Below are 57,671 nucleotides of genomic sequence, written 5' to 3' on the forward strand. Positions count from 1 at the left end.
TAAAAACCAAAACAGAAATACAATTAATTGGAAATCAAATAGTTAAATTAAAAAAAACATTATTCAAAATAATAAAAAAAATCTTCCGACCATGACTAACGAATATCCTGCGTGAATAAACAGTCGGTTTTTATCGTCGACATAATAGTTTTTCATCCGCTGGAAAAATTCAAGATGAACTTCAAGTTCTTCCAAAGAGAAATCTGAATAGCTTTCTACTGTGCTTTTTCCACCATTGAAAAGCCATACATCTTCACTTTTGCCGAAAGCAAGCCAGTCTTCCGTCCATGCATCATGATTTCCTTTAATAAAAATACATTCCTGCTTTTCGGCAAGGTCAATTAAAAAGCGGATTACCTCAGAAGATTCGCTCCAGCCATCAACATAATCTCCAAGAAAAATCAGGGTGTCATTTTCTGTAACAGCGGCTCTTTCCAAAACCTGCTTCAATGCTTTGAATCCTCCGTGAATGTCGCCTATTGCTAATGTTCTTTTCATATTTTATCTCCAAACACTAAATTCATATCTTATAAAATTTCGAAAGCAAAATTTTTTAACTTCTTCAATACAGTTTTCCCCAGAAAAATTTTTAATGAAGAATTCTTTCAATTCCTCAAAAGATTTTAAGCCTTTCATTAATTTCAACTGAATCAGATTTAATCTATTTATTGTTAAATAATACTCATAATCAAAATTGCCCGTAATTTTCCTTACCACATCTCCACTTTCACATCCATAAATTACAATTTTATCTTCTATTGAAAAGGTAATTGTAATATTAAAATGTTCTGTTTTTAAGCTGTATAATTCAAATTGGCAATCTTTCATTTATTTAAATCTGTTGTGATAATTCGGGCAGGATTCCACAATTTCCATTGCTTCAACTAATCTGCAATTCTTATGTTCAACAATAAAGTATAAAATACGTACGGTTCCCGCTCCTTTTCCAAATAATTCATTAACTTTTTCTTTTAAATCCTCTTTCTCAGGAGAAAAGCCTTTTACGGCTTCATCAAATTCCTGTGTTGTCATTTCGAAATATATTCTGCATCCACAAAATCTGTCAGCCAGACTTTGTTTTCGGAAAGGTAGAATAAGATTCCGTCTTCGTGCATTTTTCCTGTTTCTATGGTTAAAATGACAGGTTTTCCGTGACGCATTCCGACTTTGGTTGCGGTTTCTTTATCCTGACTTAGATGAACGTGCTGTCTGTTTCTCTTTTCAATTCCTTTTTCAAAGATGGATGCAAGATTGGTTTCTGCGGTTCCGTGGTAAAGAAATTCCGGTGGCTGTTGTGGTTTCAGCGCCAGATCAATATCAATCGAATGTCCCTGATTTGCACGGATTCTGGTTTTATCCTCGTTTAAAATAAAGCGTTTTTTATCGTTGGTTTCTACGACCTCATCCAATTCTTCCAGTATGAAAGCACGATTTTGTTTTGCGCATTTTTCCTGTAGTTCTTCCACATCTGCCCATCCATTTTCGTCTAAATTCAGCCCGATAACTTCGGGTTTGTGTCTAAGCACCAAGCTTAGGTATTTGCTTATTCTTTTTTTATGTTGTTCGTTCATTTTGTTTGTTTTGCTTATAATGGTTAATAAGATTAGTGAAATCTTCATCATTTCTTAAAGTCTCCCAATCATCATCAGTCTTAACATAATCAATAGTTACAAAGTTGTTGTCTAAAGATTCCTTTAGATATTTTAACGCGTTTTCTTTATCAGATAAAAGAGCATAAGCACAAGACATATTATACGAGTCTCCTTCCAATTCATATTGTCTTTCTGAAATTTTTAATGCATCTTCAAAATACTTACTATCTTTTAATAATTTTCCCAATTGAAGTAAGGCTGTTCCTAAATTAGTGAAGGCATCTGTATATTTTGGATCTAATTCTAATACGATTTTATATTTTTCAATACTATTTTTTAATAAATTCTCATCATTTTTATAATTTGCTAATTCTGATAATGCAATGCCCCAATTATAAAAATTACTAGCATCTTCAGGATCTAACTCTGATGCTTTCTTAAATTTATCACTACTTTCTTTATATAAGTCTTCATTAGAGCGGTATTTTGCTAGCTTTGATAGAGCTACTCCCCAATTATTAAAAATCTTTGCTTGCTTGGGATCTAGTTCAGATGCTTTTTTAAAAATGTCCAAACTTTCTACGAATAAATTTTCGTTTTCCGTTTCTGAAGCTAAGTCAGAAATAGCAATTCCCAAATTATATAAAAAACTAACGTTTTTAGGATCTAATTCTAATGCTAGTTTATATTTTTCAATGCATTCCCTATATAAATTTTCATTACTTCTAAGTCTTGCTAAATCTAGTAAAGAATTTCCCCAATTATAAAAAACATTAGCATTTTTAGAATTTAATTCCGATGCTTGCTTATACTTATCAAAACTTTCCTTAAATAAACTTTCATTTTTTTGCTTTCTAGCTAATCCTAATAAAGAATTTCCCCAATTATTAAAAATTTTGGGATTTTTAGGGTCAATATTTAATGCTTTTTTAAACTTATCAATGCTTTCTTTAAATAAAGCTTCATCATTTTTATATCTAGCCAATTCTAATAATAAATTTCCCCATTCATTGTAATACCAAGATAATTCTGACATATCTACGTAGTTTTTTTGTGCAACTTCATGTTCAAAAGACAATGCTAGTTCTTCGTTAAAATTTCCTTTTAGAATTGCATCAACAATTCTCTGTTTTAGATTTTCTTGTGTTCCTTCGGCCTCATATTCTGATATAGCTTTATCAATTCTATCATTACAACTAATAATCATTTTTTTAACATTATCATTAAGTTCATCATCATCATTAATTTCATTAATACTTTGCAGAACTGATTTAACAAATGTAAATGGTTTGCTAATAATTTCAGGAACTTCTAAATTTTTATCTAACTTAGAAAGTTCAGAGTGTAATTTTAAAAAAAATGAATCAGCATAATATCCTTCTATTCTATGAGCGTTTATATTCGGTGTTTCAATAAACTCTGTAACATCTTTATCTTTTTCAGTAAATTTATTTTTTACCCAAAATAAATCATTTGAAAAGCTGCCTAAAGACTTTATTTTTTCAAAAATCCCATCATTACCACTATATCCAACAACAATCCAAGTCCTTCTCGTTTTTATTGCATTAAATAATCTTAAAACCTCGTCTTCAACTTTTCCTAACTCATCTGGATTATTTAACAACCATTGTCCAAAATATTGTCCATGCAAATAAATAACAGAGTTTTTCCTAATATCTGTAGTTGTAATAGTTTTTATATTAGAAATATCGTAAACCGGAGGTAAAAAATTATATAACGTACATGCTTTTAAAATTAAATCATCAAAGTTTACCGTTACAATGTAGTCTACATATCCTAATTTTAAAAGTTGAGCTAAATATATATTAGTTATGTTTAGCTTAACTCTTTTTCTAGTTACATAAAAATGAAATAAATCACGTCTTTCATCTGCAGTTAAAGCTCCCATTAATTTATAATAATCAGCTTCACCTTTATGTGTAAATTCTTTTATTATTGGATTATCTCGAAACTTTTTTTTAATATGCCTTACAATAACATTTGTCAAGGGAATTCCTGCCGATACAGAAGTTCCGGCTCCCAAGAAAACAATTGCTTTTTCTCTTCCTTCTTCTTTATGAGCTTTATTCAATAAATAAGCAAGATATTCTATTGTATTTTTATTCATTACTATTAAGTTTTATTACAACAATTTTCTAATTTAATACACAATTTCTCAATATCCTCTTTCCTCGCCAAAACATCAACCCACTCTTTCGGAATACTTTCAAAATCGTAATATATTCCGGCAATTCCGCCTGTGATGGCTCCGGTTGTGTCGGTGTCTTCTCCCAGATTGACGGCTTTTAAAACGGCTTCAGTATAATTTTCAGACTTCAGAAAGCACCATAATGAAGCTTCGAGACTGTGAAGAACGTAACCTCCTGAACTGATGGAATCTTCATGATATTCTGAAATGTCATTCTTTAAAACCCTTCCAAAAAGCTGTATCTCTTTCGGGTTAAAGCCCTGAATTTCTGCAAATTGCAACACCGTTTTCTGAGTATACTGATACGCTTCTTTTTTATCTTTACCTTTGATTAATTCAATTGCAAAAATTACATAAATAAAGCAGGCAAACACCGAGCGAAAATGTCCGTGTGTGATTGCAGAGACTTCTTTTACCGTCTGATAGAGCTTTTCAATATTTTCTTCGTCTTTAAGGTAGAAAGCCAACGGAAGTGTTCTCATTAAAGAACCGTTTCCGTTATCTTCTTCAAAAATATTTCCCGAAAATTTTGCGCTTTCTCCTTTTATTAATCTTGCGATAGAATGCCTTGTTGTTCCGCCAATATCGAACAATCTTCCGTGAGCCGTCCAATGTCCGTATTTTACCCACTTCACAAAGCTTTGTCCGATTTTTTCCAGATCATAGCCTTTTGTTAGGTTTTCGGCAATACAAAGCGTTAACGAACTGTCGTCGCTCCACGTTCCTTTCGGCTGGTTCCACGATCCGAATTCCCGCATATTTTCAACAGGAAACGCTTTTAAAGTTTCTCTGGTTTTAAATTCCACCGGAACGCCTAAAGCATCACCCACACAAACTCCGAAAATTCCGGCTTTTATTGTGTTTTCCATTATGCAAGATTTACCAGTTTGTCAAAAAGCAGTTTCATTCCCTGCGTTGCAGTTTCTTTCATCACAACGGCTCTCTGTCCGTACCCGAAACCCGTTTCGTTGGGGTTGATCACGATTAAAAGACAGTCATCCTTGATATCATGAATTAATCCCGCTGCAGGATACACCTGTAAAGACGTTCCGATTACCAAAAATATATCGGCTTCTTTTGCCATTTTCGTAGCTTCTCTCATCAATGGAACGTCTTCTCCGAACCAGACAATAAATGGTCTTAACTGCGCTCCGTCTTCTGCTTTATCGCCGATGTTGATGTCATCTTTCTGCTCATAAATCAGGTTTTTATCGCTGCATGAACAGGATTTGAATAACTCGCCATGTAAATGTAAAATATTCGTAGATCCTGCTCTTTCATGCAGATCATCGATATTCTGGGTAATGATCTGAACTTCAAAATGTTTTTCCAGTTCTGCCAATAATCGATGTGCATCATTCGGCTCTACTTCGTGAAGCTGTCTTCGTCTCTGGTTATAAAATTCAAGAACCAAAGCTCTGTCTTTTCGCCATCCTTCCGGACTTGCCACATCTGTGATGCTATGATTTTCCCAAAGACCGTCTCCGTCTCTGAAGGTTTTTATTCCGCTTTCGGCACTGATTCCGGCGCCGGTTAATATGGTTAGTTTTTTCATTTGTTTGTTATTTTAGTTTTTTAAGCGCGAAGATTTTTTTACTACTATCTGTTTTTAAGTTCGCAAAGGTACTTCGACAAGTTCAGTATAAACTATTCACTCAGCGAAGATCTCAAAAAGTATTTATTCTAAAGTTTTTTCTTTTCTGCAATAAGTTTTTCAATATTTTCAATTGCTTTTTGTTCTCGTTCTTCCCAGCTTCCGGAAATTTCCAGAAAATTTATGTTGTTTTGTTTTAATAGGTTTCTGTGGCTTTCATCCAGTTTATTTCTTTCATCAATTTCAAGCCTTGTTCCGTCCTGAATGTATTCTGCATCTTTGGTGGAATAAAGATAGAGATCAGCTTTATTTTTCTCAATAATTTCTTCCGGAACGGATAATTTTTTTCCAAAAATAAACTCAGCATAGGATTGAGTTATGTGAATATCCGTATCAATCAGCGTTAAAAAGCTTTTGCTGTGATCCGTATTTTCAATTCTTTGGGCGTGTTCTGTGGATACTTTTTCCAAATCCTCAAAATCAAATTCTTTTGAATCTGAAATAAGATCTCTTCCTGCTTCTGAGGCTTTATTGGCTTTAAAATATTCTGCTACATTATTCGTCATTGTTGTTTTCCCGGTAGATTCCGTTCCGAGAAAAACCACTTTTAAAGCAAAATATTCCTGAACAGAGCGCGGAAGGAAATTCCAGTTTTCAAATAGGTTTCCGCGAATTTCTGAAGCCGAAATCTGAATATTTTCCCTGTCTTCATCAAACATAAAATGATCAATATCCATGATTACGGAAAGCATTTCTCCATATTCTTCGGAAGTTACCAGAAAGTCTTCATCTTTGAAATATTCTTTTAAAACCTCACTCCATTTCTTAGAAACGTCCCAATCTGAAACCGAAGTGTTTGGAAAATCATTCTCTTTATATTTAAAAACTTTCACTTTCAGGTCTTTGTTATCCGGAAAAATGTCTTTTATCCATTGTTTTCTGATATTTCCGTCTATTTTTTCTTTTTCTTCCGCACATATCAAAACAGTTATGCTTCCTTTTTCCAAAGCAAATTCAATCATTTTCTGATGACCGATGTGGAATGGATAAAATTTCCCGAATACAAAGCCTTTCATCTTATTTCTTTTAAAAATTCCATATAAATTATTTCATTTTCATCATCAAAACAGACGAAAACGACTTTTTCTATGATCTCCGATTTAAAGTTTTTCACTTCATCTATGGCAATTTTTGCCGCCAATTCTTTTGGGAACCGATAAATTCCTGTGCTGATGTTGGGAAAAGCGATGGTTTTCACATCCAGACTTTCTGCCAATTTCAATGAATTTATATAGCAATTTGCCAATAATTTCGACTCTTTTTCTTCATTTCCATTCCAGACCGGACCAACCGTATGAATGACGTATTTCGCAGGGAGATTTCCGCCGGTTGTAACGACTGCTTCTCCTGTTTTGCATTTGCCCTGTCGGTTTCGGATTTCTATACATTCATCAAGAATCTTTTTTCCTCCTGCTCGATGAATGGCTCCGTCTACTCCGCCACCGCCCAATAAGGAAGAGTTGGCTGCGTTAACGATAGCGTCTGCTTCTATTTTGGTGATGTCTCCTTTTATTAATTCAATGTTCATAAAATCTGCTTTTTTTCCAATCCTCAACATTCTTTGTCCAATCCGGAATTGACTCTTCATTGCAGCTTAAAATACTTATTCCTCCTGCCATTGCGCAGGTTGTATCTCTGTCGCCTAACGCAGAAACGGTATTCCAAAGACATTCTTCAATATTGTTCCGGTATCTCGAAAGCATCCAGAGTACAATCGGAACGGTGTCCTGAGCGGTCATTTTTATTCCATTTCCCAATGTTTTGACCAATAACTTAATGCTTGGATTTCCGTCTAAATATAAGACTTTGTTCAGTTTACTTTTCATATCAGAATCCTTCAATTCAGACTGAATTTTTTGAATAAATTCCTGCTGATTCAACTGTATCAATCCTAATTTTTCCTGAATGACAAAAGCTGCGGCTAATGCAATGGCTTTTGTGCCTTCTATTGCTTCTTTGTTGGCGTGGGTAACTTCACAGGACAGTTCTGCATTTGTTTTAATCTGATCCAGATCATCATGAAAATAAGCTCCGATTACAGAAGCTCTCATCGCTCCTCCGTTTCCCATAGAACCTTGTCCTCCAAATTTTGAATAGGAAACTTCTTTCCAGTTTTCACCATCCTTTACTGCTCTGAAATATTGATGCATTGAAGGTCCGTAACCTCGATTAATATCAAGATAATAATTTTGGGTAAACTCTTCCGCCAGAAAATCCTGATTGATTTGTCCGAATTTTTCCAATGATTTGAAAACAGCAATTGCCATAATGGTATCATCCGTAAAATCCAGAGTGCTTTCAGGAATGATTCTTTGATGGATGTGCATTCTGATCATACTTTCTTCACCAAAGAAACTTTCCCCAAAAGCATCACCAATGGAAATCCCCGTAAGTGATTTTGAAGCGAGTAAGAGTTTATCTTTCATTATTTTAACCTTAATTTATCTCTTTTCAATTTATAAGATTTGTTCTTTATAAAACTTGAACTCATCTTTTTTTCTCATCATCTGATAAAACCTAATTTCTTTGTCACATAATTTATTAATAATATATTCTTTTTCTTCATGTTTCATGTTTAATCCAAATATTATTGATTTTAAACAGTTTTCGTTGTATGTAAATTTTCCATTAAGATATGTGACAATCCTGTATTCATCTTCATATGACCATACCTTTGATTTATTGAATAAAAATTTGATCAGATCATCATTCTTAGGATTTATATTCGAAAGACTAAATATTTTATCTGAATAATTTACCTTGTCAAATTTATATAAATGCGATAAAGAACTATTTTCTTCAATATATTTCAAATCCAATTCTTTTAAGTCATTAAAACTATATTCTATGCAAAATCCTCTATGTGAATTACCATAATGTGCCCACATTAACGCGTTATCATAAACTTTAGAAAGAGAATAAATTCCACTATGTTCATAGTGTACTTTCATTAAGTTTTCTAAAGCATTTTTGTACGCATCAACATTTTCTTGTTCATCCTTTTTTATTTTCAGAAATGAAACAGCTTTCAATCCTAAAGTTAAATTTTTCTCAAACTCTTTCAACGAAAACGAAGCTTCTGTCGGATCATTTAAACTCAGAATTTTTGAACACCAAATTTCATTATTGGAAATCATATCAATGTCTCTAATGAAGTCATTATTATCCAAACCTACATTTCCTCTATACTTATATAATAACATAATTAAATTTTTTTGCTTTTACTGATTAATTTCTTCAAACGGCTTTATCATTTCCTCCTTTTTCGAGAGAATGGCAAAGACCACCCTTTTAAATTTATTTTTATACTTCCCAAGAAGATGCTTTTTGAATAATTCGGCAATTTCTTTCGGATCATTTTTAAAAACTCCGCATCCCCAAGCTCCTAAAATTAAAGTTTCATTTCCTTTGTTTAAAGCTAAAGCGAGCATTTTATCGGTTCTTACATCCATCGCTCCGAAGATTTCGTGGGCTCTTTCTGGTTCCTGACGTTTTACAACACCTGCGTTTACTGCGGGAGAGGTGATGAAATTACACAAAACAGGCTGATCCAGCAATTCTCCTTTATCTTTCCTGAAAACGGGAACTTTCGGGCTGTAAATCATCATATCCGTATAAAAACAGGATTCCATAGCACGGTGGGTTTCGTAATATTCCCAACCCTGAAGCAGACTGTCGTGAAGTCCGGAAGTTCTTGCCAAACTTTCTTCCTGAGCTTCGGCTCCGCTGATGAAACCGCCACCGGGATTTTTTGCTGATGCAAAATTCAGGCACATTAGTTTCTCGTGATCTTCTTCTGCGGCTAACTGTAAAATGGCTTTCAGGGAACTGCATCTCCAGACTTCAAACTTAGTGTCGAAGTGGGTTTCCGGAAGTTCGTTTTTTGTCATTTCCGACAGTTCTTCCGAGGAATACAAAACGGTTTCTTTAATACAAGTTTCCATTTCGTTTTCGATGTTTATTTTTTCGTTGTTTTCGTTGATATAATATTTTTTAGCTAAGATCTCCAATGTATCTTTCGCCATTCCTTTATTTGTCATGGTTAGTTTTTTAATGTTTATCAATAGATTTTCCAGTTGTTCATTTGCTGCTTTTTTGAAGTCTTTTCCCATGAAAACTTTTGTCACTTCAATATTGCCGACAATTGCCTGATTAAATTCTTCGAGTTCTTCGGAAGGAATCCAGAGTTCATTGTGATTTCTGGCTCCTACGTTTTGTGAGGGATATTTGCTGACTACTTCCTCAGAAACTTCAAACTTTGTAACAAAACCGAGATAATTTCCGGCTTCGTCTCGTGTGTTCCATTTTTCTGCGATTTCGGAAGCGTATTCTTCATTCAGAACGGGGTAGAAAATGGTTTGCCAGTTTAATCTTGGAGGGAATTTTTTATAATTGCTTTCGATGATTAAGAGCATTTCTTTTTCTCCGACGGGTCTGTATAAAGTTGTTGTTTTCATCTTGTGCTTTTTTATATTCTTAACTTATTCTTTTTTTAACGCAAAGCCCGCTAAGATTTTTGTTACTACTAAACGTTTTTAAGTTCGCAAAGGCTTTCTACTCAGCTAAGATCAGAGAGTTCTATTAAATTTATAATTTTTGATAATGATCTGTTTCCTTCTGACTGTGGGTTTGCTTCGTCGCCTTTTAAATATTTTATTGTTTTCATGGTTTGTTTTTATTTTTTTAACACAAAGCCCGCTAAGTTTTTTTTACTACTAAATGTTTTTAAGTTCGCAAAGTTACTTCGACAAGCTCAGCATAAACTATTCACTTAGCTAAGATCACAAAGAGTTTTTCAAGGTGAAGTTTTAAATTTCTGAGGGTTTTTTTTGTTTCGCTTTTAAATATATTATTGTTTTCATGGTTGTTTTTAATTTAAAACTAAAACTGCTTCATCGTCAGAAAGCCTGATTTCTGCTGTTGCTCCGCTGTTGAACTGTAGAAAATCCTGCTCAATTCCGTCGCTAAATATAAAACCATTATTCGGCATTAGTGATTCGATGATTAATTTGCTTCCTTTTCTTAATTTTCCGCTGCAGATATCGGTTTGCGTTCGGATGCTTTTGAAAGGTTCTCTTACTGCAAAATACAAATCTTCTTCATTCAGCTGCGGATATTTTAAAGCTGTTTCGCCTAAAATTCCGAACGCCATATTGAAAATGGAACTCAGCCAGCCTGTACTTCCTGTTTTTGTGGAAACTATGATTCCGCTGGAAGAATGGGTTTCTTCTTTTCCGTTCAGCATAATTTTGTATCTCGCGGAAGAATGTGAAGAAATTCCTACAAATAAATCATTCACTGCCCGTAATTTTTGTCCGTCATTCAGTACAGCTTCGGCAAACTTCATTTTTTTTGAACTAAAATTTCCATTCATCACAGCTTGTACGCCTTTTAAAAAGTTTTTTGCTGTGAAGGGAAGCAAAACGCCGTCATATCTTTTGGGATCGGGATTCACCGCAATGATTGGAATGTGTTTGGAATATTTGGCAACATTGGCTACCAAACCGTCCTGTCCTACCACTACAATCAGGTTGTTTTCGGAGAAAATATAGGAGGGAACAAACTCTCTTTCAATCACTTTATTTTTAATGATTTTGGAAAGCTGGGTCTGAACTTCCAGAAATGACTGACCGAATTTTTCGTGTTCATCCACATATTCCTGAAAATTTCCTCCGGAACTTTCAATATAAAACTTCGCCTGAGCCTGCGTGTTGAATCTTTCGACCAGAGATTCAAGACGGGTTTTATTTTTGATGATGATGGCGTATTCTAGTTTCATTTTTTTAATTATTCAGAAGTTTTTATTTTAACACAAAGTCTGCAAAGTTTTTATTTTACTACTAACTGTTTTTAAGGTTCGCAAAGGCGCTCTGCTCAGCAAAGACGATAACCTATTTTATCCTTTTTTTGAGACTGTTAACTGCTTCCAACTTTGCTCTTCCCTCTTCCAGCCTCTTACTTTTTCAAAATACTATCCAACAAATCGGGACTGATATTCAGGTTTCCGATTTTTCCGGCGTTTTCTGCCAATTCCCTGAATGCTAAAGCGATGTTATTTCTCGCATCCTGTCTTCCGCTCAAAGCAGTGAGGACTTTCCAGTCGATTTCTTTGTATGGTTTTAAGGAAGTTTCCAGAATATAACCTTGTGTTTCTGCTTCTTTTCTGTCGTTTTCCGTTTTTTGCTCGATCAGTTTTTTTCTCTGGTTTTCTACAGAAATATCGGCGGCAATTTTCATTTCACGAAGGATTCTGTTGTTTTCTTCCTGCTGAACTTCGGTTTCCATCCTTTTTTCTTCAATCTGCTTTTGTTTTTCTTCAACCGCAATTTCCGTATTCAGCTCAGATTCTTTGATTTTTCTTTCCTGTTCCACTGCAAAATTTCTCCTTTCATAAATCGCTTCATCGGCTTGCTGCTGAAGTTTTTCCCTTGTTTCCGTTTCCAAAGCTCTTGCCATTTCCGGAGTGGTCTGAACGGCTAAAATATTGGCTCCCAGAATTTCAATTCCCATGCTTTTAATGGATTCGGAATCTATTAATCCTTTCAGAATATGATCTTCAATCTGTTTGGCAGAACGGATAGCATCTTTTAAATTGAGCTGATGAATGAATGATGAAGTCGCTGTCTGTGCGAGATTGATGATTCTCTGGTTCAGCTTTTCAATGTCATTCTTTTTGTAAACTCCTTCTCCGTCCACGGTAAAATCCAGCGTGTTGGAAAGAGCTTTCGGATCGGTCACTTTATAGCTGATCTGTCCCTGAATTTTCACAGTCTGATAATCGTTCGTGTTCTCATTAAAGATAAACGGCAGATCGTTGCTTCCCAAAGGAATCGCCACAATAGACGAATTGGGAGCGAAATAAAAGAACGATAAACCTCTTCCTTCTCTGGCGATCTTTCCATTTTTAAAATGAAGAACGTACGTCATAGAATCAAATTTGATGTGTGTAAATCCAAACATAGCTTTATGATTTTTAGTGAAACAATTTGTTAATTTTCGTGTATTTTTTACGCAAATTATGGGTAAAATTTTTTACACTTTTATTTTATTCAGAGCAAAACACTTTTCGATATTTTTTAATGTTCCGCTTTTTCTTTTTTCATCGGTATTGAAATCAACCGCCAGAAAATGAGTGCATAGATCAATTCCAAACGTATCTCTTTCATAATTTGAAGTAAATCCTCCGATAACTTTCCATTTTTCCGCTTTTGTTTTAAAAGAATTGGCAAAATATCTGGGTCTTTTTCCGACATGAAGAATGGTTACCTTCTCTGTTTTATCTTTTAAAAATTCCATCATTAATGTATCGGCTCCCGAAAAATCTCCGATGATAAACTCACACTCATCAAGGTTGAATTTCTTTAACGGTTCAATATAAAACTGCTGAAACTTTTCCCAGGATACATTTCCGTTTCCTGAAACATATATCTTTTTCATTTTTAAGTCTTTAAATACATTACATCTGTTCTTAAAACATATTTCTGTCCGCTGATCAGTGTTTTCCCTTCGTGTCTCAAAGGATGATAGAAAACCAACGCAGAGCCTTTCTTCGGAGCTACAGTGAACAAGTGTTCAAATTCTGTTTCTCCGCCTTCGAAATCGTCATTCAGGTAGATTAAAAAAGTATAAAAGCTTTTTTCATTCTCATTTCTGATGTAGCTCCCATCATGATGCATTTTGAACTGCTGTCCCGGAGAATATTTATAAATTCTGAACATTTCATTAAAGCCCGAAACTTCATCATTTTCATGAATCTGAGGAAGAAATTCAACTGCTCTTTGAAAAAGATTTTCGGCTAAATTATTATCAAAAATCATCAATCTATCGTTGTTTCGGATTCCTTTGCTCATAACCTGTCGACCTCTCATATTAATTTTCGCTTCCTCAAAGACTTTATCCTTCGTCATTTCAATATAATGATCGCATTTTTGATCCGAAAGGAAATTTTCTATTAAAAATATCTGAGGATGGAGTTCTGTTTTTTTCATGATTTCTAATTGGTTTACGGTTATTGTGTTTTTACCCTCTTAATTCGTCTCTTACTTCCATTAAAGCAAATCCTAATAAATTTTCACCATTCCATTTTGAAGGATCTTTGGCTTTTGCATTGGTTTCCAGCATTCCGATTCCCCAGATTTTATCGTACGGACTTGCCTCTACTAAAATTGTATCGTCTGTTGAAAGCAGAAATTCTTTAAATTTTTCATTTTGTGAAAATTTCAGAAAATTTCCCTGTTTCACGATTTCATATTTATGTTCGTTCCAGATTTCCGGATCAAAGTTTCTGACTTTTCTGCCTAAACTTTTTGCCTGATTCGGAGTTTCTGCTTTTAAAATCTGCTCTAAAATTTCATGATCATTAAATAATCTCGCTTTTCCTGCCATCATATAATGTTCTGCTGTTCTGTAAATGTTTCCGTTTTCTTGAAACTCAAAAGGAAACCACTGACTGAAGCAGGCTTTTGTAACTTCATCTTTCACGGTATGTCCCCAAAAGAAAAGAAATTCCGGGTTTTCTTTTTGATGAAATTTTTCGATGGTATTATTTAATGTATATTTCATGATTGCGTTATTTTTACACAAATTTAAAGGAATATGATTTTATCTTCCAAATTTATTTGTGTTATTTTTACGCTAAATATTTTAATTGATTGATTTTCAGTGTTAAAAATTTATTTTATTGAAACACGAATGGCGCAAATTTTATTTATGCTTTAGATTTTGGCTAAAGCTGGTTTGAAATTATTTTATTTAAACACGAATGGCACAAATGTTTTCACAAATGGCTCAAATTTTATTTATGCTTTAGATTTTGGCTAAAGTCGGTTTGAAATTATTTTATTCAAACACAAGGGGCACAAATGTTTTTCACAAAGGACACAAGTATTTATTGGTTTTATGTTTAGGCTAAAGCCAATTGAAATCTTTTAATTGAAAGAACGGACTAAAGTCCGTTTCAAATGATATTGAAATCGTGATCGTAATTGACTTGATAAGCTGATTTTATTTAAACACGAATGGCGCAAATGTTTTTCACAAAGGACACAAATTTTTAATCAATTAATATAGAGGGTAAAATTTACACACAATGTGTCATTCTGAAACAGCCTGAAGGGATGAGAACGAAGTTCAAAGAATCTATTATTATGTTTAAGTTTAAAGATTCTTCATTCCGCTTCGCTTCATTCCGAATGACAGCGAACGCAACAGAATCATTCGTGAAAATTCGTGTAAATATTTGTGCTATTTGTATTTAAAAAAACTATTTGATTTCGAAATAAAATCCCTGCTCTTCCAGTTCCTTGTATTTTTCCTGATTAAAAGTGAAGAGTTTTCCGGGTCTTCCGCTGCCTTCTTTTTTAAGATTATTGGTTTCATTAAGCAATCCGTAGCTCATGATCTTTTTGCGGAAATTACGGCGGTCTATTTCTTTTCCGATGATGGTTTTGTATAGGTTTTCAAGATCTGAAAAGGCGAATTCATCGTTTAAAAGATTAAAACCGATCGGCTGATACTGGATTTTCGTGCGAAGCCTTTTTAAGGCAATATCAATAATGGATTGATGATCAAAAGCCAGTTTCGGAAGCTGATTGACGCTGAACCATTGTGCATCTTCGGCATCAGAATCGGCGAACAATTCATGATAGGATGGATTGACAAGTCCTAAATAAGCGATGGAAACTACGCGGTTTCGGGGATCTCGACCAACGTTTCCAAAAGTGTACAGCTGCTCCAAAAAATCGGGCTTTATTCCTGCTTCTTCGTGGAGTTCGCGTTTTACGGCATCATCAAGGTTTTCATCATCCAAAACCAGACCTCCGGGAAGCGCCCAACCTCCTTTGAAAGGCTCGATATTTCTTTTAATGAGAAGGATCTGCAGATCTTTTTTATCAAAATATCCGAAAATTACTGCATCTACAGCCACTTTTATATCCTGTAATTTTTTTGGAGACTCCATTGTTTTAATTTGCGTTACGAATACACAAAGTTACGAATTCATATCTTAAAAACAAAAATCCACAGAAATAATCTGCGGATTTACTTTTATCTTTTTTCCTGGTTCTTTTAACTTCCTAGTCATTCAGCTTCAAAACAGCCATAAACGCCGATTGCGGTACTTCTACCCTACCAATCTGCTTCATTTTTTTCTTACCTTCTTTCTGCTTTTCCAAAAGTTTACGCTTTCTGGAAATATCACCTCCGTAACATTTTGCGGTAACGTCTTTTCTTAACGCTTTAATGGTTTCCCTTGCAATAACTTTCGTTCCTAAAGCCGCCTGAACGGCAATATCAAACTGCTGTCTTGGGATCAGTTCACGAAGCTTTTCACACATTTTCTTACCAATGTAATAAGCATTTGAATCGTGAATCAATGAAGATAAAGCATCCACCATATCTCCGTTGATCAGGATATCCATTTTTACAAGCTTGGAAGCTCTGAATCCGATCGGATGATAATCGAATGAAGCATACCCTTTAGAAATGGATTTCAGCCTGTCGTAGAAGTCGAAAACTACCTCAGCCAAAGGCATATTGAAGATTAATTCTACTCTGTCCGAAGTCAGGTAACTCTGGTTAACGATTTCTCCTCTTTTTTCGATACAAAGCGTCATTACCGAACCCACAAAATCAGATTTTGTAATGATAGAAGCCTTAATATAAGGTTCTTCTACTCTGTCCATCGTGGTAGGATCCATCATTTCCGATGGGTTATTAATCATAATCGGAACTTCAGGTTCTTTTTTAGTATACCCGAAGTAAGATACGTTGGGAACCGTAGTGATAACGTTCATGTTGAACTCTCTGTCCAGTCTTTCCTGAACGATTTCCATGTGAAGCATTCCTAAGAATCCGCAACGGAAACCGAAACCAAGCGCCGCAGAACTTTCAGGTTCGAAAACCAGAGAAGCATCATTCAGTCTTAATTTTTCAAGAGAGAATCTTAATTCTTCAAAATCCTCAGAATCAATCGGATAAATTCCGGCAAAAACCATTGGTTTCACTTCCTCAAAACCTTCAATCGGTCCTGCTGCAGGTTTTTCAAAAGAAGTGATTGTATCTCCTACTTTTACTTCTCTAGCATCTTTAATTCCGGAAACCAGATATCCTACATCTCCACATTCTACCGATTTCTTCGGAACCTGCTTCAATTTCAGTGTTCCCACCTCATCAGCTCCGTATTCTTTCCCGGTTGCGAAGAATTTAATTTTTTCGTTTTTAGAAATACTTCCGTTTACCACTTTAAAGTAAGCCTCAATTCCTCTGAACGGATTATAAACCGAATCAAAGATCAAAGCCTGCAGCGGCGCATCCGGATCTCCTACCGGAGCCGGAATTCTTTCTACAATCTGCTCAAGCAAATGGTGAACTCCTTCTCCTGTTTTTCCGGAAACCCTTAAAACATCTTCATAGTCGCAACCGATCAGGTTCATAATTTCGTCGGTTACTTCTTCAGGATTTGCGGAAGGAAGGTCGATTTTATTCAGAATAGGAATGATCGTTAAATCATTTTCCAATGCTAAATATAAATTACTGATTGTCTGTGCCTGAATACTCTGTGCCGCATCTACAATAAGAAGCGCTCCTTCGCAGGCAGCAATGGAACGGGAAACTTCGTAAGAAAAATCTACGTGTCCCGGTGTATCAATAAGGTTTAAAATATATTTTTCTCCTTTGTATTCATAATCCATCTGGATGGCGTGGGATTTTATGGTAATTCCACGTTCTTTCTCCAAATCCATATCATCCAGTGTCTGAGACTGCAATTCTCTCTGAGTCACCGTATTGGTATATTCCAAAAGACGATCCGCCAAAGTACTTTTACCGTGGTCGATGTGGGCGATTATGCAAAAATTTCGTATGTTTTTCATTTAAGAATCTTGTAATTTGCAAAGATAACAAAATGCAGGATAATTCCTTAGTGTAAATTTTGAAGAACAAAAATTTAATTTTAAGCCTTTTTAATTTCCAAAATTCACGAAATGCGGAATGTCTGTGGTAAAGCCGTTCATGGGCAAAAGGTTGTTCCGGTTGCTGTTGAAATCGAACAATGAATTATTGTCAAAAGGAACTTTTGGATAATAGGTGAAGGAAATCTGGATGCGGTTGAAGACCAGAAAAGGATTATTAATAAGAACACCAATTCCTATTTTTGTATTGACGTTTGTTTTTAACAATTTTTCATCAGGCATTGCCAACCAGCCTGCTGCTGCTGTTAAGTAAGGACTGAAATGAAAGTTTTTCCAGGTCTTATTAACGAAAAGCTGAAGCTGATAGCGCAGAACGAGTTTTTTTGTCCCGATATAATCTGCGCTGTACACCGGAAACTCATCGCCTGCGGAGAGATTGATGCGGTCTCTGTAAGAATAGTTCTGCTGCGGATTTCCCAAGGCTAAAGTGGGAGAAAAAAAGTGTCTTGCACTGGCAAACTTCCAATCCATAAGATTCGTGAAATACGTCCCATCTAACCGGAAAGACTCCCTGTTTTGCCTGTCTTCGTTGAAGAATCTTCCGAATTGCGCTTTCACACTAAAATATCCGATGTTGGTAAAATCTCCGTATGCCGCGGAAATTCCTGCATACGGAATGATTCTGTTGCTTCTTGATAAACCTCCCGCCGTAAGGCTCGCCGAAGTTCCGTACGCAATATCCTCCGGAAGATCGTACTGAAAGATATTTTTCTGAACAGAAAATTTTCGCTGTATAAATCCTACAGACGCCAGAAAACTGCTGTAAGAGGTAAAGTAATCGTACTTGTCTATTGCAGGATTGTCTTTGTACTGATAATTCTGAAATCTTCCGATTAAAGCAATATTGCTGGAAACTTTTTCTGAAGTTTTTGAGGCAATGGGAATCTGGTAACCTCCCCATAAATCCTGACTGTACACTTTAATCTGAGCTTCAGGAAAAACGGTTTCGGATTCGATCGGCAGCAAAACCCGGCGCATAAAATATTCAAAATTAAATCCTCCTGCCCATTTCGTTAAAGGAGAGAAAAAATCGCGCGTTGCACTGAGGCTGATTCTTTCATTTCTGGCAAAATCTCTTTCTCCCAAAATCTGTGCATTGATGTAGGAACCCCATAAATTGTATGCGGTGTAACTTCCGAGTAAATAATTCTGTTTTTCTTTGGAATCGTTCCGGTACAGAAAACTTAAATCATGCCCCATACCGAGAAAATTTTCTTCGGTAACGCCTAACCCGATTTTACTGCCGGAATAGCTTGCTCTGGGTTTAAGACTCCACGAATCCAGCACTTTTACGATTACATCGATAGAATCTTTGGTGGAAGTACTGTCGGAAATACTGATGTTTACCCTGTTGATAAAAGGCATGGTTCTCAGCAGACGTTCAGATTCGTAGATTTTCTGGGCATTGTATTCCTCTCCTTTTTGGAAAAGTAAATAATTGTTAACCGTGGAAATTCTTGTATTGGAGTGAAGATGATTGGTAAACCAGTCGTACCATCTGGATTTTTCTTTTTTGTCCTGAGAACCATAGCCAAAAGGATCTATGGTTTCTATTTTAATATTTCTGATGTATTTTCCGTCGTGCGTTTCCTGCACCACTCTTTCGGTGGTTGTTTTTACAGAAACGGAATCTGCTTCTCTACGAAATATAAAACGGTGAAGGAATTTGGTAAATTTTCTCTTATCTGAAAATTTTTCAATTTTATAATAGATCGAATCTTTTTTTTCCTGTGCGTGAAAAAAGAAGAAACAATTAAAAATAAGAGCTAAAATTACGATCGACTTGTTCATTTACCATCTGAAATTCGGTAAATTTTGTAGTATCAATTTACAAGCCATTAAAGTGCTGAATATTTTTTTTGCTGAGTAAAGAATCTTTTTAATTGGCAGAAAGTTTAAAAGAGAGACGAGCTGTCTCTCTTTTTTATGGTAATTCATCAAAAATATCATTAAAATCGTACTCGCCTGTCATCGGATCGATGTAAATTATGACTCAGCTTATTCGGATTAAAAAGTAGTGCATCTGCAATTCCGCCGACTAATCCAAACATGATTCCTAATTTAATATCATATTGAGGCGGAAATAAACTTGAAGGTTTTGCGACGATGTAAAATCCTTTTTCATTTTTTAACAGCTCCTGAAATCCTGAATAGGTATTTTTAAACGCTTTTCCGTTTTCTACATAGATAAACATTTTACGGGAAGGAATTTTCATTTTCTTTCTGTTTTCGGTTTTTACAGCCCTGTCTAATGTTCCATTTTCCCATCGCTCCAAAGTGTAGCCTTCTTCTGGAGTCTGCCTGAAAAACGAATTGTAATCCAGATAGATTCCTTCTTTCAGGGCTTCATTTTTAAAGGCAGGATAATTATTTACATAGTTTTGATAATTGGAAATATCATCCAAGGTAAGATCATATTTTGAAGGTTTGGATTTATATGTTTTTTCAAGATACAAAGAAAAAAGATGATGCATATTTCTCACCATCGCATCGGCAACATCTCTGTGACTGAACATAAATGTGGTGTCTTTTTTATACAGAAAATGATACTTCCCCTCTTCTTTCACAAAGCTTTGCAGGGAAAATTTCATGGTTCCGATGTTTTTCCTTTCGTACGTTTCTTTTACAGATAATTTAAGATCATTGAGAACCACCACAAGATCCTGCTTCCCTCCTTTCAGATTGCTTTTACGATACCATTCGGAAAGATCGTCTTCCGGACTGTTCTGAAACGAAACTTCTCTCATTTCTTTACCATCTCCAAATGGCAGAACCCCGATTGTTCTATCTTTTCTGTTATCAATAACAATTAATGAGCTGTAATCTCCTTCACCATTATTGGGAATACTGCCTTTTAGTTTTATGATTTCTTTATTCTGTCCAAAAGAAACAATCACCAGACAAGTCATGATAACCTGCAAAAACTTCTTCATCATTAAATTTTTTAAATTAAAATTACTCGGTAAAAACATATTCTCCGGTAAGCGGATCAATATAAATAGCAGACAAATTTTCAGGTTTATCTCTTGCGACTTTTCCGGAATCGAGTGCTGCACCGATCATTCCGCCGACAATTCCGCCCATCATCACACCAATCATGGCGCCGTTATTAACATTCTGAGGCGGAAACAGCTCAAGTCTTGAAGAAACTACATAATATCCTTTATCATCTTTCTGCATTTCTAAGAAGCCAACAGGCGTAAGTCGGTATGCTTTTCCGTCTTCCACACATCCAAAAACATACTCGGCGGATAAAAGAAGATCTTCCCTGTTTTTAATCCCGATAACTTTTCCTTTTTTATTTTTATCTACATAATATCCTTCTTCCGGCTTTTGAAGAGAAAAAGATCTGAAATCTTTATACACTCCGTTTGTAAGTTCAGGAACTATAAGATATTTGATATTTTTGCCTACGATTTCCTCATAATTATGAAGATCAGACTCAGCAATTGGAGTACTCAAAGCGATGTGCGAGTAAGAATCTTTAATTAAAGTGGAAAAAATAGTTTCTATGGCTACAGATATTACTCTTGGGATGTTGGGCGTTAATTTTGAATTGAAATCTACCGTACTGTTGTACCGGTTAATGAAATAATATTTGCCGTTCCTGTTGATAAAACTGCTGATTTTAACCTTTGCATTTGCCAAGCCTGTGTTTTTAAAATCATCAATCCTGATTTCTTCCAACAACAAAACAATATCGTTATTATTTCCTTTGGTCTTATTATCGTTTGCAAACCAGTCTTCTACATATTTTTTGAGATTCTCATTTTCAAACTTCAACTGAACATTTTCTTTTTTGTACGTAACAGTTCCTAAATCTTTTTCAGTTCTGTTATCAATCAGGGTTAAAGACTTTACCCGTGAGAATTTATCTTTAATACTTTGGTTGAGCTTTATATATTCAGTTTTCTGCGCTGTTAAAAAACATGAAAACATCAAAAACAAAATTATCTTCATCGTTAAAAATTTTCGCAAAAATATAGTTTTAATTTAAAATTAAACGACCCTCACAAATAAATTGCAAGGGTCGTCCAACATTAAAAAAATAAACTATTATGGGTTTTGTCTTGAAGCGTTATTACTGCCATTATTTCCGTGAGGTTTTCTTTCGTTCATTTTATCTCTCATCATTCCCTCAGACTGGAAAAGCTTCAAAACTTTTTGGCATGGTATTACTTTCTGCATTTTGTCTGCATATTTCTTCCTGTTATCGAGCAGCTTCTGCCCTACTTCAAAACTCTGCTGAAGCTTGGCTTTTGCCTCTTCATCCGATAAGTTTTCAGGGTTAAAATCAGAATTAAACTGGCTTTTTATCTGCTTCTGGCTTTCCAGATATTCATTATAAATATCGGTAAACTCTTCCTTATCACTGGGATCAATATCCAGATTATCCATCACCATATTATTCCTGAACTTCATCAGAAGATTCTTTCTTTCCTCAGGAGAAAGATTATTGATGATCTCCTTTCTCTGTTTAGGATCCATCTTCTTCCAGTCATAATCTGTCCTTTGGGCATTCAGACCAAAACTATAGATAATAAAAAGCGTAAATAATATCTTTTTCATTTTCTTTTAATTATATAAGTCCAAATAAACGTCCTGTGTAGAATTGCTTGCCAGTTCCGAAATTTCGGAATTTGAGAAGGAATCCAGGTACTCGTTCATCTGAGCCTCATTTTGTTTCGAAACAGATGGTGAAGATTTTGGTCTTGCTTCATCTGTCGTCTTAGCCGGTTTTTCTTCTTTCGCTAAAGACTTATTGTTGTCCTGACTGCTAACTGTTTGATTGTTATTCTCAACAGAAGTTAAATCAGATTTTAAGGTTTCATAAGCAATCTGGCTTTCAGTTTTAGGCTCCTGATTGTTTGCTGTAACCTGTTGCTGTACCTGATCTGCAGAATCTCCGTTGTTGAAAACAAAAGTCGCTCCAAAAATCAAGGCAAGCGATGCCGCAGCTGCATAAGCCCAGTTAAGTTTGAAAATCGGTGCTTTTTTTACAGGCAGAACACGCTTTACAACATTATCCTGAACGGTTTCAAATAATTTTTCAGGAACGGTGTAAATATTCTTACGTTCTAATTGCTCCAGATCAAAATCATTCATTCCGCTCAATACCTTTCCCTGAATATTTTCAAACAAATTTTCGGGGACTTTGTATATATTTTTGCGTTCCAATTTTTCCAGATCAAAATCTTTCATGCTGTTTTTTCTCAAAAATTATCTTTCGTAATTCTCTTTGATGTATTCTTCTATCTTTTGTTTGGCATAATGATAATTTGTTTTTAATGTTCCTACGGACATATCTACAATTTTAGATATCTCTTCGTAAGGCAAATCATCATAATACCGCATCATAAATACCAGTTTCTGCTTTTCCGGCAGACTTTGTATGGCGTTCTGCAGCAAAATCTGTATCTCTTCTGCATCTCCGTCTGTATTGTCTGCAATAAGATTCTGCATATGATATTCGGGATCTTCATCGGTTTTCTGCATTTTCTTCAGTTTGTTGATCTGCTGCAGCGCCTCATTGGTGGCGATTCTGTACAGCCATGTGTACAACTGGCTGTCATTTTTAAACTGATGAAAATTCTGATAAGCTTTAATAAAAGTCTCCTGCAAAGTGTCCTGCGCAAGATCTCCGTCCACAATAATTCTTCTTATGTGCCAATACAATCTACTCTGATAAGCATCCATCAGTGCACGAACTCCTTTTTCCTGAGTTCGCGGATCTTGCATCAACGAAATAATTTCCGTGTCTTTAATCTTCATAGGATGCTTTCATTGTTTTGGATTACAAAAATAACTGAAAGTTAAATTACTCCTTCAATTTTTAGTCCAAATATCAAAACTAAAAATAAGAATTATTTTAAACCTGTCGATCATCTTCTTTTTAAAGGATAACCTTATATTCTTCGAATTGCATTATCACAGGACATTTATTATTGAAATATTGATCCGTATATTAAAAAGCAACTGTAAAATATTTATTTTTAAATCCTGTTTTAGAAAATTTAAAATGAATTAATTCTGATCATAAGAACTAAGTTTCCTCTTCCAAATCATTGCAAAAACTTATATTTGTTTTATGCAAATTGTAATTATCGGTTCAGGAAATGTAGCCTATCATCTGGCAAAAGCATTCGTTCAGAATAAGATTCCTTTGGCTCAGATTTTTGGAAGGAATGAGGAGAAATTAAAAAAAATCTCCGAAGAATTAGAAATCACTTATTCAACTAAAAATTTAGTCGATTCAGATTTATACATCATTGCCGTAAGTGATAACTCCGTTGAAGAGGTTTCAGAAATGATTCCCATAAAAGACTGTCTTGTTGTTCATACTTCCGGATCGTTACCCAAAGAAAGCTTAAAAGGAGATTATCGGAAGGCAAGTTTTTATCCTTTGCAGACCTTTTCAAAATCGAAGGAGCTTGATTATTCTAAAATTCCCTTTTTTATCGAAACAGAAAACGAGCAGGATAAAAAAACACTTTTTGAAATTGCTTCGAATATTTCAGAAAACGTGATGGAAAGTACCCATGAAAAAAGAAAATACATCCATCTTACCGCAGTTTTTGCCTGCAATTTTGTAAATCATCTTTTTACAAGGGCTAAAGAAATTTCAGATTCGCAGGAAATTCCTTTTGGTTATTTTCTACCATTGATTGATGAAACTGTACAAAAAATTTACGAAATTGAGCCCCGATCTGCCCAGACCGGTCCCGCAGTAAGGAACGACAAAAGAATACTGGAGTTGCACGAACAATTACTGCTTGGAGAAAGTCTGGAAATTTATAAGACAATGAATCACTCAATTCAGAAAATGTATGAGTTATAAAGAGAAATTAAAAAATATTAAAGCGTTTGTATTCGACGTAGATGGCGTTTTTACAGACGGAAGCGTGTATCTGATGCCCGGAGGAAATATGTGCAGGGTAATGAATGTTCTGGACGGATACGCCGTAGTTAAAGCATTAAAAAACAATTATTTAATCGGAGTTATCACCGGAGGAAATGATGAAATGGTAAAACACAGAATCAATTACCTGGGTATTGAAGATTATTATGCAAAATCCCACAATAAGATGGCAGATTTTGAGGATTTCAGAAGAAAAAATCATTTGAAGTACGATGAAATTTTAACAATGGGGGATGACCTTCCGGATCTTCAGATCATGAAAAGTTCTGCCATTTCTGCGTGTCCGGAAAATGCAGTTCCCGAAATAAAAGCCATTTCCGATTATATTTCGCCCATCAAAGGGGGAAGCGGAGCTGTAAGAGACGTCATCGAGCAGGTGATGAAAGTTCAGGGAAACTGGTTCGACGACGATGATACACAATCTACTTAATTTACTGTAAATGAAATTATTACTAGCATCACAATCTCCGAGAAGAAAAGAACTTTTAACCAGTTTAGGGTTTGAATTTGAAGTCGTAAAGATTGATTGTGAAGAAATTGTTCCCGAACACATCAAAGTAGGGGAGTCTGCCGCTTATTTATCTGAATTAAAAGCAGATGCATTCCGAAGTCTTGAAAAAGATGAAGTATTGTTAACCGCAGATACCGTTGTAGCCATTGATGATCAGTTTCTGGGAAAACCATCAGATGAAAAGGAAGCTAAACAGATGCTTCAGCTTCTTTCCGGAAAGACTCATCAGGTGTACACCGGAATTACCATAAAAACCTCAGATAAAACCATCACACAGACCGATGTTGCTGATGTGGAATTGGATGAAATCACAGATGATGAAACAGAATATTATATTAAAAATTACAGACCTTTCGACAAAGCCGGAAGCTACGGTATTCAGGAATGGCTCGGAATGGCAAAAATCAAAAAAATAACAGGAAGCTATTATACGATCATGGGACTTCCTACTCATTTGGTTTACAAAATTTTGAAAGAAATATAACGAGTTTCCCCATAAAATTTTATTATTTTTACAAAATCATCAATCCTACTGATAATAAAAAGTAGATTAGCGAGTTATATTTAATAATGAAAAAGAATATTTTATTCCTTCTGATACTCTGTATCGTTGCTTCATGCGCCACAAAGGTAAAAAAGCCTGAACAGCGGTCTAAGTTTATGAAAGGATTTACCACATATTACAACACGTTATTTAATGCAAAAGATGCTTTAAATAATGAGTTTGAGACCCGCGACAAGGGGCATAAAGACAATTTTTATGCGCCTTATATCCCGATTCTTACGTATGAAGATCAGCCTTTGGGAAGTGATCTGGGACAGTCTGCTGCATTTGCAGAAAACTCCATGAAAATGGGAGAGATCAACCGTCCTCAGCAAAATACCGATTCTCGTGGCGGCCGTCCTCCCGGAATGCCTTCAGGAATGCCCGGAAATCCGATGTCGGGTGCAACAGGAATGGCTACAGGAGACTCCGGTCAGCCGGAGCAGAAAGGGGCTACAACATTGGAAATCGCAGAAGCAAAGGCTTTAAAAGCGATCAACAAATATTCTGTGATCCGACATGGTGAAGAGCAGAACAAACAGATTTTCGATGCGTACATGATTCTTGCACAGGCGAGAATTTACAGGGGAAAATCTTTGGAAGCACTTGATGCACTGAATTATGTTTTTACGCACATGAAGGATGATAAAAGACTTCCTCTGGCAAGAATTTATCAGGGTTTAGCGTATGATCAGATCAAAAATTATCATAAAGCCCATGAAACTTTTGCCAAACTGAAAGGTGACAAAATTTCCAAGCAATATGAGAAATTACTAAGTATTTACTATGCAGAATCTCTTTTGGATGCAGGAAAAAAAGAAGAAGCCATAAAAGAATTGGATAATGCTTTTGAACTGAACAGCAACAGAAAGCTGAAAAGCCGAATCGCTTATCTGAGAGGGCAGGTTCTGGAAGGTCTTAACCAGAATGAAAAAGCCCGCGAAAGCTTTATGGCTGCTTACAAATACGCCAATGATTTTGAATTTGAGGTAAAATCCCAGATCGAAATTGCCAAAACATTCAACGGAAACGGAGATTACAGCGGAGCAAGAAAATACCTTGAAGACATCAGTAAAAAAGGAACTTACGGCTCCCGAAAGAACGAATTTTATTATGCTTTGGGACTCATGGCGAACAAAGCCGGAAAGAAGGAGGAAGCTCAGGAATTTTTCAGAAAATCTCTGAAGGAAAAAGTGTCTGACGGGCAAATTCGGGGTCTTGCGTACTATGAAATCGGAAAAGGATATCTGGATAAAAATGATTACATCGGAGCCGGAGCTTATTATGATTCTGCTTTGGCGGTAATGACTTACGAACCTTCTAAAGTCCTTTTGGCAGATCAGTCTACGTACATCAAAAAGATTTCAAGAAACTATTATCTGATCAAAAAGAACGACAGTATTCTGAATCTGGCAAAAATGGCTCCGGATCAGAAAACAGATTTCTTCAATAAATATATTGCTAAAATTAAAGCCAAAGAGGAAAGAGAAGAACTGGAAAGAAAACGGGCAGAAAGATCCAAAGGTTTTGATACGGGAGATTACAGTTCAACATCCATATTTGCCAACAGCTCAAATTCTTTCGAAGATTTCGGGGTGGCAACCAAAGGTTTCTATTTCAGCAATACAGGGACGGTTTCCAAAGGAACCCAAACCTTTAAGCAAACCTGGGGAGACAGAGCTTTGGTAGACAACTGGCGTTTTTCCAAGAAAATGGCAACAATCGAAGATCTTAAAAATGATGCTTTAGGAACCACTGCCGCGCCAAATCCGAGACGTTTTGAACCGGCTTTCTACATAGAGCAGATTCCGACGGATGTTGCAAAACTGGATCAGCTTAAAAAAGACAGAGATACCGCTTCTTTAGGTTTGGGAGTTATGTATCAGAACTATTTTACCAATACGCCTTTAGCTACAAAAACTCTGTATGATCTGGTGGATGTAAAACCTGAAGAAAAAGTAATGTTGCAGGCTTTGTATGAGATTTTCGCAATGAATTATGAAAAAAATCCACAGGCTGCCGAAAGAGCAAAACAAATCCTTTTAAAAGATTATCCGTACACATCGTATGCAGAATTTGCAAGAAATCCTAAAAGCAGTTCTTTCGTAAAATCTTCCGCAGATGTGGAAAACCAGTACAAACAGGCATTTGCCCTCTATGAATCTGAGAAGTTCGGGGAAAGTAAAGATCTCATTGAAAAAGCGATCCAGCAAAATCCGAAGGATGCCCTGGTTCCGAAATTATATTTGCTGAATGCATTTAACTCAGGAAAAGCAAGTGGGAAAGAGGTGATGATTCTTCAACTGGAACAGATTGCCCTGAATTACGGTAAAACACCTGAAGGCGAAAAAGCCAAGGAAATGCTTAATTATCTGAAAAGTGACCTGAGCTTTCAGGCTACCGATAATAAAGGAAATGCGGTGCCTCAAAATCCGGGAGATATGGTAAACAATGTTCCGCAACAGCCGGTGCAGCAGCAGAGTAACGGAATCGGCACTTCGCCGCAAATGCAGGGAAATAATATGATGAATAATCCTCAGCAGAGTCAGCCGATGAACAACAGCGGAAACAAGCCGCCCAAAAAACAAAATAACAATCAGCAGCCTCCTGTGAATACAGTTCCTGCAAAACCACAATAAAAATAAAAGCGAAGAACTACTCTTCGCTTTTATTTTTTTTCTTTACTCCATGAAAATCTTTGAGATAGAAAGGCTCAAAATAAGCAATGTCCTCAAATTCTTTCCGCTCTATTTTTGCAAGTGCTTTTTTTACTAAATATTTTGCAGAAGGATAGATATTTTCATCAAATATGGCATTCGGAAGCTGTAAAATCTCTTTTGCTTTCTTGGCTCCGTCTCCTGCAAAAAGGATTTTTTTATCTTTAAATTCTTCAAAAGAAGTTTCGTCTAGAATTTTAGCCTCGGTTGCAGAAATTTCTCTGCCTGTTTTTCCGTCATAAACCGCTGTATAAACCTCCATTCGTCTCGCATCGATCATTGGTATTATCAAATCGTAGTTTTGGTCTAAAAAGGGCTCTATGATACTTTCCATAGAATTTACCGCAATCAGAGGAATTTTCAGTCCGTAGCAGAAACCTTTTGCAGAAGCTGCCCCAATTCTCAATCCGGTATACGAACCGGGACCTTTCCCCAGACAAACGGCTTCAATTTCCTTCATGGAAATTCCGGCTCCTTCCAAAGCCCATTCTACAAAAGTATGCAGACTTTCAGACTGTTTGTAGTTTTCAGAAACTTCTTCCGTTACACACAATAACTTTTCGTTATCGGAGATGGCAACAGAACAGTTTTTTGACGAGGTTTCGAGATATAGAATTTTCATTTTATAAAAGTTTTATTAGATTTAATCTTTTTAAAGTTAAATCTGTGTAATCAAAAAATAAATGAAAAAGTTGTTTTTCATTGTGTATAGAAATATATTCTTCATTTAACATTTCTTTTTCTCTCTTATCTTTTTTCAACAATTTATTAATTCCTTCAATACATTGATTTATTGTGCCTTCAAGAACATAACCAACAAGAAATCCGTCACAATTTTGATATTTTCCACCTTGAAGGAAATTATTAATTCCTGTTGAAATATATCTTCTTTTTAAGTTAGAATTATTTGCTTTAAGATTCTTAGCTTCTATATAATATCTGTATTCTTTTGCCTGCCAAAATTGAGTAAACCTCATATCAATACGAGATAGTTTTGCTGAGAATCCTTTTTTAAAAGGTACGGATTTATCAAATAAATGATTTTCTACATTTGTTGAAATTTCCCATTTTTCTCTTTTAGGATTTTTATCAATGTAACTGTGAAGAATAGCCGTAATATCATTCTCATCAAAATCTAAAGAAATTGATTCATCTGAAATAGAATTATCATATGCTTCAATAAATAAAGTTATACATCTTTTTTTGAAAATGTCTTGAATATCTAAAAATATTGAAGGATTTAAATTTCCTGCCATTACTTTTTCATATTAAGAATTTCAATCAACAAAGTTTTGCTGTCTTCCATTGCAGCAGTTTGACTCCAAAATCTTCTCTGATTTGGTTTTATAATGTACACATCATCTCCGTCATAGTAATTTAATTTTTTTCTGAAATAAAGATTTTTCGATTCTTCATTCCACAGTTTTTGATCCAAAATTTTAAGTTCTTTTTTAACATTTTCTTTTGATTCAAATGTTTCTTTCTGCACATCTCCAAAAGATAGTTTCAACATATATAACGGACAGTTCTTATCTTTTAAATATTTTGTTGCCGAAACTTTTAAATCTACATCATCCAACCAATCATTAAGTTCTTTGGTAATTCTGTTGATGTAATGATCAATATCAAAAACAGGCTTTACAGCATTTGATTCTTCCTTTTTTTCAAATAAATCTAAACTGTAATCCAAAGTATCTTGGATGATAATTTGTTCATCATCTGTAAGTTTTAAAATATCATTATATATAATTTGATCAATTTCTTTTTCTAAATGGGAAATATCCTGAATTAAATCATCCGATTTTTTAATCTTAACTATCTTATCATAAATATTCGAAAAAAAATCAATTTGAGATTCCTCTAATCTATCAATAACTGCCGGTAAAGTAACTAATTCATTAAGGTTTATTCTTTCTCTTTCAATTCCCCAAGTAGAAGTGGAAATAGATAAAAAATAGTCCGAAAAGTTAGAATTCATAAAAAGACATAGTACTTTAGAGTTTCTAAAATCACCATTATTATAAAACCCATAAAGTGAATTTGTAAAATATTCTTCATTCTCAATAATTGAAGCACAATACTTTTTGTTTGATTGACCTTCTTTAAAAACTAAAAAAGGTGGTTTTATAAATTTTTTATCAATCTTTCTATAATACTTACTATTTGGGACCAATAAATTATTTACAGATAAATATCTTTCTACCAATTTTGGAGAAATTATATGGCTCGGAATAAATTCAGGTTTTAAGCTATCTGCCATTATTCCTTTTGTAAAATCCCAGTTTTCTTTATTCGCTTTTACATAATTATGTAGGCTTACAAAGTTTTTATCTAATTTCTCAATCAATTCAAAATCAAAATAACTTCCCCACATTGCAATCTTCCAGATTTTAGTGTCTGGTTTTTCACACTCCATTCGTGGTAAGTGTTTTTCATCAGAAGAATCAATAATAATTCCTTCTAAAATATCATTTTTGATATAGGTTTTAGGAGCATAATAAGTTATTGTATCTTTTGGATTTTCAGGTTCCTCTTTTTGATAAAAAACAATACTTATCGGACCAACCGCTGAACCAAAAAGTTGACCCCCAGAAAATTTTGGGGCTTTTCGTAAAATTGAAAAGTTATATAGTTTCTCAACATAATTGTTATTAAACAACCATTCTCTAAATTTCTGATAAGTTCCACTTGTATTGGTTAAAATCTTGGTGTTGAAAATCAAAGCAATTCTACCTTTTGGTGCTAAAAATGTTGATTTATGTAAGAATGGTAAAACCATTTCTTGCGCAAATTTCTCCTTGTTACAATAGGCTTTTATTGTAGGCAATAAATTTTTTGTTCCAAAAGGAGGATTTCCAACCACCAAATCAAAGTTTTGTAACTCTGTAATATCTGATAAATCTGAAATTGTATCTCTCTTGAAAAGATTATTTCCTTGTTCCTTTAGACTTTTATCGTCAGGATCATTTATTAAATAAGGAAACTGAATGGTTTTGTTCCACCATCCTGTTTTGGGATCGAGATTATCCAACAAAGCTAAGTACAAACTAAAAGCAGCAACTTTTATAGACTTGGAGTCCAGTTCAATTCCGAAAATATTGGTTTTAAGTATTTCTACTAAAGTAGTAAAATCAGTGAGTTTTTCGTTATGTTTATTTTCATAACGCTTAACCAATCTTTTGAAAGTTTGAACCAAGAAAATTCCAGAACCACAACTTGGATCTAAAGTTTTTACCTGATAATTTGTTTTATCTTTATCTGTTGGAAGTCTTTCATTTAAAATCAACTCAACCAACGAAGGTGGCGTGTAAAATGTTCCAGAATCCTTTTTCTTTTTATTATCTAACTTTGATAAGAAGTTTTCATAAATTTCACTTAATAATTCGATTCTAATAATGCTAAAATCGAATAACTTTTTATCAGGAAATAAAACTGGATTAGCTTCATCTTGATAACCATCAAAAAAGCAGTTTTTAATCAATCCTAAATGTTCTTTTGTAACCAAATCTTTCTCTTTTTCTTCAAAATTGAAAAGACTTCCGTTGAAATCATCGGCTAATTTCTCAAAAAGATTGTATGTAGCTTCAACATCATCTAAAATATCAAAAAATGAAGTTGCTTTCGGTGAAAATTGTTGATAAAGCTCAATTGGCGTTGCTTTTCTGTCTTCCAAATAAAACAAAAACAGAGAACGCATTATCAATTTATGAATGATAAACTTATTCTTTAATCCTTTTTTTTCTAAAGCATTTGCCGTTTTTATAAGGCTATCAATAAGATATTTGTCAACTCTTTTTTCAAGATTTAGTTTTTTTCTGATTTCAATAGCTTCATCGGAAGACCAAATAAAACCAGTATCAATCGCAATTCTCGAAAAAATGATATTGAGTAAATTGAGTTTTTGTTTATCCGTTTGTTTACAAGAATAAAATTCAAGATTTACTAACTTGTCTTTAAACTGTTTTTCTTCAATGTTTTTTTCGTTATATACAAACGGTTTTTCAGAACAATTGTAAATTCGGATTTCCGTTTTGGAATAAACATATAAAAAAAGAACTTTTTGAAAATTCCAGCAAATTTTATGGATTTCAGCAATTTGTTTTAACGTTTCAAAATCAAAAGACTCAACTTCTTTTAAAAATAATACGGGCTGATTTTCATTCTCATAAACCTGAATAACCCCATATTTCTCTTTATCAAATAATTTAACATCAAAACCATCACAATTTTTTGCAAAGTCTAAAATATCGAGATCATTTATTAATTCGCTTTTCATATAATCAACTGAAAATCATATAATTAATAATATTTCAATTATTTTTAAAGTTACAAAAATATAACAAAATTTTTTACTATTTCAAAATTTTTTTACTGTTTCACTTCCACACTTTGCCTGCTCCAGAGTTTCCAGACCGATTTCTCCTTTTTCCAGATTTCCAGCAATGCAAGAATCATTTCGAATTTCTGGCTTTTGTAGGTTCCTGAAACTTTTATTTTTCTTCTCAGTGAGCAGATATTTCTATCTTTTTTAAGCTCAGAAATTTCAATCTGTTCAATCTTATCATAAATGACTTTTTTCGAGCTGAAATCTCTCTTAAAATCCGAATAGTTCTGAATCCATCCATTGGAGTGTCCGAAAGAGACATCATCTTTGAACAAATCTAAAACTTTGGAATCGTTATTCTGTATAAGAGAATCCAGTTTTACCGTCTGAGAAAGGAGTTGTTTTTCCTCTTTAGAATATTTCTGTGAGTAACCGAAAATACAAGAAAAGCACAGTAATAAAGGTAAAAGTTTCATTTTGAAAAAAATCAGATTAAGGCTTTCTGTGAATGGTTCTCGGTTCCGCCTGAGCAGAAGGGTAGATCGTCATATCCGAAATACAGACGTGTTTCGGAGCATTGACGCAGTAAGCGATGGAATCTGCAATATCTTCCGCTTTCAGAGGTTCATAACCGGCGTAAACCGTTGCAGCTCTTTCGCTGTCTCCTTTAAATCTTACCATCGAAAAATCTGTTTCTACAGCTCCCGGCTGAATATTCGTTACTTTAATTCCGAATTCCGTAAGTTCAATACGCATTCCTTCGGAAATAACATCTACTGCTTTTTTTGTGGCACAATAGACCACACCGTTTGCGTATGTCTGTCTCGCTGCAACGGAACTGATGTTGATGATATGTCCTGAATTTCGTTCTTTCATTCCGGGAATAATCATTTTAGAAACATACAGAAGTCCTTTCACATTTCCGTCAATCATAGAATCCCAATCATCCGTTTTTCCGGCAGACAAAGGATCTAATCCATGAGCATTTCCGGCGTTGTTAATTAAAACATCAATATTTTTCCATTCTGAAGGTAGAGAACTGATTGCCGTTTCCACTTCTTCCAGATTTCTGACATCAAATTTTAAACTAAATATTTCGGTATATTGTGAAAGTTCATTTTTTACATTTTCCAGAACTTCAGACCTTCTTCCGCAGATAATTATTCTGTTTCCCTGTTTTGCCAGAAGTTCGGCGGTAGATTTTCCGATTCCGGATGTTGCTCCGGTGATAAATATTGTTTTCATTTTTACTTTTTATTTTTGAATTGTATTATGGTCTTTTAATCTTTTCATCAGAAGTGTATAGATCCAAAATTCAAACCACGGAATACACATTAAAAGCACCCAAATCAATAAAATTCCTTTTAAAATGGTCTTAAACTGCGATTTTAAAATCATTAAGAACAGATTCTGAATTTTCTGAACGATGGATTTTTCAATATTTTCAGGGTTAAGTACCACAAGTTTCTCTGATATCGTATTAAACTCTCCATAAGAAATCTCATTCGTAATGCCTCCATTGGGAACGGAATCCAAAATTCCGTATATAATGAATGAATAGATTTTATCTCCATAACGATTCACAAACATGGAAGCCATCCAGTTTTTTGGAAGATCTATCATATCATTTTTAATGTGGTATGCTTTCGCGATATCAATGACTTTAATCTTTGCGTTGTTATTTTTCTGACTGAGATCTTTAACAACTTTTCTGAGATCTTCAATAAAAACTTTTTTAGACCTGTTGTCTTTAAAGATATAGTATGTACTGGAATTATAGACCTGCTCGGAAATAGAATAACTGTCTTTCTTTAATGCAGAATACACTCCACAAAATAATCCAATTTTTAAAGAAAAAACGATGTTGACAATAAAAATGGCAGGAATATAAAGTTTAACAAACCAGTTGTAGTATTTCTGGCTGCGCGATAAAGCTTTGTATTTTTTTAGGATGATGACCAGAAAGGAACTTATCAGCAAACCTAAAACAAGGAAAAGGAAGCAGAAAAGAACAATTTTTAAAGGATAATTCTTTAAAACGTATCCTACAGTGCTGTATATTGTTTCCCAATGTATATTCTGCATAATCAGTTGGCGTCAAATGCTTCAAAAGCATCGATGATATGTTCGATCATCAGATTTTTATTTTCGTCAGGAAGAACGGAAATGATATCAAATCGTACTTCTTGATTTTTATTGTATTCTTCCATGAAATAATTGGCAGCCGAAACAATCAACTTAATCTTTCGTTTGTTTACGGCTTCCTGTGGAAGATTAAACACATCGGTTGAACGTGCCTTTACTTCAACGACTACAATTAAACTATCTTTTTCGGCAACCAAATCCAGTTCTGCTTTTTGGTATCGAAAGTTTCTTACCAAAATTTTGTAACCGTTTTTCTGTAAATATTCAGCGGCCAATTCTTCTGCTTTTTTACCAAAATCGTTGTGATCTGCCATTAAATCGATAGATTATTCTTTATAAAAAAAATCACTGTTGAAAAACTAACAATCAATATAATTATCCAAAAAATTATTCCATACAAAGTCAGATGATATTCCTCCTTCTTATTCCAAATCTCCTTTAAGCTTAATTTTTCCCCTTTCATTAAAGATTTAAAGAAAACAATGTACATTCCTAAAGTTCGGAGAAATAATAGATTCATCTTAAAACTCAATCTTAACCTTATTCTTAACCTCCAATCTCACATTTCCACCAATAATCAACGGTCTGTTGTCTTTGATGTGTCCATTCGGGAAACCGAAAGCTGTTGGGAAATTGTACTTTGAAATTCTGTCGGCAATTAACTTGTAGGCAAATTCATCAAAGCTTTCTTCGTATTGTTTATTTTCTTTTTCATCGCCCATATTGGTCATTCCGCCGATAATCAAACCTGAAATTTTATTAAAAACTCCGGCTAATTCAAGACTCATGATCATTCTGTCGAGAGCATAAAAATTTTCGCCGATATCTTCAATGAAAAGAATTTTATCTTTAAAATCAAAGGAATATTTCGTTCCTAAAAGCGCATAAATCAAGGCTAAATTTCCACCGACCAACTGTCCTTCAACGTTTCCTTTTTTATTGAACTGATGAGAGGAAAGGGTATATTTAAGGGGTTTTCCTTTTAAAACATTAAAAATAAGATCGTAGCTTTCTTCGGTAACGCCAAAGCTCGATGTTTTTACAGTCTGTCCGTGAATCGATGCAAACCCTTTTTTCAGCAGATAACTCTGGATTACGGTATTGTCTGAATACCCAATATACCATTTTGGATTTTTGGCAAAGTTTTTAAGATTAAGATGCTGAATGAGGTGCTGACAACCGTAACCGCCTCTTGAAGCCCAGACTGCGGAAATTTCGTTGTCGTTGAGCGCCCAGTTCATGTCTTTTAATCTTTCCTGCTCCGTTCCTGCGTAATTGTATCCGTTTGCATATTTCGTGTAAAGATGTTCTCCCAAAACGGGTTCGAAACCTTTACTTTTAATCATTTCGATTCCCTTTTCAAGCTGGGAAGATTCTACGGCTCCCGCAGGAGAAATAATGGCTATTTTATCGCCTTTTTTCAGAGATTTTGGAAAGATTGTTTTATTCATTTGTCTTTTTGTATTTTACTTCGGTTTTCTCTGCTTCTTCCAGTCTTTTATCGAACTGATTGAATTTTTTAAAGCTCTGCAAGAAAATAAAGAAACTGAATATGATGAGAATTCCGCCAACAATTCTTCTGATTCTGTTGGCTAATTTTTGGGTAAGTCTGTCGTGAAATTGCTTTGCAAGGAATATTTTTACCAGATCGATAAAGAGATACGTTCCGATTACGATTCCGATGTATAAAATGAAATTACTGGTATCCGGATACTGATTTCTTACCGAAATAACGGTGACAAGCCAAAAAAGGATGACTCCGACATTCAGAAGATTAAAGAAAAAACCGTTGACGAATGTTTTAAAATAGTTCTGATTGATGAATTTTTCTTCTCCGGGAATATGCATCTTGGTTTTGGTAACCATCATCACAATTCCATACACAAAGATCAGAATGGCGGTAATCCTGTAAAATCCGGGATGTTTATCGATGAGTGTTACAATATCTGCACTCGCATAATACGCTGCCAAAATGCACAGAAGATCTGCAGAAATAACGCCTAAATCCAGTGCTAAAGCATGTTTCGGACCTCTCGAAAAGCTGGTTTCAATTAAAAGGAAAAAAATAGGTCCTATAAAAACCAGACTCAGCATGAATCCTAAAACGATGGCAGATAATATAAGTTCAAACATTCAGTGGTGTTTTCAATGAAATAATTTCATCTATTTATACAAAGTTAGTTTTTATGTTGTAAAAAGCAAATAAGAAAAGCATCGGATCAATTAATACTTATCAAACTCATACAATTCATAATATTCTATAAGTTTATCTTTGTATTCTTGTCTCAATTTCGGGAAAACATAAAAAATCCATTGCTTAGAATAGATATAATGCGCTAAAAAATTTCTTTTAAAGGAATAATATGATTCCAGATAGTTTTTCCACCTTTCATAGTATTTTTCAAGTGAAGAAAGAGATTCAGGATCATCTTTTCTGATTTTTTCATGAAGTTTTAGATAAATATTTTCAATTTCTTCTTTCCATGAATTTTCTTCAATTCTAAAATTATTAATTACATCGACATCAGATCCTTTACCGTCATCAAAACTTTTAATTCGGGTTAAAGCTGATTTCAGAGACGGACTGTACGGTAAGCTGTCTTTTATAAAATGAGACTGATCGCTCTTTTCAGTAACTATTTTCTGTTCATTTTTTTTGCATTCAATACATAATAGCAAGCCCAGTAAAACAGCTACAGTATTCATATTTCTTATAAATCTAAAACAGTATTTTCCCATCAAATAAATTTTAAGTAAAATAAAAAAAACTGCAATTTCTTGCAGTTTCTAAATATAGTTCTTTGTTGTAAAATCTAATCCACAATCTTGAAATCCAATTGTTTTTGAATCAGGTTTGCTTTAACCACTTTGATCTGAACCTGATCTCCCAACTGATATTTTTTACCATGTCTGTTTCCGTACACGGCGTGGGTTTTTGCATCATAAGAGTAAGAATCGTCGGTTAAATCTCTTAATTTGATTAATCCTTCCGCGCCGTTTTCCGGGATTTCTACCCAGAAACCAAATTCCGCAACACCCGAAATAACCCCGTTGAAAGTTTCTCCCAAATGTTTCTCCATAAATTTCACCTGCATGAATTTTATAGAATCTCTTTCCGCATCTGCCGCCAATCTTTCCATATAACTGCAGTGTTTTGCTTTTTCTTCAAGATCTGCCTTGTTCGGAGATTTTCCGCCATCAAGATAATGCTGCAACAATCTGTGCGCAATTAAATCCGGATAACGACGGATAGGAGAGGTGAAGTGGCTGTAATAATCAAATCCCAATCCGTAGTGACCGATAGGTTCTGTAGAATAAACCGCCTTGCTCATGCTTCGCATCGCCAGAGTTTCGATCATATTTTCTTCGCCTTTACCTTTTACATCATGCAATAATTTGTTTAAAGATTCTGCTACTTTTTTGGTATTTGCTAAGTCCATTTTATATCCGAAAGTCGACACAAAATCTCTCAAAGATTCCAGTTTTGCAGGATCCGGATCGTCGTGAACCCTGTAAATAAAAGTATTTTGTGAAATTTCTCCTCTTTTGTTCAGAGAAACAAATTCCGATACTTTTTTGTTCGCCAACAGCATAAATTCTTCGATCAAATGATTGGAATCTTTGCTTATTTTAAAGTAAACTCCAACAGGCTCGTTGTTTTCATCCAGATTGAACCGTACTTCACTTCTGTCGAAAGTAATCGCTCCGTCTTTGATTCTTTTCTGACGCATGATTTTCGCCAATTGATCCAAAACAAGAATTTCTTCTTTAAAATCGCCGTCTTTTCCTTCAATTCTTTCCTGCGCTTCTTCATACGTAAATCGTCTGTCTGAATGAATGACCGTTCTTCCAAACCACTGTTTTTTGATTTCAGCTTTGTCATTCAGCTCAAAAACGGCTGAAAAAGTGAATTTATCTTCGTGCGGACGCAGCGAACAGACATCATTACTTAATACTTCCGGAAGCATCGGTACAACACGGTCTACCAAATATACAGAAGTGGCTCTCTGGTAAGCTTCATCATCCAGAATTGTTCCCGGAACCACATAATGCGAAACATCCGCAATATGAACTCCGATTTCCCAGTTTCCGTTGTCTAATTTTCTGATGGATAAAGCATCATCAAAATCTTTTGCATCTTTCGGGTCGATGGTAAAAGTTGTAATTTCACGCATATCCCATCTTTTTGCAACTTCTTCTTCATTGATGCTTCTGTCGATTTTATCCGCATCTCTTTCCACTTCTTCAGGGAATTCGTACGGCAGTCCGTATTCGGCAAGAATAGAGTGGATCTCCGTTTCATGTTCTCCAGGAGCTCCTAAAACCTGAATAATTTCTCCTTCCGGATTTTTATCTCCCGGTCTCCATTCCGTCATTTTTACGATCACTTTATTGCCGTCTTCTGCACCTCCGAATTTAGGTTTAGGAACAAAAATATCGGTATTAATGGTCTTTTTATCACAAACCACAAAACCAAAATCTTTATGAGGAACGATTTGCAAAGTTCCCACGAATTCCGTTCTCGTTCTTTCCAGAACTTCAAGAACAGAGCCTTCCAGCTTTTTACCTTTATATGTATAGGTTACAATTAATACTTTATCGCCCTGCAAAGCATCTTTTACGTTTTTGGAGTGGATAAAAATATCATCTTCAAGACCTTCTACCTTTACGTAAGCATTACCGGACTGGTTGAAATCGATAATTCCTGTTAACGTTCCTTTGATATTAAGGTTAACAATATATTTTCCTTTTTCTGTTTCTTTAATTCTTTCGGCAGCCTGCAATCTGTGCAGTGCCTGAATCACAAGTTCTCTCTGTCTCGGATTCTTATAATCTATTCCGTCTGCAATCTGCTTATAGTTGTAGACTTTCGTGGAATTTTCATTCATAAATCTAAGGATCAGTCTTCCGATTTCCTTTAGTTTATGTTCATTTTTCTGACTTATATATTTTCTTTTTTTTGCCATTTTAATTTGTAATTCGTTAAATTTTCAATTCTGATCTCCCGATCAGAGGGATTTAAATCATCCTTTAACAAGAAATTTTTTAAATCTTAAAGTTTAGTTTATTGGTAAAAACCCATCAATTTTCCTTCCATTTATTCTACAACGGAAGTTTTAGTTTTGTATAAATTTAATACAAATATGGAGAAGAGTGGAGAAAAACCTTTTAATAATGTGTTTTTAAATTTTCTACAGGCTTGTATGGAAATAATAGATGGTAATTTCTATTGGACGCTGCAAATATACAAAATAAAAAATAAATAAGGCTTGCAAATTGATTTACAAGCCTTTATACTTTTAGCAGAATGCAATTTTGTCTACTCTGTTCTGATGTCTACCTCCTTCAAAATCTGTAGAAAGGAATTTCTCAGCAATTTCGATAGCCACTTCCTTTGATATGAATCTTGCAGGGATAGAAATCATATTGGCATCATTATGCTGTCTTGCCAAGGAAGCAATCTCCGGCATCCAGCAAAGTGCGCAGCGAATCTTCTGATGTTTGTTGGCAGTGATCTGAACGCCGTTCCCGCTTCCGCACAGCAAAATTCCCAGTTCATTTTCACCGTTCTCAACAGATGTAGCAGCGGGGTGTACAAAGTCCGGATAATCCACACTGTCTGTGGAAAACGTGCCAAAATCCTGGATTTCAAAACGTTCTGAAAGATAGTTCTTAACAATCTCCTTGTATTCATAGCCTGCGTGGTCTGCAGCAATTGCTATTTTTCTTTTCATAATACTTGTATTAAGCCTTTAATAGATTTATTCCACACAAAGTTAAGTATAATGTGGATAAGTCTTAAATTTTTGCGAGTTAATTGTGAAAACGCTTGTGGGTAACTGTTGAAAAAAGTTCTAAAACTAAAGTTTCGTAACATTGAAAAATTTTGTAATGGAATTTTACTTTCATAGATCCGACATTTTTTTACACAAAGTTATTGGGGAGAATTCTCAGTCTTTTCCATAAAATATTTATTAATAATAGTAAATTCTGAAAGTTACCCACAATTGTTAATAACGATGTGAAATACTCTAATATCAATGGATTACAATGTATATAAGTTGTGAATTGGCTTAGAATTAAATGTGGTAAAGTATTTCATTAAAATTTATCCCCTAAACTAACAATACTTAACAACAGTATCATTTTTCTTTTTTTAAGAGAAAAGAAATTATGTTGATTGATGAATGATGAGTCTGCGGGAAACTTTTTGAAAACTTTTCAAAGCTTGAATCGTTCTGAAAATTTTAAAATCTTACATTTGTGAAACAAAATTTGAACGAAATGAATGAACTCGACCTGCCGGAAAAAATGAAGCCAATGGATTCTCAAAGTCGGTTCACTTTACCTGAAAAAATATAAAATGTACATATGAAAACAATCAATGATTTCAATTTCAATGAAAAGAAGGCGCTTGTAAGAGTGGATTTCAATGTTCCGCAGGACGACCAGCTTAAAGTAACAGACAATACGAGAATTGTTGCGGTAAAACCAACCGTAGATAAAATCCTTAAAGATGGCGGTTCTGTAATTCTGATGGCTCACTTGGGAAGACCAAAAGGAGAGGTTAAAGACGAGTTTTCGCTGAAACATATCGTAGACGCGGTTTCTGAGGTTTTAGGACAGGAAGTTAAGTTTGTGGACGAATGTGTTGGAGAAAAGGCTGAAAAGGCTGCTTCTGAGCTTAAGCCGGGAGAAATTCTTTTGTTGGAGAATCTGCGTTTTCATAACGAAGAGGAAAAAGGCGATGAAGCTTTTGCAGAACAGCTTTCTAAATTAGCAAATGCGTATGTAAATGATGCATTCGGGACAGCTCACAGAGCACATGCTTCAACGGCGGTTATTGCTAAATTTTTTTCATCAACTAAATTTTTCGGTTTATTGATGGCTAAAGAGCTTCAGGCGATTGATAAAGTATTAAAAAGCGGTGAAAGACCTGTTACAGCTATTCTTGGTGGTTCCAAAGTTTCAACTAAAATTACCATTATAGAAAATATTTTACCGGCAGTTGATAATTTAATCATCGGAGGCGGAATGGCGTTTACTTTCATTAAGGCTTTAGGCGGAAAGATCGGAACTTCATTAGTGGAAGAAGATAAGTTACCTTTGGCACTGGAGATTTTAGAAAAAGCGAAGGAACATAAAGTAAAAGTTTATCTTCCGTCTGATACTGTAATTGCTGAAAGTTTCAGTAATGATGCCGACAGAAAAGAAGTAGATATTTATGAAATTCCTGAAGGTTGGATGGGACTGGATGCAGGTCCGAAATCTAGAGATCAGTTCAATGATGTATTGTTAAATTCCAGAACGATTCTTTGGAACGGACCGATCGGAGTTTTCGAAATGTCGAATTTTGCGGCAGGAACTGTTGCGTTGGGAGACAGTATTGCCGAAGCTACAAAATTGGGAGCTTTCTCTTTAGTTGGAGGAGGAGACAGTGTTGCGTTTGTGAAGCAATTCGGTTACGGAGAAAAAGTAAGTTATGTTTCTACCGGAGGAGGAGCGATGTTAGAAAGTCTGGAAGGTTTGGAACTTCCGGGTGTTGCTGCCATTAACAGTTAAGAAAATTAATTTATATATTTTAAGTCCGCTGATTTTTTCGGCGGACTTTTTTATTAAACTTGTTCAAAGTCATTTTAAATTTAACAGCAAAAGATACAAAAGACTTTATTGAATTTATTTAAAGTATTACAAAATTCTGCAAAGAGAAAAATCTTTGATTTTTTTACTTATGTATTTTTTTTCAGTTTAAGTATTAAATTTAAGAAACTAAAGTGTTTAAATCTTTAGTTATATAAAAGTTTATTAGGAAGCTTTAAAATTTTTATAAATTATTTTTAAAGTTTAAATATTGTTCTTAAAAAACGATCAGTATTTTTAATTTTTAAATACGAAGAACAAATTAACAATTTTCATTTTTGATTTATTGATGAATAAATTTTCAAATCCTGAAAATTACCAGAGAATTAAAATTTCTACAATTGACCAAAATTTTTGCTGATTCATTTTTTACTTAATTGCTCATATTTGAGTTAATTTCAAAAATTGCCCAAAAATCAAAAAATATGATGATGATGTAATGATTAAAATTTTCAAAATTCTAAAAGGATGAAAATTGAAGTTTTTAAAAACTATTGTTACTTTTCTAATTTTTAAAAAATAGAGTCAAATTTTGAGTTACTAACTTTTTACTAACAAATTTTAAAATTCTGATCTGATTTTTTTCAAAATTTAATCTTGTGTAAAAAATATTCTGAAAATTTAAATCGAGTAGGGGAGTCGATAAAAATAAAATCCCGGAGAGTTTCCCGGGATTTTGATTTTCAAGGCTTAAATTCTGAAAAATTGACCTTCAGAAATGGCTTAAATTTCGATTTTCTACTTTTTTTCGATAATGTATATCAAACTTGAAAATTCGTTCGAAAAAAGGGCTTTTACGTTAGAAATCGTTCCGTAGATCGTTGCTTTTAGCCAAAGAAGGGTTGATTTTTTATATTTTTCGCTCAACATAGAGATATAATAAGAATCCAAAACTAAAGGTTTGATTTTTCTCATTTTCCAGTTGGGTTTTTTGGCAATCAGATTTTCCATACCTTTTTTTGAAAAATGATAGATGTGTCTCGGAACATCATATGCTGCCCAATATTCTTTATAATGTTTCGCATCGTAGGAAGTAGGATTGGGAACGGCAATAATCAACAGTCCTTTGTCTTTTAGTTTACGATTGAAAATTTCGAGCATCTCGTCCTGATTTTCGATATGTTCAAAAACATGCCATAAAGTAATTGCGTCCAGACTTTTATCTTCAATGGAATGAATATTATCTAAAATAGTAGCTTTTGAAATTTTATTCTGGGCTGCTTTTCTTGCATCTGCATCCGGTTCAAAACCGAAAGTTTCGAAATCATTTTCTATAAACTTTACAAATTCTCCGGCTCCGCAACCGTAATCCAATACTTTTGATCCTTTGCTGATTCGGTCTAAAAGGATATTTTTTTTGTACTGCAAATTAAAGGATTGTAAAAATTTATACAGTTTTTCTTTAAGACTTCCGGAATCCTGATGGTGGGAAATATAATCTTCACTTTCATAATATTTTGAAATATTGGATGGAATAGGGGAGGTCTTGAAAACTCCTTTGGTATCTGTTTCAATAATTTCAAAAATTTCCTGAGATAGAAAATGATCTTTTATTTTCATTTGATTTTTCTTTAAAATTAAAAATTAAGATATTCAGACCTTTGTATAAGCTCATAAATACCTTAATTTTTGATTGTATTTTTATGAATGTTTCACGTGAAACATTTTCGTTTTAGCGTCCTAAATAAACTAATAAAACGTTAATATCTGCAGGCGAAACTCCGCTGATTCTTCCAGCCTGTGCAATTGTTTTTGGTTTTACATTCGTCATCTTCTGCTTGGCTTCTGCAGAAAGACTTGAGATTTTTGTATAATCAAAATCTTCCGGAATTTTAATATTTTCCAGACGGTTCAGTTTGGCAACATTTTCTTTTTCTTTCTCAATATAGCCTCTGTATTTGATATTCACTTCTGCCTGTTCTCTTACTTCATCATCAAATTTAGAAGAAACTTCGTTGATAAAGTCGATTTGATCCAGTTTTTCCAACGTCATATTCGGTCTTGTAAGAATCTGAGCTGCTCTGTAAGCCTGATCAACAGGACTGCTTTCAATAGTTTCCAGAATAGGATTAATTACTCCCGGCTTTAAAGAGGTTTCCCGAAGAAAGCTTTCAAGTTCTTCGCTCTGAGCGACTTTCTCATTTACTCTTTTTAGTCGTTCTTCTTTGGCTAAACCTAAATCAAAAGCTTTTTGTGTTAATCTGATGTCTGCATTATCCTGTCTTAAAAGAAGTCTGTATTCTGCTCTTGAGGTAAACATTCTGTACGGTTCTTCTGTTCCTTTTGTGATAAGATCATCAATTAAAACTCCGATGTAGGCTTCGTCTCGGTTAAGGATAAATTCCTCCTGTTCTTTTACTTTGTTGTGAGCGTTGATTCCGGCAATAAGACCTTGTCCGGCTGCTTCTTCGTATCCCGTTGTCCCGTTGATCTGTCCCGCGAAGTATAAATTATCAATTAATTTTGTTTCCAAGGTATGCTTCAATTGGGTAGGAGGGAAGTAGTCATATTCAATAGCATAGCCCGGACGGAATACTTTTACGTTTTCGAATCCCGGAATATGTTTCATTGCTTTGATCTGCACATCTTCAGGAAGGGAAGAACTGAATCCGTTTACATAGATCTCTACTGTTTTCCATCCTTCAGGTTCTACAAACAACTGGTGTCTGTTTCTCTCTGCAAAACGGTTGATCTTATCCTCAATACTCGGACAGTATCTCGGCCCTAAACTTTGAATTGTACCATTGAACATTGGGCTTCTGTCGAAACCTTCACGTAAAATATCATGTACTGTTTCGTTGGTATAAACAATGTGGCAGCTTAATTGTTTGGTTAATTTAGGTGTGTCTAAATAGCTGAATTTTTGAGGATTTTCATCTCCTTTCTGTTCTTCCATTTTAGAATAATCCAGACTTCTTCCGTCTACGCGGGGTGGGGTACCAGTCTTCATTCTTCCTGCTTCAAAGCCTAAAGAAACGAGCTGTTCTGTAATTCCGAAAGCTCTTGGTTCACCCATTCTTCCGCCGCCTAATTGTTTATCTCCAACGTGGATCAAACCATTAAGGAAAGTTCCGTTGGTAAGAACTACAGAACGTCCTTTTATCTCAATTCCTAATGAAGTAACCACTCCGGCAACTTTATTATTTTCGATAATAAGCTGTTTTACCATGTCCTGAAAGAAATCAAGATTGGGTGTATTTTCTAAAGCCAAACGCCATTCTTCCGCGAAAAGCATTCTGTCGTTTTGTGTTCTTGGCGACCACATGGCAGGACCTTTGGAAAGATTCAGCATCTTGAACTGGATCGCAGATTTGTCTGCTACAATTCCGGAATATCCTCCCATCGCATCGATCTCTCTTACGATCTGTCCTTTTGCAATTCCTCCCATTGCGGGGTTGCAGCTCATCTGTCCGATGGTCTGCATATTCATTGTAATAAGCAGCGTCTTTGAACCTAAATTGGCTGCTGCAGCGGCTGCTTCACATCCTGCGTGACCGGCACCCACTACAATTACATCATATATTTCTGAAATCATTTTTTTTGCTTGTTTTAAGCCTTAATTTTTACTCTTTTTTACAAATGTTTCACGTGAAACATTTGTAAATTTTATTGTCTTAAATCTGTTCTGTTGCGCTTTATTTAGCCCCGATCGCAGCATTTGTCTGAGCTCATTTTCTTTTGAAAAAAGAAAATAGCGAGTGCGGAGAGCGGGATTAAGGATTAAGCTCCTAAAAAACTTAATGGTATTTTGCTAAATAATGATCTTCTTTTCCTCGCATCTGTAGTTCTTCTTCTTCTGTTTTATCTTTATATCCGCAAAGATGCAGAATACCGTGAGCCAAAACTCTCCGTAATTCTTCTTCGTAATTTCTGGATAGGGTAGAAGCGTTGTCTGAAATGCGCTGCAAAGATACAAAAATCTCGCCGCTTATGGTCTTCCCTTTTACATAGTCAAATGTAATGATATCAGTATAGTAATCGTGCTGTAAATAATCCTGATTTACCTTGAGTAAATATTCGTCGTCACAGAAAATATAATTGATCTCGCCAAGTTTTTTTTCTTCTGAAAGAATAAGATCTTCCAGCCATTTTTTGTATTCTGTGTTTACCGATTCGGGTAAATTTTCGTAAAAAAATTGTATCATTTCGTAATTAAAACCAGTGTCCTAAAATAACACTGAATATGCCTTTTTGATTGTTTTTAAGTGAATGGCTGAAGTTGATTTTAATCTGCCCGAAAGGAGATTTGTATCCAGCCGTTAATCCTACTGAACTGAAGTTTAATTTTACCGCATCCTCAAAGGTTATATCATTGGAAAGATTGGCAAAAGAAAAGTTTCCGCTCAGGAAATAGTTTTTATTGAATTTAAACTGAAGGTCGTTTGAAATTAAAACCACATTATTGCTGTTTAGCTGAGCAAAATAAAATCCTGAAAAGCTTCTGTAGTTTACGATATTCTGTTCAAAAATTCCGCCCAGTCTGTATTTGTAAAAGTCGGGAAGGTTTTCTCCGATGGTGATTCCTCCGTAAAGATTGAGTCTGTAGGAAAACTGTTTTGAAAGAGGAAGATTTATTCTGATATCTGCTTTTACCTGAACGAGTCTTTTTTCTACTTCCGATTTTAGTAGATCGATTACTTTTCCTTCTGCGTTAATGTAAATTCCGCGGGTAGGGAAGTCTCTGTCGTTTTGGGTATCGCTTTTCAGAAATACGTACGGATTGAGAAATCTGCTGTATCTTTTATTGTCTCCGTTGAATTCTGCTTCGAAATAATCGTGACTGATTCCGCCGCCGATGGCAAATTTATCTTTCCAGATTGACTGGAGGTAGGCTTCATTTCTCAGCCAGAACCATTTGTCTACTTCGTTGTTATTGACGTCTTTTAAACTAAAGCTCATTCCCGAAGAATAAATTCCGAAACCCGGAATATATCCGTTATCAATAAAATAGTTTAAATAATATCGGGGTTTGTCTCCCACAACAACATCAAGGGAAAGATTTGAATTTCGGAATAAAAGTCGTTTTGCTGAATAATTTAAAAGAAGTCCGGTTTTGAAAATTTCGTCGTAATGTAAACCGAATTTTAGAAAGTGTCTTGTATCGTCTTCGGTAACGTAGAGCTTAAGATAGTTTGAATTGTTTCCGGAAATAATATCGTAATTGATGAATTTGTAATTGTTGGTGGCGACTAATTTATCAATCTGTTTATTGATGCTTCCGTAGGTTTGAAGAGAAGGAAGCCGCAGTCCCATTTTCCCTAAAACATAATTTTTACCGTAAATTCTGCTTCCTTCGATCTCGAGACTGTCGATTTTATAGACATTGGAATAAATAGGGCTCATTTGCTGTCTGATTCTGTCGAAAGGTCTCTTGGGTAGCTGATCGAGAATATCGACGTATTTTAAGCCTTCTACGTAGCCGCTGTCGAGAATTTTTTTCTTATCATCATAACTTGTAGCGGTCATGCCTGTTAAATTAGGCTTGATGTTGATGTCGGTATATTGATACTGTCTTTTGGTATCTTTTTTAATTCCGAAATCGATGACCTGATTCAGGATGGCAATAATACTGTTCAGATCTTCACGTTTGGAAAGATCCTGATTGAGATCTACCCCGATAACGATATCAATTCCTTTATCTTTTAAAGGTTTGGAAGGATAGTTTACCGTCATCGCTCCGTCAATATAAATACTGTCGTTAATTTTTACAGGATCCATGAGTGACGGAAATGCAGAACTTGCCATAATCGACTGTACAAGATCTCCTTTTTCAAAAATCTGCATATTGCCGCTTTCCAGATTGGTGGCGACACACATAAAAGGAATGGGAAGTTTTGAGAAATCGTCGATATTGGAGACATTTTTGAAGAGTTCCTTCAGTAGATAGACATTTTTCTGTCCGGAACTGATGGAAGAGGGCAGGGTTATTTTTCCGTTTTTAAGAGGAATAGACAAAAGATATTTGTCAACGGATTTATTAAAGAAAGTTGTTTCCTGTCGTTTTGCTTTGGGATCAGTGATTAAAGAATAGAAATCGGTGTCCATTACAATCTTTTCTATCTCTTTTCCGGAATATCCTGAAGCGTACAGTCCGCCGACAATGGCTCCCATACTTGTTCCTGCAATATAATCTACTTTTACGCCCAGAGAATCCAGTACTTTAAGTACGCCTACATGAGAAAATCCTTTAGCTCCGCCTCCTGCAAGAGAAAGTCCTATTTTGGGATTTTTCGGAATAACGAGATCTTTCTTTACCTGAGACTGAATCAGAAGCAATTGAAAGGCAAATAAAATAATCAGGAGCTTTCTCATAGGCTAATCTTTAATATAAATCCGTTTCACGCGTGGCGAAATGGAGGTTAAAACTTCATAGGTTATTGTTTTGCAGTAGTCTGCGAATTCTTTTAAACTTGGTTTTGCGTTAAAAACGGTAACAGTATCTCCTTCCTTTACATTCGGGATATGATCTACGTTAATCATCATCATATCCATACAGATGCTTCCTACAATCGGAGCAAGGGTTTTGTGGATTCCTACATTTCCGACTTGGTTTCCGATTAATCTTGGGATTCCATCGGCATATCCTACAGGAATAGTGGCTATTTTTGTCTGATGATCTGTTTTAAATCGACGGCTGTAACCTACTGATTCTCCGTTTTCTACCGTAGAAATTTGAGAGATTACCGTTTTAAAACTTACCACAGATCTTAACTGTTTCTGTATTTCACTATTTGGTGATTCTCCTAACATTCCGATACCGATTCTTACCATATCGTACTGATGATTGGTGTAATTTGTAATTCCTGAAGAATTTAAAATATGTCGGATAGGAGTGTACCCCAATTTTTCTATCAAATAGCTGGAATTTTTCTCAAAGGTTTCTAGCTGATGTAAGGTAAATTCTTTTTCATCCGGTAAATCAGATGATGAAAGATGGCTGAAAATACTCTGAACTTTTACATTCATTGAATTTAAAGTCTCGCTTAACTGATCCAGTTCATTACCTTTAAAACCAAGACGATGCATTCCTGTTTCCAGTTTGATGTGGATCGGGTATTTCTTATCATATCCTGATTTCTGAACCGCTTCATAGAATAATTCCAGAACTCTGAAACTGTAAATTTCCGGTTCCAGATTGTAAGCAATCACCGTTTCATAACTGTGCTGTTCAGGATTCATGACCACAATAGGAACCGTAATTCCTTTTTTTCTGAGTTCTACACCTTCATCAACGAAAGCGACTCCAAGATAATCTATGTGATGATGCTGCAAAAATTCCGAAATCTCATAACTTCCTAAACCATAAGAGTTTGCTTTTACCATCGCCATCATTTTTGTGGATGGCTTTAGTAAAGATTTATGGTAATTGATGTTATGAAGAATAGCATTCAAATTAATTTCTAAAACTGTATCGTGTTTTCTGAGTTCAAGCAGATCTTTAAGTCTTTCGATCTCAAATTTTCTTGCCCCTTTTAATAGAATGATCTGATTTTCAATTTCTGTAAGGTGTTTACTTTCAATTAATTCCTGCGTATTGATGAAAGTAAAAGTTTTAGCTTTAAATAATTCACTAAATTTTGATATTTCATCACCGATCAGGAAAACAGAATCAAATTTCTGCTCGTTTACAAGCTCGGAGACTTCTTCATACAGTTCTTTCGAATTAGAATTTACCCCTACAATATCTGTAAGAACCAGAGATTTTTTCGGTTTGTTGTATTCATTAAGAAATTGAAGCGCGGTTTTCAGAGAATCAAGATCAAGGTTAAAAGAATCGTTGATGACAATATTATTCTTAATTCCTTCAATCGCTTCAAGCCTCATTTCAACGGCCTTTAAAGCGTTGATTTTTTCGACGATCTTTTTGTTTTCAATACCAAGTTCCTTTAAAACCGTTACAAGCGCCAAAGCATTCGTTAAAGTCGCTTCATCCCTCTGATGAACCGGAAAAGAAATTTCTTCGTCGAAATAATGCACCGTTACCTCTTCGTTTTTCAAAATATTGTTTTTGAAATAGACCTGATTGTATTCTTTAAAGCCGTAAGAAATTAATTTTTTACCTGAATATAATTCTTTTATCTTTTTGTCAACCAAAGGATTATCTCCATTATAAATAACCGTTTCAGAATGTTTGAATAATTTGATCTTTTCATCAATCAGCTCCTCTTCCGATTGGAAGTTGGCAAGATGAGCAGTTCCGATATGGGTAAGCAAACCAATCTGCGGATGGAAAATATTTTCGAGCTTTTCCATTTCGTTTGGCTTGGAAATACCTATCTCAAAAATTCCTAATTGATGAGAATTATTAATCTGAAGCAGAGAAAGCGGAAGTCCGATCTGGGAATTGAAACTCTTTGGGCTTTTTACCGTTGGAAATTCATTCCACAGACATTGATACAGCCACTCTTTTAAAATTGTTTTTCCGTTACTTCCTGTAATTCCGACGGATTTTAAATGAGCATTTTCAAAATGAAATTTAGCTAATTTTTGAAGAAATTCCACAGAATTCTCAACAATGATCCATGTAATATCTTCAAACTGCGGATGATGATGTTCGGAAATGATGACGTTTATTCCACGGTCTACCGCAGATTCAATGAACTTTTCCCCGGAATTTTTTGGAGTATTGATTGCTATAAACGCAGTATTTTTAGTAGAATAAATAATTCTGCTGTCGAAAGCTATATTCCTGATCAATATATTTTTGTCTCCAATAATCTTCGCATTGGTGATTTCTGCGATATGGTTTGTCGTGTAGTTCATAAACTACTTTTCTGTAATTAGGTTATAATTAGAATCAGGATTTCGGAAGTTATTAATCATATTTAAAAGATTTATTTGATTTCCTGAAATTTCATAAATGATAGAGTTGTGTTTCGTAATTAGTAATTTGTGAAACGCTGTGTCTTCATATTTCTGATGAATAAGATTTCCATTTTCAAGCAAAGAAATTTTTCTTTCTAAAATTTCATAAAAGTCTTCCAAAACATCGAACCCCCAGTTTTCAATAAGAAAATCTTCTAGAATTTCTAAATCCGATTTGGCTCTATTTGTCCAAAAAATATTCATTTTTCTTTTTTGCAATTCTTTCCTTTGCTTCATTCATCACTGCCATATGTTCGGTTATCCGGCCGTTTTTTACGTCGTCTAAACCTTCCTGAATAGCATTGAGAATATCATCATGCGAAATTTTTTCCGGTTCTATAATCTCCGCAATCTTCAGCAATTCCTCCGGAAGAAATTTTTTCTCTTTCATCTTTCTGAAAAACGTAGGCTCGGAAATTCCGCTTTTTTCAATGATGTATTTCATTTTGAAAGGCGAATTTTTCAGAATCTCGTCAATAGAATTGCTGATCTTGATGTAATTTTTAATCTCTAATATCATTTTCTGATAGTTTTCACTATTAAATTTTAAACAAAATTAATAATAAATTTGATATTAAATCTCTTTTTTATTCAAAACTTCATCCACAAAAACTCTTCTGCTTACCGCATCGTAAGATTCTGTTTCTCCGAGTTCTACAAGATCCTTTCCTGCGGAAGTTCTCATAGAATAATTGGCAAGATTTCCTGTTCTTCTGCAGATCGCGTGTACTTTTGTTACATATTCTGCAGTTGCCATCAGATTGGGCATCGGTCCGAAAGGTCTTCCGAGAAAATCCATATCCAGACCTGCAATAACTACTCTTATTCCGCCATTTGCCAGTTGATTGGCTATATCCACAATGCTTTCATCAAAAAACTGCGCTTCATCAATTCCCACTACATGACAGTTGGAAGCCAGCAAAAGAATTTCGCTGGGATTTTCTACCGCCGTGCTTCGGATTTTATTCTGATTGTGCGAAACCACATCTTCATCCGAATATCGGGTATCCAGTTTAGGTTTAAAAATCTCTACATTCTGCCCTGCCATTTCAGCTCTTCTCAGCCTTCGGATCAACTCTTCGGTTTTTCCGGAAAACATTGAGCCACAAATAACTTCCATCCAACCACTTTGTTTGGAATGATTAATTGTATTTTCTAAAAACATTTGTTAAATTAGCCGTATATTTTTAACTTCAAAAGTAAGCAATTTTAACAAGATTCTTCTATGCAGAACATCCAAGATTTAAAGGAAAAGATTTTTTTTGAATCCAAGAATATCATTGGTATTTTGGATAAAATAAGCAACGTAGACGAACTTTCGTCAAAGCAGGATCTTGTAGAAGAGCTTGCCAACAGGATTTCGTTTCTGCGTCTGCTGGAAAAAAATTTAGAGTATTTCGGAAGTGAAAATTCTTCGCTGATTTCAGAAAATAAAGAAAAATTTTCTTCACCCCCTCCTTTGCAGGAACCCCATGATTTCAGCAGTGAAGTAACGGAAGAAGAAGCTATTTTCAATAATGAGCTTAATGAAATTGACGGAAGCGAATCCGGAAATTATTCAACTGAAGTCACTGAAGAAGAGGCAATTTTCAATAATCAGTTAAATGAGATTGTAGAAGGTGAACTTCACGAAACTTTAGTTAATTTTGCAGAGGAAAATTCGCAGGATGAAATTCAGAATGATCTGAAAGAGAATGAAGATGTTTTCAATGCTCAGTTAAATGAACTGGATGAATATGAAACTTCTGAAAACAGCGGAGCGGATCTGAATTTTGTGGATGAAGAAAGAATTCTGGCAAATTCTGAACCCGAAAATGATGAAGAAATCTCGGAAGAAATTTTTAATGACAGCAAAACGGAAGAAGAAGTTATTTTTAATCATCAACTGAATGAAATTGATGAATTTGAAAACGAAATTTCGGACAATCGTGGAGATATTCTGAATGATTTTGATGAAGAAGAGAAAATTCAGAACAATTATCAGTATAAAAATGAAGAAGAATCTGAAAAAATCCCGAGTATTTTCGACGGGGAAGTTTTAGATGAAAATGAAGAAATTTTAGTGGAAGAAAATGATAATCAGTATTCTTCCCGCACAATGATGGAACAGGGCGAATTGGCGACCGATACTTCAAATGCTGAAAACATTGTTAACGAAATTAAAAATGAAGCAGTTGTTGAAGAAAAGCAAGAGCAGCCTATTTTAGCAGAAATTAATGACAGAAGAAAAATTGTTGAGATTAATAAACCTGTTTCTGAAGAGAAAGAACACTTAAAATCTGATGAAAGCTTTGAAAATCTTGAAGCCTATCATGAAAAGAAGATAAAACTGGCAAATATCAAAGGTCTGAAAGCGGTACAGTCGCTTTTTGATGATGACCATCTTGAAAGAGTGTCAACAGAAAAAACAATTCCTGTTGAGAAAAAAGAAGACCCGGGAAGTATTTTGAAAACCAATATTCCAACCGAGTTTATGGAAGCGGAAAAGAAAAAACCTGAGTTTAAACTCGATCTGAACGACAGGATTGCTTTCACAAAAACATTATTCGGAGGAAGCCAGACGGAGCTGAATGAAGTGGTAAATAACCTGAACAGTTTCAGAACACTGGAGGAGGCAAAAGAATACCTGAGTGATCTTTATTATGCCAAAAAATGGAGTAAAGTGGACGAATATGCACAGAGACTGTGGATATTGGTGGAAAATAAATTTTTATAAAATAAATTTTGAGCGGAATCTTATATTTTGTTCCTACACCGATCGGGAACCTCGAAGATATGACCTACAGAGCGGTAAATGTGCTGAAAGAGGTTGATTATATTTTATGCGAAGACACAAGAACTTCCGGAATTCTTTTAAAGCATTTCGAGATTTCCAAGCCTTTAAAATCCTATCATTTACACAACGAGCATCAGACAACGGAAAAAGTGATTACAGACCTTAAAAGCGGTCAGAATATTGCGATTATTACCGATGCAGGAACTCCCGGAATCTCAGATCCGGGTTATTTGTTGGCAAAAGCAGGTTCCGATCATCATATTGAAATGATCTGTTTACCGGGAGCAACGGCTTTTGTTCCGGCTTTGGTGGTTTCAGGATTACCGAATAACGAATTTCTTTTTGCCGGATTTCTTCCCCAGAAAAAAGGCAGACAAACGAAGCTGAAACAACTCGCAGAAGAGAAAAAAACGATCGTTTTATACGAAAGTCCCCATAAAATCAATACTACACTGGAGCAGATCAAAGAATTTTTCGGCGAAGAAACCAAGGTTAGCTTAAGCCGTGAGATTTCCAAAAAGTTCGAAGAAACCAAACGCGGAACAATTCTTGAACTCATTGAGTTTTCCAAAAGCAAAACGTTAAAAGGTGAGATTGTTCTCATCGTAAATAATTCCATTTAATTGAAAAATTTAATTTTCGTGCTGCTTTCGTCGGTCTGTTTCGGGCAGACGGACCAGTACAAACAGATACTTTTAACAAAAAAAATAGGCAAAGAAGTCTGTTTCTATTCCAAAGGATACGGAATGATTTCTGATGCCAAAACCGGAAAGTCCGGAATTGTAGATTCTCTGGGCAATATCACTTTTGAGTATCCTTCAAAAAGTGAAATTTCGCATTTATGGAAAAACAGGTTTGTTTTGAGGGTAAAAGCGGGAAATTCCAATGGAAAAACAGCGATTATCGATGCTTTAGGAAAGGAAGTTATTCCGATGGATCTTTTCAAATTCAGAACCTGGGAAAATAAAGACAGGCTTATTTATTCAAAAAAAGGAAAAGACTGTGTGTACGATTTTAACGGGAAAGAAATTATCCCATTCTCAGAAAAGATAGTTTTTGGAAGCGAAAACAGATTTTTTGTTAAAAATAATGGAATGTGGCTGATTTATGATTTTGATGGAAAGAAAATTTCAGACCGACTGTTTACAGATGATCTTCGTTTCTACAAAGGCAGGGCTTATCTTTCGAAAGGTGAAAAATCCGGAGAAGTTATTGATAATAATGGTAAAACCTTAAGCACCATTTCGGAACATAACGTAGACAATATCAATGCGTTTCCTTATTTGGTAACTTTAGATACTTCTAAAAATAAATACGGAATTATTGATGAAAAAGAAAACATCATTGCCGATGAAATGTATGAACAGGCTTTCGTGGGAAGAGAATACATTTACCTTACCAGAGAAGATAAAGTAAGTATTTTTTCTAAGAAGGAAGGGAAGGTGTATGATCTTGATTATCATTATGTAAACCCACTTTTCAATGGTTTGTTTAAAACCTCTCAGGATCAGAAAAATCCAAAAACTGCCGTTGTCCGTTTAAACGGAGAAGTGGTTTTTCCAAAGGAATACGACAGGGTAGAAGGGCTGAACATTGCCGGAGAAAAATATCTCTATCTGAGAAAAGATGAAGAAGAAAAAATTCTGGATAAAAATTTAAAAAATATCCTGAATGACGATTACGAAATCGAAAAAATATTCCCCAATACATTGATTGTTAATAGAAACGAAACCTTTTACACATTTTCTCCTAAAACAGGAAATTATAAAGAGCTGAAAGGATTTAAAGAAGTAAAGCCTTTTGAACTTTATCCTACTTTAGTCGGGAAAAACATAGATAATTTTTACGGGATGATGGACGAAAGCGGAAATGAAATTGTACCTTTTGTCTACGATGACATCACAACATTTTTGGGTGTTAACGAATTTGTGGTGAAAAAAGATAATAAATTCGGCGTTACCAACGACAAAAATGAACCTTTAACGGAAATTGTCTACGATAAGTTTTTTCCGGATAAAAAAGGCATTAAACTTACCAAAGGAAAAGAAACAGAATTCATCTATTTTACAGAGCAAAAAGACAGAAGTTTTATCGATTAACGTACATGATGTGCGTTCATGATAAAAAACAGGCATAAATTTTCGCTAAAAAAGTGATTTAAAATGCATTGAATAACATTTTGTAATATCTTTGCGCACTGTTTTATTTCTGTAAAATTAAATACTGTATATTAGCCAACTTTCAAAAGGCGAATACGTTATAAAGAAAAATAATTGTCATATATGAAACTATTAGAAGGAAAAGTAGCGCTAATTACGGGAGCTACACGAGGAATCGGAAAAGGAATTGCCGAAATGTACGCCGAACAGGGTGCAAAAGTAGCATTTACTTACGCCGGATCTGTAGAAAAAGCGAAGGAATTGGAAGCAACTTTAAGTTCTGTAACTCAAATTAAAGGGTATCAGTCTGATGCATCAGATTTTGATGCGGCTCAGACTTTAGTGGATGAAGTAATCGCTGAGTTTGGGAAAATTGATATTTTGGTAAATAACGCAGGAATTACAAAAGATAATCTGCTTTTGAGAATGTCGAAAGATGACTGGGATAAAGTAATGAAAGTAAATCTGGATTCTGTATTCAATCTTACCAAAGCGGTAATTAAGCCCATGATGAAGGCAAAAGCAGGATCAATCATCAACATGACTTCTGTAGTAGGAATCAGCGGAAATGCAGGACAGGCAAACTATGCAGCTTCTAAAGCGGGAGTTATTGGTTTTACAAAATCTGTAGCGCTGGAATTGGGTTCCAGAAACATCCGTTGCAACGCAATTGCTCCGGGATTCATCCAGACTGAAATGACGGATGCTTTAGATGATAAAGCAAAAGAAAAATGGAACGAAGCTATCCCGATGAAAAAACTGGGACAGACCAGAGATATCGCAAATGCGTGTGTATTCTTAGGAAGCGAAATGTCTTCTTACGTTACAGGACAGACGTTAAATGTTGACGGAGGTCTGTTGACATAAAATATGAAAACGGTACAGAATATTACCTTATTCTTGTCGGTTTTACTACTAATCGGTCTGGTTTACATTTCCTTTTTTAATGTGTATCAGACCGATGATTATATCTATTCCTACGGAACAAAGAAGTTAGGATTTCTCGGGAATGTATGCGATTTTTATATGCATTGGGGAGGAAGATATTTTGGCTATACCATTAATATGCTAAATCCTGTTTCAAAAGATCCGCTAAATATACTCCCGAAAATTTATCCTGTATTTTTACTCACTTCTTTTCTTGCAGTCATTATTTTAAATTTCAGACTGTATTTTAATTATTCCTTTGCTGAAGCGCTCAGAAAGAGTCTGTTATTGTTTTTTATTTATACGGTTGGATTAATCAGTTTACCGGAACATTATTTTTGGATTACGGGCTCTAATGTCTATTTCCTGCCGGTTATTTTATCAGGTCTTTTATTCTTTTTTTATGGAAAGTTTCAGCAATCACACAAAAAATGGTGGTTCTTTTTAAGCACTGTTATCATTTTTATTCTGATGGGGGCAAATGAAATCATCGCGTTGCTTTTGTTAGGAGTATTGAGCTTTATATGTTTTGAGAAACCATCAAAGGAAAAGAAAATTCTTTTAACCATAGGAATTATTGGATTTCTTATCAGTTTTTTAGCTCCCGGAAATTTTAACAGAATGGTAAAATCTGATGATGCTTTTTATTGGATATGGACCAAAAGAGCGGCTTTTTTCACTTTTAATTTTGGGTATATTTTTATAAAAACAGTATTTCT

54 protein-coding genes and 1 pseudogene (1 of these 55 running past the window's edge) are annotated in these 57,671 nt (G+C 34.8%); 10 read left to right on the forward strand and 45 right to left on the reverse strand.

All coding sequences use genetic code 11. The features are described 5' to 3' along the window. Positions 1-99: 99 nt before the first annotated feature. From DD829_RS01180 to DD829_RS01300, 25 genes and pseudogenes are all read right to left on the reverse strand, one after another. Positions 100-498, reverse strand: a pseudogene (locus DD829_RS01180) (metallophosphoesterase family protein); the annotation flags it as partial. Positions 499-501: 3 nt separating this feature from the next. Continuing rightward, a complete protein-coding gene (locus DD829_RS01185; protein ID WP_116547454.1) occupies positions 502-828 on the reverse strand; it encodes a hypothetical protein in 327 nt (108 codons plus the stop codon). Next, entirely contained in the window at positions 829-1,032 is a 204-nt protein-coding gene (locus DD829_RS01190) for a hypothetical protein (RefSeq protein WP_108410744.1), read from the reverse strand. Beyond that, the gene (locus tag DD829_RS01195) at positions 1,029-1,571 is read right to left on the reverse strand and encodes an RNA 2'-phosphotransferase (RefSeq protein ID WP_108410743.1); all 543 of its coding nucleotides are present in this window, start codon (positions 1,569-1,571) and stop codon (positions 1,029-1,031) included. The genes DD829_RS01190 and DD829_RS01195 overlap by 4 nt, the downstream gene beginning before the upstream one ends. Then, complete coding sequence (locus DD829_RS01200; protein ID WP_116547455.1) at positions 1,555-3,720, reverse strand: TPR end-of-group domain-containing protein; 2,166 nt, start codon at positions 3,718-3,720, stop codon at positions 1,555-1,557. The genes DD829_RS01195 and DD829_RS01200 overlap by 17 nt, the downstream gene beginning before the upstream one ends. A gap of 5 nt (positions 3,721-3,725) precedes the next feature. Continuing rightward, positions 3,726-4,670, reverse strand: coding sequence for an ADP-ribosylglycohydrolase family protein (locus DD829_RS01205; protein WP_108409957.1), 945 nt, complete (start codon positions 4,668-4,670; stop codon positions 3,726-3,728). Continuing rightward, positions 4,670-5,356 (reverse strand): SIR2 family NAD-dependent protein deacylase, encoded by a 687-nt coding sequence (locus DD829_RS01210; protein WP_108409956.1) that lies wholly within the window; start codon positions 5,354-5,356, stop codon positions 4,670-4,672. The genes DD829_RS01205 and DD829_RS01210 overlap by 1 nt, the downstream gene beginning before the upstream one ends. A gap of 128 nt (positions 5,357-5,484) precedes the next feature. Next, a complete protein-coding gene (locus DD829_RS01215; protein WP_108409955.1) occupies positions 5,485-6,471 on the reverse strand; it encodes an AAA family ATPase in 987 nt (328 codons plus the stop codon). Next, entirely contained in the window at positions 6,468-6,983 is a 516-nt protein-coding gene (locus DD829_RS01220) for an O-acetyl-ADP-ribose deacetylase (protein ID WP_108409960.1), read from the reverse strand. The genes DD829_RS01215 and DD829_RS01220 overlap by 4 nt, the downstream gene beginning before the upstream one ends. Beyond that, positions 6,973-7,881 (reverse strand): ADP-ribosylglycohydrolase family protein, encoded by a 909-nt coding sequence (locus DD829_RS01225; protein ID WP_108409954.1) that lies wholly within the window; start codon positions 7,879-7,881, stop codon positions 6,973-6,975. Before DD829_RS01225 ends, DD829_RS01220 begins: the two co-directional genes overlap by 11 nt. Positions 7,882-7,911: 30 nt before the next feature. Then, positions 7,912-8,658, reverse strand: a complete 747-nt coding sequence (locus tag DD829_RS01230) for a DUF2971 domain-containing protein (protein ID WP_108409953.1) — start codon at positions 8,656-8,658, stop codon at positions 7,912-7,914. An 18-nt stretch (positions 8,659-8,676) separates the two neighbouring features. Further along, positions 8,677-9,912 (reverse strand): TIGR02452 family protein, encoded by a 1,236-nt coding sequence (locus tag DD829_RS01235; RefSeq protein WP_228408097.1) that lies wholly within the window; start codon positions 9,910-9,912, stop codon positions 8,677-8,679. A 413-nt stretch (positions 9,913-10,325) separates the two neighbouring features. Then, positions 10,326-11,234: an NAD(+)/NADH kinase gene (locus DD829_RS01240; RefSeq protein WP_108409952.1), complete on the reverse strand. Its 909-nt coding sequence runs from the start codon at positions 11,232-11,234 to the stop codon at positions 10,326-10,328. Between the two features lie 176 nt (positions 11,235-11,410). Beyond that, positions 11,411-12,415 (reverse strand): SPFH domain-containing protein, encoded by a 1,005-nt coding sequence (locus tag DD829_RS01245; RefSeq protein ID WP_076391080.1) that lies wholly within the window; start codon positions 12,413-12,415, stop codon positions 11,411-11,413. Positions 12,416-12,487: 72 nt separating this feature from the next. Beyond that, positions 12,488-12,892: a hypothetical protein gene (locus DD829_RS01250; protein WP_076391079.1), complete on the reverse strand. Its 405-nt coding sequence runs from the start codon at positions 12,890-12,892 to the stop codon at positions 12,488-12,490. Between the two features lie 2 nt (positions 12,893-12,894). Beyond that, positions 12,895-13,443 carry a prolyl hydroxylase family protein gene (locus DD829_RS01255; protein WP_108409951.1) on the reverse strand — a complete coding sequence of 183 codons (549 nt, stop codon included), beginning with the start codon at positions 13,441-13,443 and terminating at the stop codon, positions 12,895-12,897. Positions 13,444-13,474: 31 nt separating this feature from the next. Then, positions 13,475-14,017 carry an NADAR family protein gene (locus DD829_RS01260; RefSeq protein WP_108409950.1) on the reverse strand — a complete coding sequence of 181 codons (543 nt, stop codon included), beginning with the start codon at positions 14,015-14,017 and terminating at the stop codon, positions 13,475-13,477. Positions 14,018-14,717: 700 nt separating this feature from the next. Beyond that, positions 14,718-15,413 (reverse strand): NUDIX hydrolase, encoded by a 696-nt coding sequence (locus DD829_RS01265; protein WP_059135587.1) that lies wholly within the window; start codon positions 15,411-15,413, stop codon positions 14,718-14,720. Positions 15,414-15,528: 115 nt separating this feature from the next. After that, positions 15,529-17,325, reverse strand: coding sequence for a translation elongation factor 4 (gene lepA, locus DD829_RS01270; protein WP_108409949.1), 1,797 nt, complete (start codon positions 17,323-17,325; stop codon positions 15,529-15,531). A 90-nt stretch (positions 17,326-17,415) separates the two neighbouring features. Beyond that, positions 17,416-19,215 (reverse strand): hypothetical protein, encoded by a 1,800-nt coding sequence (locus DD829_RS01275; RefSeq protein WP_108409948.1) that lies wholly within the window; start codon positions 19,213-19,215, stop codon positions 17,416-17,418. A 158-nt stretch (positions 19,216-19,373) separates the two neighbouring features. Further along, positions 19,374-20,357 (reverse strand): hypothetical protein, encoded by a 984-nt coding sequence (locus DD829_RS01280; RefSeq protein ID WP_123906776.1) that lies wholly within the window; start codon positions 20,355-20,357, stop codon positions 19,374-19,376. A gap of 22 nt (positions 20,358-20,379) precedes the next feature. Further along, positions 20,380-21,384, reverse strand: a complete 1,005-nt coding sequence (locus DD829_RS01285; RefSeq protein WP_123906777.1) for a hypothetical protein — start codon at positions 21,382-21,384, stop codon at positions 20,380-20,382. Positions 21,385-21,480: 96 nt separating this feature from the next. Continuing rightward, complete coding sequence (locus DD829_RS01290) at positions 21,481-21,993, reverse strand: hypothetical protein (RefSeq protein WP_076391070.1); 513 nt, start codon at positions 21,991-21,993, stop codon at positions 21,481-21,483. A gap of 6 nt (positions 21,994-21,999) precedes the next feature. Beyond that, positions 22,000-22,626 carry a hypothetical protein gene (locus tag DD829_RS01295; RefSeq protein ID WP_228408098.1) on the reverse strand — a complete coding sequence of 209 codons (627 nt, stop codon included), beginning with the start codon at positions 22,624-22,626 and terminating at the stop codon, positions 22,000-22,002. An 18-nt stretch (positions 22,627-22,644) separates the two neighbouring features. Beyond that, positions 22,645-23,196 (reverse strand): RNA polymerase sigma factor, encoded by a 552-nt coding sequence (locus tag DD829_RS01300; protein ID WP_076391069.1) that lies wholly within the window; start codon positions 23,194-23,196, stop codon positions 22,645-22,647. A 316-nt stretch (positions 23,197-23,512) separates the two neighbouring features. Between DD829_RS01300 and DD829_RS01305 the strand changes: the two genes are divergently transcribed. The 4 genes from DD829_RS01305 to DD829_RS01320 all read left to right on the forward strand — a co-directional run bounded on the left by DD829_RS01305 (position 23,513) and on the right by DD829_RS01320 (position 28,037). Beyond that, the gene (locus DD829_RS01305; protein ID WP_108410089.1) at positions 23,513-24,262 is read left to right on the forward strand and encodes a Rossmann-like and DUF2520 domain-containing protein; all 750 of its coding nucleotides are present in this window, start codon (positions 23,513-23,515) and stop codon (positions 24,260-24,262) included. Beyond that, a complete protein-coding gene (locus tag DD829_RS01310) occupies positions 24,252-24,773 on the forward strand; it encodes a KdsC family phosphatase (RefSeq protein ID WP_076391067.1) in 522 nt (173 codons plus the stop codon). The genes DD829_RS01305 and DD829_RS01310 overlap by 11 nt, the downstream gene beginning before the upstream one ends. A gap of 10 nt (positions 24,774-24,783) precedes the next feature. Further along, the gene (locus DD829_RS01315; RefSeq protein ID WP_076391066.1) at positions 24,784-25,338 is read left to right on the forward strand and encodes a Maf family protein; all 555 of its coding nucleotides are present in this window, start codon (positions 24,784-24,786) and stop codon (positions 25,336-25,338) included. Positions 25,339-25,424: 86 nt separating this feature from the next. Continuing rightward, positions 25,425-28,037 carry a tetratricopeptide repeat protein gene (locus DD829_RS01320; RefSeq protein ID WP_108410090.1) on the forward strand — a complete coding sequence of 871 codons (2,613 nt, stop codon included), beginning with the start codon at positions 25,425-25,427 and terminating at the stop codon, positions 28,035-28,037. A 16-nt stretch (positions 28,038-28,053) separates the two neighbouring features. Here DD829_RS01320 and tsaB read toward each other — a convergent pair whose 3' ends face one another. From tsaB to rpiB, 12 genes are all read right to left on the reverse strand, one after another. Next, positions 28,054-28,737 carry a tRNA (adenosine(37)-N6)-threonylcarbamoyltransferase complex dimerization subunit type 1 TsaB gene (gene tsaB, locus DD829_RS01325; protein WP_116547456.1) on the reverse strand — a complete coding sequence of 228 codons (684 nt, stop codon included), beginning with the start codon at positions 28,735-28,737 and terminating at the stop codon, positions 28,054-28,056. A gap of 1 nt (position 28,738) precedes the next feature. Next, positions 28,739-29,371: a hypothetical protein gene (locus DD829_RS01330; RefSeq protein ID WP_116547457.1), complete on the reverse strand. Its 633-nt coding sequence runs from the start codon at positions 29,369-29,371 to the stop codon at positions 28,739-28,741. Continuing rightward, positions 29,371-32,391, reverse strand: a complete 3,021-nt coding sequence (locus tag DD829_RS01335) for a class I SAM-dependent DNA methyltransferase (protein WP_116547458.1) — start codon at positions 32,389-32,391, stop codon at positions 29,371-29,373. The genes DD829_RS01330 and DD829_RS01335 overlap by 1 nt, the downstream gene beginning before the upstream one ends. A gap of 92 nt (positions 32,392-32,483) precedes the next feature. Beyond that, complete coding sequence (locus tag DD829_RS01340) at positions 32,484-32,915, reverse strand: nuclear transport factor 2 family protein (RefSeq protein ID WP_108409325.1); 432 nt, start codon at positions 32,913-32,915, stop codon at positions 32,484-32,486. Between the two features lie 16 nt (positions 32,916-32,931). Then, a complete protein-coding gene (locus DD829_RS01345; protein WP_108409324.1) occupies positions 32,932-33,684 on the reverse strand; it encodes an SDR family NAD(P)-dependent oxidoreductase in 753 nt (250 codons plus the stop codon). Between the two features lie 9 nt (positions 33,685-33,693). After that, positions 33,694-34,524, reverse strand: a complete 831-nt coding sequence (locus DD829_RS01350) for a hypothetical protein (protein ID WP_108409323.1) — start codon at positions 34,522-34,524, stop codon at positions 33,694-33,696. Positions 34,525-34,526: 2 nt separating this feature from the next. Then, a complete protein-coding gene (locus DD829_RS01355; protein WP_087706665.1) occupies positions 34,527-34,898 on the reverse strand; it encodes a YraN family protein in 372 nt (123 codons plus the stop codon). Positions 34,899-35,105: 207 nt separating this feature from the next. Beyond that, positions 35,106-36,035, reverse strand: coding sequence for an LD-carboxypeptidase (locus DD829_RS01365; protein ID WP_108409321.1), 930 nt, complete (start codon positions 36,033-36,035; stop codon positions 35,106-35,108). Beyond that, positions 36,028-36,717: a LysE family translocator gene (locus tag DD829_RS01370; protein WP_076391058.1), complete on the reverse strand. Its 690-nt coding sequence runs from the start codon at positions 36,715-36,717 to the stop codon at positions 36,028-36,030. The genes DD829_RS01365 and DD829_RS01370 overlap by 8 nt, the downstream gene beginning before the upstream one ends. A 90-nt stretch (positions 36,718-36,807) precedes the next feature. Beyond that, positions 36,808-37,290, reverse strand: a complete 483-nt coding sequence (locus DD829_RS01375) for a hypothetical protein (protein ID WP_123906778.1) — start codon at positions 37,288-37,290, stop codon at positions 36,808-36,810. 107 nt (positions 37,291-37,397) lie between these two features. Further along, the gene (gene rnr / locus DD829_RS01380) at positions 37,398-39,551 is read right to left on the reverse strand and encodes a ribonuclease R (RefSeq protein WP_108409319.1); all 2,154 of its coding nucleotides are present in this window, start codon (positions 39,549-39,551) and stop codon (positions 37,398-37,400) included. A 333-nt stretch (positions 39,552-39,884) separates the two neighbouring features. After that, positions 39,885-40,319, reverse strand: a complete 435-nt coding sequence (rpiB, locus tag DD829_RS01385; RefSeq protein WP_108409318.1) for a ribose 5-phosphate isomerase B — start codon at positions 40,317-40,319, stop codon at positions 39,885-39,887. A gap of 637 nt (positions 40,320-40,956) precedes the next feature. Between rpiB and DD829_RS01390 the strand changes: the two genes are divergently transcribed. Then, positions 40,957-42,147, forward strand: coding sequence for a phosphoglycerate kinase (locus DD829_RS01390; protein WP_108409317.1), 1,191 nt, complete (start codon positions 40,957-40,959; stop codon positions 42,145-42,147). A gap of 816 nt (positions 42,148-42,963) precedes the next feature. Here the strand turns inward: DD829_RS01390 and DD829_RS01395 are convergent. From DD829_RS01395 to DD829_RS01430, 8 genes are all read right to left on the reverse strand, one after another. Then, positions 42,964-43,785: a class I SAM-dependent methyltransferase gene (locus DD829_RS01395; protein WP_108408673.1), complete on the reverse strand. Its 822-nt coding sequence runs from the start codon at positions 43,783-43,785 to the stop codon at positions 42,964-42,966. A gap of 112 nt (positions 43,786-43,897) precedes the next feature. Beyond that, positions 43,898-45,760, reverse strand: a complete 1,863-nt coding sequence (mnmG, locus tag DD829_RS01400; RefSeq protein WP_108408672.1) for a tRNA uridine-5-carboxymethylaminomethyl(34) synthesis enzyme MnmG — start codon at positions 45,758-45,760, stop codon at positions 43,898-43,900. A gap of 202 nt (positions 45,761-45,962) precedes the next feature. Then, positions 45,963-46,370, reverse strand: coding sequence for an rRNA maturation RNase YbeY (gene ybeY / locus DD829_RS01405; RefSeq protein WP_076391051.1), 408 nt, complete (start codon positions 46,368-46,370; stop codon positions 45,963-45,965). Between the two features lie 7 nt (positions 46,371-46,377). After that, positions 46,378-48,537: a patatin-like phospholipase family protein gene (locus DD829_RS01410; protein ID WP_076391050.1), complete on the reverse strand. Its 2,160-nt coding sequence runs from the start codon at positions 48,535-48,537 to the stop codon at positions 46,378-46,380. Positions 48,538-48,540: 3 nt separating this feature from the next. Beyond that, positions 48,541-50,988, reverse strand: coding sequence for a bifunctional UDP-N-acetylmuramoyl-tripeptide:D-alanyl-D-alanine ligase/alanine racemase (locus DD829_RS01415; protein WP_108408671.1), 2,448 nt, complete (start codon positions 50,986-50,988; stop codon positions 48,541-48,543). 3 nt (positions 50,989-50,991) lie between these two features. Next, on the reverse strand, positions 50,992-51,294 hold the full coding sequence (locus DD829_RS01420; protein ID WP_108408670.1) for a type II toxin-antitoxin system RelE/ParE family toxin: 303 nt from the start codon (positions 51,292-51,294) through the stop codon (positions 50,992-50,994). After that, the gene (locus DD829_RS01425; protein WP_076391047.1) at positions 51,272-51,610 is read right to left on the reverse strand and encodes a hypothetical protein; all 339 of its coding nucleotides are present in this window, start codon (positions 51,608-51,610) and stop codon (positions 51,272-51,274) included. Before DD829_RS01425 ends, DD829_RS01420 begins: the two co-directional genes overlap by 23 nt. A 54-nt stretch (positions 51,611-51,664) precedes the next feature. Next, positions 51,665-52,255, reverse strand: coding sequence for a thymidine kinase (locus DD829_RS01430; RefSeq protein ID WP_076391046.1), 591 nt, complete (start codon positions 52,253-52,255; stop codon positions 51,665-51,667). A 60-nt stretch (positions 52,256-52,315) separates the two neighbouring features. Between DD829_RS01430 and DD829_RS01435 the strand changes: the two genes are divergently transcribed. The 5 genes from DD829_RS01435 to DD829_RS01455 form a co-directional block, all read left to right on the forward strand. Continuing rightward, a complete protein-coding gene (locus tag DD829_RS01435; RefSeq protein WP_108408669.1) occupies positions 52,316-53,806 on the forward strand; it encodes a hypothetical protein in 1,491 nt (496 codons plus the stop codon). Between the two features lie 8 nt (positions 53,807-53,814). Then, complete coding sequence (rsmI, locus tag DD829_RS01440; protein WP_076391044.1) at positions 53,815-54,489, forward strand: 16S rRNA (cytidine(1402)-2'-O)-methyltransferase; 675 nt, start codon at positions 53,815-53,817, stop codon at positions 54,487-54,489. Beyond that, positions 54,490-55,965 carry a WG repeat-containing protein gene (locus DD829_RS01445; RefSeq protein ID WP_116547459.1) on the forward strand — a complete coding sequence of 492 codons (1,476 nt, stop codon included), beginning with the start codon at positions 54,490-54,492 and terminating at the stop codon, positions 55,963-55,965. It abuts the gene before it with no gap. 183 nt (positions 55,966-56,148) lie between these two features. Further along, entirely contained in the window at positions 56,149-56,892 is a 744-nt protein-coding gene (fabG, locus tag DD829_RS01450) for a 3-oxoacyl-[acyl-carrier-protein] reductase (RefSeq protein ID WP_087706694.1), read from the forward strand. A gap of 3 nt (positions 56,893-56,895) precedes the next feature. Next, positions 56,896-57,671, forward strand: partial view of a DUF6056 family protein gene (locus DD829_RS01455; RefSeq protein WP_108409199.1) — the 5' portion only. 544 nt of this gene lie beyond the right edge of the window; the window shows 776 of its 1,320 coding nt (coding positions 1-776); its start codon is at positions 56,896-56,898; its stop codon lies beyond the right edge, outside the window.

It is taken from the genome of Chryseobacterium sp. HMWF035 (genome assembly GCF_003094695.1).
Lineage (GTDB): Bacteria > Bacteroidota > Bacteroidia > Flavobacteriales > Weeksellaceae > Chryseobacterium > Chryseobacterium gambrini.

Excerpts from the sequence above, each read along its gene's own strand:
- DD829_RS01185 (WP_116547454.1), bottom strand. The coding sequence starts at position 828 with ATGAAAGATTGCCAATTTGAATTATACAGCTTAAAAACAGAACATTTT.
- DD829_RS01190 (WP_108410744.1), bottom strand. The coding sequence starts at position 1,032 with ATGACAACACAGGAATTTGATGAAGCCGTAAAAGGCTTTTCTCCTGAG.
- DD829_RS01195 (WP_108410743.1), bottom strand. The coding sequence starts at position 1,571 with ATGAACGAACAACATAAAAAAAGAATAAGCAAATACCTAAGCTTGGTG.
- DD829_RS01200 (WP_116547455.1), bottom strand. The coding sequence starts at position 3,720 with ATGAATAAAAATACAATAGAATATCTTGCTTATTTATTGAATAAAGCT.
- DD829_RS01205 (WP_108409957.1), bottom strand. The coding sequence starts at position 4,670 with ATGGAAAACACAATAAAAGCCGGAATTTTCGGAGTTTGTGTGGGTGAT.
- DD829_RS01210 (WP_108409956.1), bottom strand. The coding sequence starts at position 5,356 with ATGAAAAAACTAACCATATTAACCGGCGCCGGAATCAGTGCCGAAAGC.
- DD829_RS01215 (WP_108409955.1), bottom strand. The coding sequence starts at position 6,471 with ATGAAAGGCTTTGTATTCGGGAAATTTTATCCATTCCACATCGGTCAT.
- DD829_RS01220 (WP_108409960.1), bottom strand. The coding sequence starts at position 6,983 with ATGAACATTGAATTAATAAAAGGAGACATCACCAAAATAGAAGCAGAC.
- DD829_RS01225 (WP_108409954.1), bottom strand. The coding sequence starts at position 7,881 with ATGAAAGATAAACTCTTACTCGCTTCAAAATCACTTACGGGGATTTCC.
- DD829_RS01230 (WP_108409953.1), bottom strand. The coding sequence starts at position 8,658 with ATGTTATTATATAAGTATAGAGGAAATGTAGGTTTGGATAATAATGAC.
- DD829_RS01235 (WP_228408097.1), bottom strand. The coding sequence starts at position 9,912 with ATGAAAACAACAACTTTATACAGACCCGTCGGAGAAAAAGAAATGCTC.
- DD829_RS01240 (WP_108409952.1), bottom strand. The coding sequence starts at position 11,234 with ATGAAACTAGAATACGCCATCATCATCAAAAATAAAACCCGTCTTGAA.
- DD829_RS01245 (WP_076391080.1), bottom strand. The coding sequence starts at position 12,415 with ATGTTTGGATTTACACACATCAAATTTGATTCTATGACGTACGTTCTT.
- DD829_RS01250 (WP_076391079.1), bottom strand. The coding sequence starts at position 12,892 with ATGAAAAAGATATATGTTTCAGGAAACGGAAATGTATCCTGGGAAAAG.
- DD829_RS01255 (WP_108409951.1), bottom strand. The coding sequence starts at position 13,443 with ATGAAAAAAACAGAACTCCATCCTCAGATATTTTTAATAGAAAATTTC.
- DD829_RS01260 (WP_108409950.1), bottom strand. The coding sequence starts at position 14,017 with ATGAAATATACATTAAATAATACCATCGAAAAATTTCATCAAAAAGAA.
- DD829_RS01265 (WP_059135587.1), bottom strand. The coding sequence starts at position 15,413 with ATGGAGTCTCCAAAAAAATTACAGGATATAAAAGTGGCTGTAGATGCA.
- lepA (WP_108409949.1), bottom strand. The coding sequence starts at position 17,325 with ATGAAAAACATACGAAATTTTTGCATAATCGCCCACATCGACCACGGT.
- DD829_RS01275 (WP_108409948.1), bottom strand. The coding sequence starts at position 19,215 with ATGAACAAGTCGATCGTAATTTTAGCTCTTATTTTTAATTGTTTCTTC.
- DD829_RS01280 (WP_123906776.1), bottom strand. The coding sequence starts at position 20,357 with ATGAAGAAGTTTTTGCAGGTTATCATGACTTGTCTGGTGATTGTTTCT.
- DD829_RS01285 (WP_123906777.1), bottom strand. The coding sequence starts at position 21,384 with ATGAAGATAATTTTGTTTTTGATGTTTTCATGTTTTTTAACAGCGCAG.
- DD829_RS01290 (WP_076391070.1), bottom strand. The coding sequence starts at position 21,993 with ATGAAAAAGATATTATTTACGCTTTTTATTATCTATAGTTTTGGTCTG.
- DD829_RS01295 (WP_228408098.1), bottom strand. The coding sequence starts at position 22,626 with ATGAAAGATTTTGATCTGGAAAAATTGGAACGCAAAAATATATACAAA.
- DD829_RS01300 (WP_076391069.1), bottom strand. The coding sequence starts at position 23,196 with ATGAAGATTAAAGACACGGAAATTATTTCGTTGATGCAAGATCCGCGA.
- DD829_RS01305 (WP_108410089.1), top strand. The coding sequence starts at position 23,513 with ATGCAAATTGTAATTATCGGTTCAGGAAATGTAGCCTATCATCTGGCA.
- DD829_RS01310 (WP_076391067.1), top strand. The coding sequence starts at position 24,252 with ATGAGTTATAAAGAGAAATTAAAAAATATTAAAGCGTTTGTATTCGAC.
- DD829_RS01315 (WP_076391066.1), top strand. The coding sequence starts at position 24,784 with ATGAAATTATTACTAGCATCACAATCTCCGAGAAGAAAAGAACTTTTA.
- DD829_RS01320 (WP_108410090.1), top strand. The coding sequence starts at position 25,425 with ATGAAAAAGAATATTTTATTCCTTCTGATACTCTGTATCGTTGCTTCA.
- tsaB (WP_116547456.1), bottom strand. The coding sequence starts at position 28,737 with ATGAAAATTCTATATCTCGAAACCTCGTCAAAAAACTGTTCTGTTGCC.
- DD829_RS01330 (WP_116547457.1), bottom strand. The coding sequence starts at position 29,371 with ATGGCAGGAAATTTAAATCCTTCAATATTTTTAGATATTCAAGACATT.
- DD829_RS01335 (WP_116547458.1), bottom strand. The coding sequence starts at position 32,391 with ATGAAAAGCGAATTAATAAATGATCTCGATATTTTAGACTTTGCAAAA.
- DD829_RS01340 (WP_108409325.1), bottom strand. The coding sequence starts at position 32,915 with ATGAAACTTTTACCTTTATTACTGTGCTTTTCTTGTATTTTCGGTTAC.
- DD829_RS01345 (WP_108409324.1), bottom strand. The coding sequence starts at position 33,684 with ATGAAAACAATATTTATCACCGGAGCAACATCCGGAATCGGAAAATCT.
- DD829_RS01350 (WP_108409323.1), bottom strand. The coding sequence starts at position 34,524 with ATGCAGAATATACATTGGGAAACAATATACAGCACTGTAGGATACGTT.
- DD829_RS01355 (WP_087706665.1), bottom strand. The coding sequence starts at position 34,898 with ATGGCAGATCACAACGATTTTGGTAAAAAAGCAGAAGAATTGGCCGCT.
- DD829_RS01365 (WP_108409321.1), bottom strand. The coding sequence starts at position 36,035 with ATGAATAAAACAATCTTTCCAAAATCTCTGAAAAAAGGCGATAAAATA.
- DD829_RS01370 (WP_076391058.1), bottom strand. The coding sequence starts at position 36,717 with ATGTTTGAACTTATATTATCTGCCATCGTTTTAGGATTCATGCTGAGT.
- DD829_RS01375 (WP_123906778.1), bottom strand. The coding sequence starts at position 37,290 with ATGAATACTGTAGCTGTTTTACTGGGCTTGCTATTATGTATTGAATGC.
- rnr (WP_108409319.1), bottom strand. The coding sequence starts at position 39,551 with ATGGCAAAAAAAAGAAAATATATAAGTCAGAAAAATGAACATAAACTA.
- rpiB (WP_108409318.1), bottom strand. The coding sequence starts at position 40,319 with ATGAAAAGAAAAATAGCAATTGCTGCAGACCACGCAGGCTATGAATAC.
- DD829_RS01390 (WP_108409317.1), top strand. The coding sequence starts at position 40,957 with ATGAAAACAATCAATGATTTCAATTTCAATGAAAAGAAGGCGCTTGTA.
- DD829_RS01395 (WP_108408673.1), bottom strand. The coding sequence starts at position 43,785 with ATGAAAATAAAAGATCATTTTCTATCTCAGGAAATTTTTGAAATTATT.
- mnmG (WP_108408672.1), bottom strand. The coding sequence starts at position 45,760 with ATGATTTCAGAAATATATGATGTAATTGTAGTGGGTGCCGGTCACGCA.
- ybeY (WP_076391051.1), bottom strand. The coding sequence starts at position 46,370 with ATGATACAATTTTTTTACGAAAATTTACCCGAATCGGTAAACACAGAA.
- DD829_RS01410 (WP_076391050.1), bottom strand. The coding sequence starts at position 48,537 with ATGAGAAAGCTCCTGATTATTTTATTTGCCTTTCAATTGCTTCTGATT.
- DD829_RS01415 (WP_108408671.1), bottom strand. The coding sequence starts at position 50,988 with ATGAACTACACGACAAACCATATCGCAGAAATCACCAATGCGAAGATT.
- DD829_RS01420 (WP_108408670.1), bottom strand. The coding sequence starts at position 51,294 with ATGAATATTTTTTGGACAAATAGAGCCAAATCGGATTTAGAAATTCTA.
- DD829_RS01425 (WP_076391047.1), bottom strand. The coding sequence starts at position 51,610 with ATGATATTAGAGATTAAAAATTACATCAAGATCAGCAATTCTATTGAC.
- DD829_RS01430 (WP_076391046.1), bottom strand. The coding sequence starts at position 52,255 with ATGTTTTTAGAAAATACAATTAATCATTCCAAACAAAGTGGTTGGATG.
- DD829_RS01435 (WP_108408669.1), top strand. The coding sequence starts at position 52,316 with ATGCAGAACATCCAAGATTTAAAGGAAAAGATTTTTTTTGAATCCAAG.
- fabG (WP_087706694.1), top strand. The coding sequence starts at position 56,149 with ATGAAACTATTAGAAGGAAAAGTAGCGCTAATTACGGGAGCTACACGA.